The 50,277-nt window shown below is 64.5% G+C and carries 50 protein-coding genes (1 of these 50 only partly in view); 22 read left to right on the forward strand and 28 right to left on the reverse strand.

All coding sequences use genetic code 11. The annotated features are described in order from the left end of the window. The 7 genes from nuoG to CXZ10_RS06575 all read right to left on the reverse strand — a co-directional run. Positions 1-1,028, reverse strand: partial view of an NADH-quinone oxidoreductase subunit NuoG gene (gene nuoG / locus CXZ10_RS06545; protein ID WP_101288256.1) — the 5' end (the start) only. The gene continues 1,069 nt to the left of window position 1, outside the view; 1,028 of the gene's 2,097 nt are visible here — the first part of the coding sequence; the start codon lies at positions 1,026-1,028; the stop codon falls past the left edge of the window. A 75-nt stretch (positions 1,029-1,103) separates the two neighbouring features. After that, on the reverse strand, positions 1,104-2,393 hold the full coding sequence (gene nuoF / locus CXZ10_RS06550; protein WP_101288257.1) for an NADH-quinone oxidoreductase subunit NuoF: 1,290 nt from the start codon (positions 2,391-2,393) through the stop codon (positions 1,104-1,106). 30 nt (positions 2,394-2,423) lie between these two features. After that, complete coding sequence (gene nuoE, locus CXZ10_RS06555; protein ID WP_101288258.1) at positions 2,424-3,500, reverse strand: NADH-quinone oxidoreductase subunit NuoE; 1,077 nt, start codon at positions 3,498-3,500, stop codon at positions 2,424-2,426. Continuing rightward, positions 3,500-4,684, reverse strand: coding sequence for an NADH-quinone oxidoreductase subunit D (locus CXZ10_RS06560; RefSeq protein ID WP_101288259.1), 1,185 nt, complete (start codon positions 4,682-4,684; stop codon positions 3,500-3,502). Before CXZ10_RS06560 ends, nuoE begins: the two co-directional genes overlap by 1 nt. Positions 4,685-4,696: 12 nt before the next feature. Continuing rightward, entirely contained in the window at positions 4,697-5,314 is a 618-nt protein-coding gene (locus tag CXZ10_RS06565) for an NADH-quinone oxidoreductase subunit C (RefSeq protein WP_101288260.1), read from the reverse strand. 23 nt (positions 5,315-5,337) lie between these two features. Further along, complete coding sequence (locus CXZ10_RS06570; RefSeq protein ID WP_180335883.1) at positions 5,338-5,916, reverse strand: NuoB/complex I 20 kDa subunit family protein; 579 nt, start codon at positions 5,914-5,916, stop codon at positions 5,338-5,340. Next, positions 5,907-6,272 carry an NADH-quinone oxidoreductase subunit A gene (locus CXZ10_RS06575; protein ID WP_101288262.1) on the reverse strand — a complete coding sequence of 122 codons (366 nt, stop codon included), beginning with the start codon at positions 6,270-6,272 and terminating at the stop codon, positions 5,907-5,909. The genes CXZ10_RS06570 and CXZ10_RS06575 overlap by 10 nt, the downstream gene beginning before the upstream one ends. A 269-nt stretch (positions 6,273-6,541) precedes the next feature. On the opposite strand from CXZ10_RS06575, the gene CXZ10_RS06580 reads away from it, so the two are divergent. From CXZ10_RS06580 to sseA, 6 genes are all read left to right on the forward strand, one after another. Next, positions 6,542-7,768 carry a threonine ammonia-lyase gene (locus CXZ10_RS06580; protein WP_101288263.1) on the forward strand — a complete coding sequence of 409 codons (1,227 nt, stop codon included), beginning with the start codon at positions 6,542-6,544 and terminating at the stop codon, positions 7,766-7,768. An 80-nt stretch (positions 7,769-7,848) separates the two neighbouring features. Then, positions 7,849-8,322, forward strand: coding sequence for an RDD family protein (locus CXZ10_RS06585; RefSeq protein WP_101288264.1), 474 nt, complete (start codon positions 7,849-7,851; stop codon positions 8,320-8,322). Positions 8,323-8,540: 218 nt separating this feature from the next. After that, positions 8,541-9,314, forward strand: a complete 774-nt coding sequence (locus CXZ10_RS06590; RefSeq protein ID WP_101288265.1) for an arginyltransferase — start codon at positions 8,541-8,543, stop codon at positions 9,312-9,314. Positions 9,315-9,473: 159 nt separating this feature from the next. Next, on the forward strand, positions 9,474-10,505 hold the full coding sequence (locus CXZ10_RS06595) for a cysteine synthase A (protein ID WP_101288266.1): 1,032 nt from the start codon (positions 9,474-9,476) through the stop codon (positions 10,503-10,505). A 13-nt stretch (positions 10,506-10,518) separates the two neighbouring features. Next, entirely contained in the window at positions 10,519-11,253 is a 735-nt protein-coding gene (locus tag CXZ10_RS06600; protein ID WP_101288393.1) for an alanyl-tRNA editing protein, read from the forward strand. Positions 11,254-11,273: 20 nt separating this feature from the next. After that, positions 11,274-12,119 (forward strand): 3-mercaptopyruvate sulfurtransferase, encoded by an 846-nt coding sequence (gene sseA, locus CXZ10_RS06605; protein ID WP_101288267.1) that lies wholly within the window; start codon positions 11,274-11,276, stop codon positions 12,117-12,119. Here sseA and CXZ10_RS06610 read toward each other — a convergent pair. Beyond that, positions 12,059-12,775 carry a DUF502 domain-containing protein gene (locus CXZ10_RS06610; protein WP_244617295.1) on the reverse strand — a complete coding sequence of 239 codons (717 nt, stop codon included), beginning with the start codon at positions 12,773-12,775 and terminating at the stop codon, positions 12,059-12,061. The two genes, sseA and CXZ10_RS06610, sit on opposite strands and share 61 nt — an antisense overlap. A 243-nt stretch (positions 12,776-13,018) precedes the next feature. On the opposite strand from CXZ10_RS06610, the gene CXZ10_RS06615 reads away from it, so the two are divergent. Continuing rightward, on the forward strand, positions 13,019-13,831 hold the full coding sequence (locus CXZ10_RS06615) for an SPOR domain-containing protein (RefSeq protein WP_101288268.1): 813 nt from the start codon (positions 13,019-13,021) through the stop codon (positions 13,829-13,831). 26 nt (positions 13,832-13,857) lie between these two features. On the opposite strand, the gene CXZ10_RS06620 is transcribed toward CXZ10_RS06615, so the two are convergent. Continuing rightward, positions 13,858-14,244 (reverse strand): hypothetical protein, encoded by a 387-nt coding sequence (locus CXZ10_RS06620; protein WP_101288269.1) that lies wholly within the window; start codon positions 14,242-14,244, stop codon positions 13,858-13,860. A 210-nt stretch (positions 14,245-14,454) separates the two neighbouring features. Here CXZ10_RS06620 and rimO point away from each other — a divergent pair, with 210 nt between their 5' ends. Beyond that, positions 14,455-15,789 (forward strand): 30S ribosomal protein S12 methylthiotransferase RimO, encoded by a 1,335-nt coding sequence (gene rimO, locus CXZ10_RS06625; RefSeq protein WP_101288270.1) that lies wholly within the window; start codon positions 14,455-14,457, stop codon positions 15,787-15,789. 15 nt (positions 15,790-15,804) lie between these two features. Here rimO and CXZ10_RS06630 read toward each other — a convergent pair whose 3' ends face one another. From CXZ10_RS06630 to nrdR, 5 genes are read right to left on the reverse strand one after another with little or no spacing between them, the layout of a single operon-like run. Beyond that, positions 15,805-17,019 (reverse strand): ArgE/DapE family deacylase, encoded by a 1,215-nt coding sequence (locus CXZ10_RS06630; protein ID WP_101288271.1) that lies wholly within the window; start codon positions 17,017-17,019, stop codon positions 15,805-15,807. Next, entirely contained in the window at positions 17,016-18,290 is a 1,275-nt protein-coding gene (locus CXZ10_RS06635; RefSeq protein WP_244617294.1) for an allantoate amidohydrolase, read from the reverse strand. Before CXZ10_RS06635 ends, CXZ10_RS06630 begins: the two co-directional genes overlap by 4 nt. Next, positions 18,287-18,796 (reverse strand): 2-oxo-4-hydroxy-4-carboxy-5-ureidoimidazoline decarboxylase, encoded by a 510-nt coding sequence (gene uraD / locus CXZ10_RS06640; protein ID WP_101288273.1) that lies wholly within the window; start codon positions 18,794-18,796, stop codon positions 18,287-18,289. The genes CXZ10_RS06635 and uraD overlap by 4 nt, the downstream gene beginning before the upstream one ends. Before the next feature lie 52 nt (positions 18,797-18,848). Continuing rightward, positions 18,849-20,042: a bifunctional diaminohydroxyphosphoribosylaminopyrimidine deaminase/5-amino-6-(5-phosphoribosylamino)uracil reductase RibD gene (gene ribD / locus CXZ10_RS06645; RefSeq protein WP_180335884.1), complete on the reverse strand. Its 1,194-nt coding sequence runs from the start codon at positions 20,040-20,042 to the stop codon at positions 18,849-18,851. 7 nt (positions 20,043-20,049) lie between these two features. After that, positions 20,050-20,508: a transcriptional regulator NrdR gene (gene nrdR, locus CXZ10_RS06650; protein WP_101288275.1), complete on the reverse strand. Its 459-nt coding sequence runs from the start codon at positions 20,506-20,508 to the stop codon at positions 20,050-20,052. A 57-nt stretch (positions 20,509-20,565) separates the two neighbouring features. Between nrdR and CXZ10_RS06655 the strand changes: the two genes are divergently transcribed. Further along, a complete protein-coding gene (locus CXZ10_RS06655; RefSeq protein ID WP_101288276.1) occupies positions 20,566-21,120 on the forward strand; it encodes a GNAT family N-acetyltransferase in 555 nt (184 codons plus the stop codon). A gap of 50 nt (positions 21,121-21,170) precedes the next feature. Here the strand turns inward: CXZ10_RS06655 and wrbA are convergent, their stop codons facing one another. Further along, on the reverse strand, positions 21,171-21,770 hold the full coding sequence (gene wrbA, locus CXZ10_RS06660; RefSeq protein WP_101288277.1) for an NAD(P)H:quinone oxidoreductase type IV: 600 nt from the start codon (positions 21,768-21,770) through the stop codon (positions 21,171-21,173). A 221-nt stretch (positions 21,771-21,991) separates the two neighbouring features. On the opposite strand from wrbA, the gene CXZ10_RS06665 reads away from it, so the two are divergent. Both CXZ10_RS06665 and CXZ10_RS06670 read left to right on the forward strand, forming a co-directional pair. Beyond that, a complete protein-coding gene (locus CXZ10_RS06665; protein WP_101288278.1) occupies positions 21,992-23,020 on the forward strand; it encodes an Atu2307/SP_0267 family LLM class monooxygenase in 1,029 nt (342 codons plus the stop codon). A gap of 142 nt (positions 23,021-23,162) precedes the next feature. Beyond that, positions 23,163-23,351 (forward strand): hypothetical protein, encoded by a 189-nt coding sequence (locus CXZ10_RS06670; protein ID WP_101288279.1) that lies wholly within the window; start codon positions 23,163-23,165, stop codon positions 23,349-23,351. A gap of 84 nt (positions 23,352-23,435) precedes the next feature. Here the strand turns inward: CXZ10_RS06670 and CXZ10_RS06675 are convergent, their stop codons facing one another. The 9 genes from CXZ10_RS06675 to CXZ10_RS06715 form a co-directional block, all read right to left on the reverse strand. Continuing rightward, positions 23,436-24,614, reverse strand: coding sequence for an NAD(P)/FAD-dependent oxidoreductase (locus CXZ10_RS06675; protein ID WP_101288280.1), 1,179 nt, complete (start codon positions 24,612-24,614; stop codon positions 23,436-23,438). 217 nt (positions 24,615-24,831) lie between these two features. Next, complete coding sequence (metG, locus tag CXZ10_RS06680; protein WP_101288281.1) at positions 24,832-26,376, reverse strand: methionine--tRNA ligase; 1,545 nt, start codon at positions 26,374-26,376, stop codon at positions 24,832-24,834. Between the two features lie 86 nt (positions 26,377-26,462). Continuing rightward, on the reverse strand, positions 26,463-27,515 hold the full coding sequence (locus tag CXZ10_RS06685; RefSeq protein ID WP_101288282.1) for a DNA polymerase III subunit delta': 1,053 nt from the start codon (positions 27,513-27,515) through the stop codon (positions 26,463-26,465). Continuing rightward, on the reverse strand, positions 27,505-28,164 hold the full coding sequence (gene tmk / locus CXZ10_RS06690) for a dTMP kinase (RefSeq protein ID WP_101288283.1): 660 nt from the start codon (positions 28,162-28,164) through the stop codon (positions 27,505-27,507). The genes CXZ10_RS06685 and tmk overlap by 11 nt, the downstream gene beginning before the upstream one ends. Further along, positions 28,145-29,362, reverse strand: coding sequence for a D-alanyl-D-alanine carboxypeptidase family protein (locus tag CXZ10_RS06695; RefSeq protein WP_101288284.1), 1,218 nt, complete (start codon positions 29,360-29,362; stop codon positions 28,145-28,147). Before CXZ10_RS06695 ends, tmk begins: the two co-directional genes overlap by 20 nt. A 71-nt stretch (positions 29,363-29,433) precedes the next feature. Further along, entirely contained in the window at positions 29,434-30,807 is a 1,374-nt protein-coding gene (locus CXZ10_RS06700; RefSeq protein WP_210199852.1) for a septal ring lytic transglycosylase RlpA family protein, read from the reverse strand. A 377-nt stretch (positions 30,808-31,184) separates the two neighbouring features. After that, complete coding sequence (gene parC, locus CXZ10_RS06705) at positions 31,185-33,446, reverse strand: DNA topoisomerase IV subunit A (protein ID WP_101288286.1); 2,262 nt, start codon at positions 33,444-33,446, stop codon at positions 31,185-31,187. Positions 33,447-33,534: 88 nt separating this feature from the next. Beyond that, a complete protein-coding gene (gene ybaK, locus CXZ10_RS06710) occupies positions 33,535-34,011 on the reverse strand; it encodes a Cys-tRNA(Pro) deacylase (protein ID WP_101288395.1) in 477 nt (158 codons plus the stop codon). Between the two features lie 27 nt (positions 34,012-34,038). Next, the gene (locus CXZ10_RS06715; RefSeq protein ID WP_180335885.1) at positions 34,039-34,830 is read right to left on the reverse strand and encodes an alpha/beta fold hydrolase; all 792 of its coding nucleotides are present in this window, start codon (positions 34,828-34,830) and stop codon (positions 34,039-34,041) included. 156 nt (positions 34,831-34,986) lie between these two features. On the opposite strand from CXZ10_RS06715, the gene CXZ10_RS06720 reads away from it, so the two are divergent. From CXZ10_RS06720 to CXZ10_RS06755, 8 genes are all read left to right on the forward strand, one after another. After that, on the forward strand, positions 34,987-35,490 hold the full coding sequence (locus tag CXZ10_RS06720) for a hypothetical protein (protein ID WP_101288288.1): 504 nt from the start codon (positions 34,987-34,989) through the stop codon (positions 35,488-35,490). A gap of 1 nt (position 35,491) precedes the next feature. Continuing rightward, on the forward strand, positions 35,492-36,721 hold the full coding sequence (locus CXZ10_RS06725) for a DUF2325 domain-containing protein (RefSeq protein WP_180335886.1): 1,230 nt from the start codon (positions 35,492-35,494) through the stop codon (positions 36,719-36,721). 85 nt (positions 36,722-36,806) lie between these two features. Then, complete coding sequence (gene nikR / locus CXZ10_RS06730) at positions 36,807-37,259, forward strand: nickel-responsive transcriptional regulator NikR (RefSeq protein ID WP_101288290.1); 453 nt, start codon at positions 36,807-36,809, stop codon at positions 37,257-37,259. 96 nt (positions 37,260-37,355) lie between these two features. Next, positions 37,356-38,117, forward strand: coding sequence for a DUF4198 domain-containing protein (locus CXZ10_RS06735; RefSeq protein WP_101288291.1), 762 nt, complete (start codon positions 37,356-37,358; stop codon positions 38,115-38,117). 21 nt (positions 38,118-38,138) lie between these two features. After that, positions 38,139-38,765 (forward strand): cobalt transporter CbiM, encoded by a 627-nt coding sequence (gene cbiM / locus CXZ10_RS06740; protein ID WP_101288292.1) that lies wholly within the window; start codon positions 38,139-38,141, stop codon positions 38,763-38,765. Beyond that, positions 38,762-39,319: a carboxypeptidase-like regulatory domain-containing protein gene (locus CXZ10_RS06745; RefSeq protein WP_101288293.1), complete on the forward strand. Its 558-nt coding sequence runs from the start codon at positions 38,762-38,764 to the stop codon at positions 39,317-39,319. Before cbiM ends, CXZ10_RS06745 begins: the two co-directional genes overlap by 4 nt. After that, on the forward strand, positions 39,309-40,064 hold the full coding sequence (gene cbiQ / locus CXZ10_RS06750; RefSeq protein ID WP_101288294.1) for a cobalt ECF transporter T component CbiQ: 756 nt from the start codon (positions 39,309-39,311) through the stop codon (positions 40,062-40,064). Before CXZ10_RS06745 ends, cbiQ begins: the two co-directional genes overlap by 11 nt. Further along, positions 40,064-40,774, forward strand: coding sequence for an energy-coupling factor ABC transporter ATP-binding protein (locus CXZ10_RS06755; RefSeq protein ID WP_101288295.1), 711 nt, complete (start codon positions 40,064-40,066; stop codon positions 40,772-40,774). The genes cbiQ and CXZ10_RS06755 overlap by 1 nt, the downstream gene beginning before the upstream one ends. A 191-nt stretch (positions 40,775-40,965) precedes the next feature. Here CXZ10_RS06755 and CXZ10_RS06760 read toward each other — a convergent pair whose 3' ends face one another. Beyond that, the gene (locus CXZ10_RS06760) at positions 40,966-41,946 is read right to left on the reverse strand and encodes a LysR family transcriptional regulator (protein WP_101288296.1); all 981 of its coding nucleotides are present in this window, start codon (positions 41,944-41,946) and stop codon (positions 40,966-40,968) included. Between the two features lie 74 nt (positions 41,947-42,020). On the opposite strand from CXZ10_RS06760, the gene CXZ10_RS06765 reads away from it, so the two are divergent. After that, positions 42,021-43,019: a quinone oxidoreductase family protein gene (locus CXZ10_RS06765; protein ID WP_244617293.1), complete on the forward strand. Its 999-nt coding sequence runs from the start codon at positions 42,021-42,023 to the stop codon at positions 43,017-43,019. A gap of 648 nt (positions 43,020-43,667) precedes the next feature. Here the strand turns inward: CXZ10_RS06765 and CXZ10_RS06775 are convergent. After that, entirely contained in the window at positions 43,668-44,372 is a 705-nt protein-coding gene (locus tag CXZ10_RS06775) for a glutathione S-transferase family protein (RefSeq protein ID WP_101288297.1), read from the reverse strand. Between the two features lie 104 nt (positions 44,373-44,476). Between CXZ10_RS06775 and CXZ10_RS06780 the strand changes: the two genes are divergently transcribed. Then, on the forward strand, positions 44,477-44,812 hold the full coding sequence (locus tag CXZ10_RS06780) for a winged helix-turn-helix transcriptional regulator (RefSeq protein WP_101288298.1): 336 nt from the start codon (positions 44,477-44,479) through the stop codon (positions 44,810-44,812). A 332-nt stretch (positions 44,813-45,144) separates the two neighbouring features. On the opposite strand, the gene CXZ10_RS06785 is transcribed toward CXZ10_RS06780, so the two are convergent. Then, positions 45,145-45,678 (reverse strand): SDR family oxidoreductase, encoded by a 534-nt coding sequence (locus CXZ10_RS06785; RefSeq protein ID WP_244617292.1) that lies wholly within the window; start codon positions 45,676-45,678, stop codon positions 45,145-45,147. 195 nt (positions 45,679-45,873) lie between these two features. After that, positions 45,874-46,884 carry a LacI family DNA-binding transcriptional regulator gene (locus CXZ10_RS06790; RefSeq protein WP_101288299.1) on the reverse strand — a complete coding sequence of 337 codons (1,011 nt, stop codon included), beginning with the start codon at positions 46,882-46,884 and terminating at the stop codon, positions 45,874-45,876. Between the two features lie 461 nt (positions 46,885-47,345). Between CXZ10_RS06790 and adhE the strand changes: the two genes are divergently transcribed. Beyond that, positions 47,346-50,024: a bifunctional acetaldehyde-CoA/alcohol dehydrogenase gene (gene adhE / locus CXZ10_RS06795; protein ID WP_101288300.1), complete on the forward strand. Its 2,679-nt coding sequence runs from the start codon at positions 47,346-47,348 to the stop codon at positions 50,022-50,024. The last annotated feature ends 253 nt before the right edge of the window (positions 50,025-50,277 follow it).

The following is a 50,277-nucleotide window of genomic DNA, read 5'->3' on the forward strand; positions in this document are numbered from 1 at the left end:
GAGGCGACACCGAGCGCGGCCATCAGTTCGCGGAGGGCGAACATTTCTTCGACAGAGGCGAGATCGCCGACGATGGCCCCCATGCGCTCCGGCGCCGTCGAGGTGACGCGGGTGGCGATGGTCGCGAAAGCGTCGCCCCAGGAGGTCGCACGGAAACGGCCGTCCGCCTTGACATAAGGCCGGTCGAGCCGCTGCGTCCGGAGACCGTCCCAGATGAAACGGGTCTTGTCGGAGATCCACTCCTCGTTGACGGATTCGTTGAGGCGGGGCAGCACGCGCATCACCTCGCGGCCGCGCACGTCGACCCGGATGGCCGAGCCGACGGCGTCCATCACATCGATGGATTCGGTCTTCGACAGCTCCCAAGGACGGGCATGGAAAGCATAGGGCTTGGAGGTCAGGGCACCGACCGGGCAGAGGTCGATGACATTGCCCTGCAACTCCGACGACAGCGCCTTTTCGAGATAGCTGGTGATCTCGGCGTCCTCGCCGCGCGAGATGAGGCCCATCTCGGCGATGCCGGCCACCTCGGTGGTGAATCGCACGCAACGGGTGCAGTGGATGCACCGGTTCATCGACGTCTTGATCAGCGGCCCCAGGTACTTGTCTTCGACGGCGCGTTTGTTCTCGATGAAGCGCGAACCGGAGACGCCATAAGCCATCGCCTGGTCCTGCAGATCGCACTCGCCGCCCTGATCGCAGATCGGGCAGTCGAGCGGATGGTTGATCAGCAGAAACTCCATCACGCCCTCGCGGGCCTTCTTGACCATGGGCGAGTTGGTCAGCACCACCGGCGGCTCGCCATTGGGGCCGGGCCGGAGATCGCGAACGTTCATGCCGCAGGATGCGGTCGGCTTCGGCGGGCCGCCCTTCACTTCGACGAGGCACATGCGGCAATTGCCGGCGACCGACAGGCGCTCGTGGTAACAGAAGCGCGGGATCTCGGCGCCCGCCGCCTCGCATGCCTGCAGCAGCGTCAGCTCCGGAGCCACATCGATCTCGATCCCGTCGACGATCAGTTTTGCCATGTCGACCCAACCCTCGCTGGAGCCGCGCCGCCCATAGCCGGCGGCCGCCCGTCAAACTCGATCAAACCCGTCCGCTCACTCGGCAGCCATGCCGTGCTGGGACACATAGTCGTCGATCCGCGCCTCGATCACCGGCCGGAAGTTCCGGATCAGCGCCTGCACCGGCCAGGCGGCGGCATCGCCGAGGGCGCAGATGGTGTGGCCTTCGATCTGCTTGCTCACCTGGAACAGCATGTCGATTTCCTCGCGCGCGGCGTTGCCCTGCCGCATGCGCTCCATCACGCGCCACATCCAGCCCGTGCCTTCGCGACACGGCGTGCACTGGCCGCAGCTCTCATGGCGGAAGAAATAGGAAATGCGGGAAATCGCTGCGATCACGTCCGTGGACCTGTCCATGACGATCACGCCGCCGGTGCCGAAGCTGGAGCCGATGGCACGCATGCCGTCGAAGTCCATCTGGGCATCCATGATCTGGTCGGCACGCACGATCGGACAGGAGGCGCCGCCGGGGATCACCGCCAGAAGATTGTCCCAGCCGCCACGCACGCCACCGGCATGCTTCTCGATCAGCTCGCGGAAGGTAATGCCAAGCTCCTCCTCCACCACGCAAGGCGTGTTGACGTGGCCGGAGATCATGAACAGCTTGGTGCCCTTGTTGTTGTCGCGTCCGAAGCTCGAGAACCACGCCGCGCCGCGCCGCATGATGGTGGGCGTCACGGCGATGGATTCGACGTTGTTCACCGTCGTCGGGCAGCCGTAGAGGCCGACGTTGGCCGGGAACGGCGGCTTCATGCGCGGCTGACCCTTCTTGCCTTCAAGGCTTTCGAGCAGCGCGGTTTCCTCGCCGCAGATATAGGCGCCGGCGCCGTGGTGGACGAAGACGTCCATGTCCCAGCCCGAGCCGCAGGCATTCTTGCCGAGAAGGCCGGCGTCATAGGCCTGGTCGATGGCGGCCTGCAGCCGCTCGCGCTCGCGCATGAACTCGCCGCGCACGTAGATGTAGGCGGCATGCGCGCCCATGGCGAAGCCGGCGATCAGGCAGCCCTCGATCAGCGTATGCGGATCGTGGCGCAGGATGTCGCGATCCTTGCAGGTGCCCGGCTCGGACTCGTCGGCGTTGACCACCAGATAATGCGGCCGGCCGTCCGACTGCTTGGGCATGAACGACCACTTGAGGCCGGTCGGGAAACCGGCGCCGCCGCGCCCACGCAGGCCGGAGGCCTGGATTTCCTTGATGATGAAATCGCGCCCTTTGGCCAGGATATCCTTGGTGCCGTCCCATTGGCCGCGCTTCAACGCGCCCTCCAGGCCCCAGTCATGGCGCCCGTAGATATTGGTGAAGATGCGGTCCTTGTCCTGCAGCATGACTGAGGTTCCCAGGTATTCGGTTCAGTCTCAGGCGGGCTTGTCGCCATCCTTGTCGGACGGCCGCCAGCCGGTCGCCAGCTTGGCGGACTGCTCGATCCACTTGTCGCGGAGAGCACGGCCACGGAAGCTGCCAAGATTCTGATCGACCCACTTGAGGTTCATTTCATTCCAGCCGGCAATCTGGTCGTAGTGGTAGACGCCGAGCTTGTGCAGCATCTCCTCCAGCTTGGAGCCGACGCCCCAGATCAGCCGCAGATCGTCGGGCTTGCCGTCGCGCGCCGCCTCGAGAAGCTCCGGCTTGTACTGGTCCGGCACCTTTTCGGCATCGGCCTGACCCTGCGCCTCGACCACCTTGGGGATGGGTTTTTCGGCGGCCGGCTTCTCGGTGGCAGGCTTCGCAGCCGGTGCCGCAGCAGCGGCCGGCGCCGGGGCAGCGGCCGGTGCCGGTGTCAGTTCCTCGCGATCGAAGGCTCGATACTTGCCGACCACCGAGCCGTCATAAAGCGCGGAATCGGTCAGCGCGGTGCCGCCACCTTCCGGCGCCGAGAAGAAGCGCCCGGTCTGCGGGCCGGGCGCCGGCGGGTTGCCGTCGGCGAGGCCGTCGATCAGTGCGTTGAAGGTCTCGGCGGTCAGGTCCTCGTAGGTGTCCTTGCCGACGGTGACCATCGGCGCGTTGACGCAGGCGCCGGCGCACTCGACCTCCTCCCACGAGAAGTCGCCATCGGCGGACAGCTCGAAGGGATGGGCGGCGAGGCGGTTCTTGCAGATGGTGATCAGTTCGTCAGCGCCGCGCAGGCGACAGGGCGTGGTGCCGCAGACCTGGATATGCGCCTTGCGGCCGACCGGGGCCAGCTGGAACTGCGTGTAGAAGGTGGCGACTTCCAGCACGCGGATTTCGGCCATGTCGAGAAGCTTGGCGACCGTCTCGATCGCCGGCCGGCTGACCCAGCCTTCCTGATCCTGGGCAACCATCAGCGCCGGGATCACTGCCGACGCCTGGCGTCCCTCGGGATAGCGGGCGATCACCTTCTTGAGATAGGCGGCGTTCTCCTCGGTGAAGGCGAAGCTCTCCGGCTGTTCGGAATGAAGACGACGGACGGACATCAGCGATCCACCTCACCAAACACGATGTCGATCGAGCCGAGCACGGCCGACACGTCGGCCAGCTGATGGCCGCGACAGAGAAAGTCCATGGCCTGAAGATGGGCGAAGCCCGGGGCGCGGATCTTGAGGCGATAGGGCTTGTTGGTACCGTCCGATACCAGATAGACGCCGAACTCGCCCTTCGGCGCCTCGACAGCCGCGTAGACTTCACCCTCGGGGAGACGGAAGCCCTCGGTATAGAGCTTGAAGTGGTGGATCAGCGCTTCCATCGACCGCTTCATCTCGCCCCGGCGCGGCGGCGCATACTTGCCCTGGAGCGTCAGCACCGGGCCCTTCTCGACCTTCAGGAGCGCGATGCACTGCTTCATGATGCGCACCGACTGCCGCATCTCTTCCATGCGGATGTGGTAGCGGTCGTAGCAGTCGCCGTTCTTGCCGATGGGGATGTCGAAATCGAGTTCGCCATAGATCTCGTAGGGCTGCGATTTCCGGAGATCCCAGGCAGCACCCGAGCCGCGCACCATCACGCCCGAGAAGCCCCACTTCCAGGCGTCTTCCAGGCTGACGACGCCGATGTCGACGTTACGCTGCTTGAAGATGCGGTTCTCCGACAGAAGCGCGTCGAGATCGTCGACGGTGCCGAGGAAGGGATCACACCAGGCCTCGATGTCGTCGACGAGCTGGTCCGGCAGGTCCTGATGAACGCCACCCGGACGGAAATAGGCGGCGTGCATGCGCGAACCCGAGGCACGCTCGTAGAAGATCATCAGCTTTTCGCGTTCCTCAAAGCCCCAGAGCGGCGGCGTCAGCGCGCCGACGTCCATCGCCTGGGTCGTCACGTTGAGGAGATGCGACAGGATACGGCCGATCTCGGAATAGAGCACGCGGATGATCTGCGCCCGGCGCGGCACGATGATGTCGGCCATACGCTCGATGGCGAGGCAATAGGCGTGTTCCTGGTTCATCGGCGCGACATAGTCGAGGCGATCGAAATACGGCAGCCCCTGCAAGTAGGTGCGGGCCTCGATCAGCTTCTCGGTGCCGCGATGCAGGAGACCGATATGCGGGTCGACGCGTTCGACCACCTCACCGTCCAGCTCCAGCACCAGGCGCAACACGCCATGGGCCGCCGGATGTTGCGGGCCGAAGTTGATGTTGAAATTTCTGACCTGGGCCTCAGCCATCGATCGCGCGCCTCAGTTCGTCCTGACCTTCTCGTCGCCCGGCAGCACGTAGGTCGTGCCTTCCCAGGGTGACAGGAAGTCGAAGTTGCGGAATTCCTGGTTGAGCTTGACCGGCTCGTAGACGACGCGCTTCTGCGTGTCGTCATAGCGGACCTCGACATAGCCGGTCATCGGGAAGTCCTTGCGGAGCGGATGACCATCGAAGCCGTAGTCGGTCAGAAGGCGCCTGAGCTCCGGGTGACCGGAGAACAGGATGCCAAGGAGATCGTAGGCCTCCCGCTCAAACCACAGGGCGCCGGGGAACACCGACGTGATCGACGGCACCGGCGTCTCTTCGTCCGTGGTCACCTTCAGGCGAATGCGGGCATTCCGGGTCGGCGACAGCAGGTGATAGACCACGTCGAAGCGGTCGGCACGCTGCGGATAGTCGGCACCGCAAATGTCAATGATGCTGACGAAACCGAGATCCGGCCTGTCGCGCAGCAGGGTCACGGTCTCGACGATACGCTCGCGCTGCACGAGGACCGTCACCTCGCCAAAGGCGACATCGACCGACAGCGCGTCGGAGCCGAGGGCGCTTCGGACAGCCTCAGCCAACTCGCCGATCAAATCCTTCGGGGCTTCGCTCATGTTTTACCCAGCCTCGTTGTCGCTCAGCGCTCGATGGTGCCGGTGCGGCGGATCTTCTTCTGAAGCAGCAGCACGCCATAGAGCAGCGCCTCGGCAGTCGGCGGACAGCCGGGCACGTAGATATCGACCGGCACGATGCGGTCGCAGCCACGCACCACCGAGTAGGAATAGTGGTAGTAGCCACCGCCGTTGGCGCAGGAGCCCATGGAGATGACGTAGCGCGGCTCCGGCATCTGGTCGTAGACCTTGCGGAGAGCCGGCGCCATCTTGTTGGTCAGCGTGCCGGCGACGATCATCACGTCGGATTGACGGGGCGAGCCGCGCGGCGCGAAGCCGAAGCGCTCGACGTCGTAGCGCGGCATCGACACCTGCATCATCTCGACGGCGCAGCAGGCCAGACCGAAGGTCATCCACATCAGCGAGCCGGTGCGGGCCCAGTGGATCAGCTCTTCGGTCGAGGTAACGAGCCAGCCCTTGTCGGCCAGCTCGTCGTTGATGTCGGTGAAGAAGCCGTCATCGGCGCCGATCGGCTTGCCGGTACGGGGATCGATGATGCCCTTGGGGGCGGGCGACACCAGCGTTTCTCTCGGGCTCAGTCCCATTCCAGCGCCCCCTTCTTCCATTCATAGGCGAAGCCGATGGTCAGCACCCCGAGGAAGACCATCATCGACCAGAAGCCGAACACGCCAACGTCCTTGAAGGCCACGGCCCAGGGGAACAGGAAGGCGACTTCCAGGTCGAAGATCACGAAGAGGATCGACACCAGATAAAAGCGAACGTCGAACTTCATGCGGGCGTCGTCGAATGCGTTGAAGCCGCACTCGTAGGCCGACAGCTTTTCCGGATCGGGATTCTTGAAAGCCAGCAGGAAAGGCGAGACCAGAAGCGCCAGACCGATGGCCAACGCCACGCCGAGGAAAATGATCACCGGCAGGTAGTCCCGAAGGAGTTCGTCCATTGTGACCTCGTTGGTTCGGACGCAACCCATTTGCGCAACGTGACAATTTGCCGAGGAGTCGCGTGGGGTCGCCGAATTGCTTGTGGCACGGTTAGCGGATAGACCTTGACTTCGCAAGGGTGTCGAAGGTCCCTTTCTAAGGTTTATTACGCTCAGGGCTACCCCTCAGGCAATCCGTGAAACTTGACCAAGAAACGCATGTTTTCACAAATGGGTTCTCCCACCTGATCCCTCCGATGAAGGCGTCTCAGAAAAGCTTGAAAAAACAAATGCTCGACGCTCAAAAGCTGATCACGCTCGCTCACATTCGCGCCGCCAGGGACGCGATTTCCGGTCAGGTGATGCATACTCCATTCCTGCCGGCGCCCCGTCTCAACCAGCTCACGGGGGCCGACGTCTACGTCAAATACGAGAACCTTCAGGTGACCTCGGCCTTCAAGGAGCGCGGGGCGCTGAACCGCCTTCTGGCGCTCTCGGACGACGAGCGGCGACGTGGGGTCATCGCCATGTCTGCCGGCAATCACGCGCAGGCGGTGGCCTATCATGCGGTGCGGCTCGGTGTCGCGCCAACCATCGTCATGCCGGTGACGACGCCGCATGTGAAGGTTTCGGCGACGACGGGCTACGGCGCCCGCGTCATTCTGGAGGGCGAAACGGTAGCCGAGGCGGCGCTGGCGGCCGAGCGCATCGGCGCCGACGAGAATCTCGTCTTTATCCACCCCTATGATGACAACCACGTGATTGTCGGCCAGGGCACGCTGGCGCTGGAAATGCTCGAGGAGCGGCCGGATCTCGACGTGATCGCCGTGCCGATTGGCGGTGGTGGCCTCATCGCCGGCATGGCGACGGCGGCCAAAGCGCTGAAACCCGACATTCGCGTCATCGGCGTCGAGACACGCATGTATCCGTCCATGTGGGCGGCGGTGAAGGGGGTCGACGCCATGTCCGGTGGCGCAACGCTGGCCGAGGGCATCGCTGTCAAGGTAGCCGGGCGAAGGACCCTGCCAGTGGTCCGCGACCTCGTCGATGCCATCGTGCTGGTCGACGAAAGCCATCTCGAACGGGCCGTCAACGCCTACCTCACGCTGCAAAAGACCATGGCCGAAGGCGCCGGCGCCGCCGGCCTCGCCGCGATGTTCGCCGAACCCGATCTCTTTCGCGGCAGGAAGGTCGGTCTGGTTCTGTCGGGCGGCAACATCGACCCGCGCATCCTTGCGTCGATCATGATGCGCGAGCTCGCCCGCGAGGAGAAGATCGTCGCCATACGCCTCGCTATTCCCGACCGTCCGGGCACGCTCGGCGCCATCACCACGCTGATCGGCGACGCCGGCGGCAACATCCTGGAGGTGTCGCACCGCCGGACGGCGCTGGAGATTCCGGCCAAGGGCGCGTCGCTGGACATCACGCTCGAAGCGCGCGACGGCCACCATGCCGAGGAGATCATCGGTGCACTGAGGGCGAAAGGCTATGGCGTCGATCGAAAATCGGCGGAATAGGCGGCATTGCCGGCTCAAGGCGCATTGAAGTCGCAGGCGGCATTCCCATATGCGGCTCATTGTCCCCGAGGGAGATTTCCATGTCCAACCGGACCTATGACGCCGCCGATTACATCATTGACGAGGGCCGGCCCAACCCCAGCGCCGTCAGCGGCATCCGTACGCGCCGTGTCATCGCCTTCCTGATCGACGCCGTCATCATAGCCCTGCTCACCTTCGCGGTCGGCGTGGTAGTGTTCTTCCTGGGCATCGTGACGCTCGGCCTCGGCTGGCTGCTCTACCCGATCCTCTGGCCGGCGGTGGCGCTCGTCTATTGCGCCTTCTCGCTCGGCGGCCCCTATTCGGCCACCGTGGGCATGCGCAGCCAGGGCATCGAGGCCCGCTTCATGGACGGCAGCCGCCTCAATCCCGGCGTTGCGGGCATCCACGCCGTGCTGTTCTACTTCTCGGTATCGATCCTGACGCCGCTGGTGCTGTTGGTCTCGCTGTTCACCGAGAACAAGCGCCTGCTGCATGACATCGTGCTCGGCATCGTCTTCGTCAATCGATATTGATTGTCGGCCTCAATCGCCGGCGGCCCTCAGGCTTCCGCTCCGCTTTCCGTCTTTCGGGGCTTCGTCCCGAAAGACTCGCTACGCGCGGCGCCACTTGGCGCCGGAAGCCGCTTTTGCGGCTTCGAGTATGCCAGCGCGCCCGGTTCCGTTGATCTTGGTATCTCGCCAGAGCCGACGAAAGATGCCAAGATCGGCGGAACAGACCGACGCACGAACCCATGACGCAACACCCGACCGACGCGCCTCAATTCTTTCTGACCGCGCCGTCCGCCTGCCCCTATCTGCCGGGCAAGACGGAACGCAAGGTGTTTACGCATATGGTGGGCGAGCGCGCCGCCGCGATGAACTCCATCCTGAGCCATGGCGGGTTCCGACGCAGCCAGAACATCGCCTATCGCCCAGCCTGCGAAGACTGCCGTTCCTGCATCTCCGTGCGGGTGCGCGTCGACGACTTCCGGCCCGACAAGAGCCAGCGGCGCAATTACACGCGTAATAGCCACCTGATCGGCGCCGAACTGCCGCCGGCGGCGACCGGCGAGCAGTATTCGCTCTTCCGTTCCTATCTCGACGCCCGCCACGCCGACGGCGGCATGGTGGACATGACGGTGGGCGACTATGCCGCCATGGTGGAGGAGACGCATGTCTCGACCATGATGATCGAGTACCGGCGACGCGGCATCAATACCTTCCTGAACGGCATGGGTGACGGCCCGCTGATCGGCGCGGCGCTGACCGACGTGCTGATCGACGGCCTTTCCATGGTCTATTCCTTCTACGAGCCCGACCTGCAGAGCGACGGGCTCGGCACGTTCATGATCCTCGACCATATCGAGCGAGCGCGGCGGCGCGGCCTGCCCTATCTTTATCTCGGTTATTGGGTACAGGGCTCGCGCAAGATGGACTACAAGCGTCGCTACAAGCCGCTCGAATACCTCACTCCCACCGGCTGGGCGATACTGCCCGACGAGCCGATCGAGACCGAGCTCGCGTAAAGGACTTTTCTCCGAAGCCAAAGTCGATCGAGTTGATGCGGCGGTTGGCTTCGGCTCCATATTTCGCATCCGCTTTCGCTGGAAAGCCACACTTTTCAGGTGGGTGCTCATGTTTTTCCGGGCTGGCGTCGGCCGGCCGCACCCACGGGAGGCGCCTCAATGACCGCTAGCATTCTCGACACCATCGGCAACACGCCGCTGATCAGCCTGCGGCGCGCTTCCGAGGAGACCGGCTGCGAGATTCTCGGCAAGGCGGAGTTCATGAACCCCGGCCAGTCGGTGAAGGACCGCGCCGCCCTCTACATCATCCGCGATGCGCTGGCGACCGGGCGCCTCAATCCCGGCGGCACCGTGGTGGAGGGCACCGCCGGCAACACCGGCATCGGCCTTGCCATGGTCGGCAGCGCCCTCGGCCTCAGGACGGTGATCGTCATTCCCGAGACCCAGTCGCAGGAGAAGAAGGATTACCTTCGCATGGTGGGGGCCGAGCTGGTGGAGGTGCCGGCCGTGCCCTACCGCAACCCCAACAACTATGTGAAGCTGTCCGGCCGCCTCGCCGACCAGCTTGCGAAGACCGAACCGCAAGGCGCCGTCTGGGCCAACCAGTTCGACAATGTCGCCAATCGCCAGGCTCACATCGAGACCACTGCCCGCGAGATCTTCGAGCAGACGGGGGGCAAGGTGGACGGGTTCATCTGCGCCGTCGGCTCGGGCGGTACGCTGGCCGGCGTCGGCATCGGTCTCAAGGCGCTGAAGCCCGGCGTGAAGATCGGCCTGGCCGATCCGCATGGCGCCGCCCTCCACGCTTGGTACACGACCGGTGAACTCAAGGCGGAAGGATCGTCGATCACCGAGGGCATCGGCCAGGGCCGGATCACCGCCAACCTCGAGGGTGCGCCGGTCGACTTCTCCTGCCGCATCTCCGACGAGGAAGCATTGGCGGTGTTGTTCGATCTCGTGGAGCACGAAGGGCTCTGCCTTGGCGGCTCTTCCGGCATCAACGTCGCCGGCGCCATCGCCCTCGCCCGCGAGCTCGGTCCGGGACACACCATCGTCACCGTGCTTTGCGACGGTGGTGCGCGTTATGCGTCGAAGCTGTACAACCCGGCGTTTCTGAGGAGCAAGAACCTGATGGTGCCGAAGTGGCTCGATGCTCCGAGGAAGTTCAGGCCGCCCTTCGAGGCGGCATGACGGAGGTATGAAGATGACCGAGGCCATGTACCTCGACAACCCTTACCTGGATCTCGCCGAGGCGACGGTGACCGCCGTCGGCACGGACGGCGGGCTCTATGTCGACCGCTCGATCTTCTATCCGCAGGGCGGCGGCCAGCCCGGCGACAGCGGCTCGATCGAATGGGGAACAGGGTTCAGAACAAACATCAAGAATGCCATATACAGCTCTGACAGGTCTTCGATTCTTCTGGTTCCGGAAGAGAATCAGGACTTGCCGGAGTTCGGCCAGACGATCATCCAGCACGTCGACTGGGCACGTCGTCACGCCCTGATGCGGATGCATACGGCCATGCATCTTCTTTCGGTGGTGTTGCCCTATCCGGTGACCGGCGGCCAGGTGGGCATCGAGGAGGGCCGGCTCGATTTCGACCTTCCGGAGGGAGAGACGGTGGAGAAGGTTTCGGCCACCGAGGCGCTCAACGCCCTGATCCGCGCCGATCATGCGGTGACCACGGAGTGGATTACCGACGCCGAGCTCGCTGCCAACCCCACTCTCGTCAAGACGATGAAGGTCAAGCCGCCGACCGGTGCCGGACGGGTGCGCCTCGTGCGCATCGGCACCGATATCGATCTGCAACCCTGCGGCGGAACCCACGTCAAGTCGACAGGCGAGATCGGCGAGATGCATATCGCCAAGATCGAAAGCAAGGGCCGCATCAATCGCCGTGTCCGCCTGCGGTTCGGCCCGCCCGCCGAAGCCGCCTAAGCCAACATCCGGAGGCCCCGATGCCCGTGCATCCCGACCGACATTTCGTCACCACCGACTGGCTGCTGCGCCATATCGAGGATCCCGACGTGATTGCCGTCGACGGTTCCTGGCATATGCCGGCGGCCGGCCGTAGCGGCCGGGCCGAGTATCTCGCCGGTCATGTTCCTGGCGCCGTGTTCTTCGACCTCGACGCCATCGCCGACACTTCCTCACCCCTGCCGCACATGCTGCCGACGCCGGACGCCTTCGCGGCCGCGGTGGGCGCGCTCGGCATCCGCGACAACCAGACCATCGTCATCTACGACAGCGTCGGCCTGTTCTCGGCGGCGCGTGTCTGGTGGAGTTTCCGGATCATGGGCGCGCGCGACGTGGTGCTTCTCGATGGTGGCCTTCCCGCCTGGATCGCCGCCGAACTGCCTTTGGAAGCCGGAGAGCCGAACCGCGCTCCGGCGGTCTTCACCCCGCGTTTCGACCCGACGGCCGTCCGCAGCTTTGACGAGGTGAAGGCGGCGCTCGGCGGCGAAGCGCAGATCGTCGACGCCCGGTCGGCCGGACGCTTCCACGGCCGGGAGCCGGAGCCGCGCGTCGGTCTCAGGTCCGGGCACATGCCCGGCGCCATCAACCTGCCCTTCGGGGAGGCGATCGAGGCCGGACGGCTGAAGTCGGCTGCCGACCTCCGCACCCTGTTCGCAGCCCGCGCCATCGATACGAACAAGCCGGTGATCGCCAGTTGCGGCTCGGGTGTGTCGGCGGCGGTGATCGCGCTCGCCCTCGACGTGGTCGGGGCACGCGACGTTGCGATCTACGACGGCTCCTGGACCGAGTGGGGCGGACGCTCCGATGCGTCGGTCGTCACCGACTGACGGGGGTTTCCTCTGGACAGGGTACGGATCAGGCTTTCGGCGGCGTCGGAAGACTGCGCGGTCACGAGCCCGAAGGAAATCACGAACTTGGCGGCATCCTCGACCGTCATGTCCAGAATGATCACGTCCTCGCGCCGGATGAAGACGAGATAGCCGCCAGTCGGGTTGGGCGTGGTCGGCACGTAGACGGTGAGCATGTCATCGCCGCCCTCCAGCCGTTCGGCAACCTCGCCCCGGGTTGAACCGGCGACGAAGCCGATGGTCCAGATGCCGGCATGCGGAAAGCGCACCAGCGCCGCCTGCTTGAACGCGTTGCCCTTGTCGGCCAGCACCGACGAGAAGATCTGCTTCAATCCCTTGTAGAGATTACGCACCAGCGGCATGCGGTCGAACATCTCCTCCGAGAAGGAGAAGATCGAAGCGCCGACGATGTTCGCGGTCAGAAAACCGATCAGCGTGATGACGATCACGGCGACCACCAGGCCGTAACCCGGAACGCGGAACGGCAGGTAGGTGTCGGGGTTATAGGCGATCGGCAGGTAGGGCTTCACCCAGCTGTCGATCCACGACACCATCGACCAGGTGATATAGATGGTGATGCCCGCCGGGCCGGCCACCAGCAGCCCAGTCAGGAAGTAGTTCCTCAGTCTCGTCACGCCGCCGGTCCTTCCCGATTCAACATCCGCTCCTTGCCCATATTGCCGAGGCACGGGCAACAAGTGAAGTTTTCCCTTTCGCAGCAACCTCGCCATGTCGCCGATGACGCAATTGTGAAACACCCGTGGGTAAGCACGACAACAGACGCTCGCGGCGACTCATTGTCCTTGAGTGAATCGGCTTCCTCATCCTTTATGGAAGAGACTGGCCGAAATGCGGCCTTTCGGCGTTGGGGTGCTCTCGTGAACGGCGAGCGTGACGACAGATATGGCGGCGGAGGCGGCGTGTCCGGTTCCGGCTCCTTTGCGCTGTCGGTGTGGCTCACCATCGCCGGGTTGGCGCTGCTCTTTGCCGTAGTCGCCCTCGTTTACCGCAATCCGGCCAAGGAGCCCACCGCGCCGGCGCCACGTCCGGTTGCATCAGGCGGGGGGGCTACGCTTCTGCGGGGCACGCCGGCCCCTGAAGCCGGGTCCATCGCGACGCCGTCGAATGGCCGCAGCGACATGGTCGGCGCACCGGTCCGCGACGCGGACATTGCGACCGAGCTCGCCAAGGTGCGGATCGAGAATGCGGCGCTCCGGCAGGCGACCGAGTTGCTACGCGGCCAGATCGACGCCCTTTCGGAGAGGGTCGGCAAGATGGAAGGCCGCTTTTCGGAAATGACTGGCAGCATCGGCAGCCCCTCGGCGCCGGCGCCCGGCTCCACGGCCACCGGGCTGGCGTCGACGCGCAACTTCGACGATCTCGTGCCGCCCGACGGCAGCTCTCAGGGGGAAGCCGCCTATACCCAGTTCGGAATGGAGCTCGGCGCCTACGGCGATCTCGCCACGCTGAAGGCCGCGTGGTCGGACCTCGTCAGGCAGTACCCGGCGCTGTTCGAGGGGCTCGACGGCTTGGCCACCATCCGCGATCGTGGCGGTCGCACCGAACTGCTGCTGATTGCCGGACCGTTCCGCAACGCCGCCGAAGCGGCCGAGCGATGTGGCAAGGCCGAGGCGTCCGGCATCAAGTGTCTTCCCGCCTTTTATCTGGGACAGCAGCTTTCAATGCATTGACGGACGAAATCTGCACGCACCGCTCGTCACGGAGCTTTCGCTGGGCAGGCGGCCGCCGGATCGGCCGAGTAGGGATCGCAGACCGGCGCCTCGACAGGCTTGAACGCCGTCTCGGTCTCCTGGATGAGCGCCTGTGCCTCTTCGTTCTGCTGCTGCCGCACAACCGACAGGGCCATCACGGACGACGCGTTGTCGGACGGCATCCGGTCGCCGCGGCTCTGAGCGGCCAGCGCGGCCGCCAGCGCCGCCTGCTGATTGGCATCGCGGACAAGCGGCTCCTCCGCCTTCGGCTCACTGGACGCCATGGAGAGAAAATCGGACGGTCCGCTGGCGCAGCCCCCAAGGGCGAGAACGGCGACAACGGCGGCCATGGCCGCAAACGGCTTGGAGATACGGGACGTCGGGAAACGCATGAGGCCTCGATACTCGTTGATACCAGGAGCATACACTAGCGCCAAAGTCTTTGCGATTTCCTTTTCAGAGCGCCGCAAAAGGTGATCGGTACGTGAAGCTCCACGTCACCAATCACAGCATGGCTTTTCGGCGATTTCGCGCCGCCATCTTGACGACACGGCAAAAGCTCTCCATGCATCTCGGCCTCAAAAGCTCAGGATTTCGCCGCAATGACTATCGATGCCCGCTCCGATACCGCTCCGAAGATTTCCTTCGTCAGCCTCGGCTGCCCGAAGGCCCTGGTCGACAGCGAGCGGATCGTCACCCATCTGCGCTCGGAGGGCTACGAGATCGCCCGTCGCCACGATGGCGCCGATGTGGTCATCGTCAACACCTGCGGCTTCCTCGACAGCGCCAAGGCCGAAAGCCTCGACGCCATCGGCAAGGCGATGGCCGAGAATGGCAAGGTCATCGTCACCGGCTGCATGGGCGCCGAACCCGAACAGATCCGCGACGCCTTCCCCGGAGTCCTCGCCATCACCGGCCCGCAAGCCTATGAAAGCGTGATGAGTGCCGTGCATGAGGCCATCCCGCCGGCCCATGACCCCTTCGTCGACCTGGTGCCGCCGCAGGGCGTCAAGCTGACACCGCGCCACTATGCCTATCTCAAGATTTCCGAGGGCTGCCACAACCGCTGCAGCTTCTGCATCATCCCGAAGCTCCGGGGCGACCTCGTGTCGCGACCGGTGGCCGACGTTCTGCGCGAGGCCGAGAAGCTCGCCAACGCCGGCGTCAAGGAACTGCTGGTCATTTCGCAGGACACGTCGGCCTATGGTGTCGACATCAAGTATCAGACCAGCGTGTGGAAGGACCGGGAGATCCGGGCACGCTTCTACGATCTGGCCGACGCGCTCTCGGAGTTCGGCATCTGGGTGCGCCTCCACTATGTCTACCCCTATCCGCATGTCGACGAGGTCATATCGCTGATGGCCGAGGGCAAGGTGCTGCCTTACCTCGACATTCCCTTCCAGCACGCCTCGCCCAACGTGCTGCGCGCCATGCGCCGGCCGGCACACCAGGAGAAGACGGCCGAGCGCATCGCCAAATGGCGCGAGATCTGCCCGGACCTTGCCATCCGCTCGACCTTCATCGTCGGCTTCCCCGGCGAGACGGAGGAAGATTTCGAAATGCTGCTCGACTGGCTCTCCGAGGTGAAGCTCGAGCGGGTCGGCTGCTTCAAATACGAGCCCGTCAAGGGCGCGGCTGCCAACGATCTCGGCCTGCCGCTGGTGCCGCCGGAGGAGCAGGAGCGCCGCTGGCACCGCTTCATGGCCCATCAGCAGGGCATCTCGGCGAAGCTGCTGCAGCGCCGGGTGGGCAAGCGCATCCCGGTTCTCATCGACGAGGCGAACGGCACCGTCGCCAAGGGCCGCTCCAAATGGGATGCGCCGGAGATCGACGGGTCGGTTCACCTGACGAGCCGCCGCCCGATGCGGGTCGGCGACATCGTCACCGCCAAGATCGAGCGCGCCGACGCCTACGACCTCTGGGGCACGGTGGGCTGACCTTGGTCTATCTCCTCACGCCGTGAGGAGATCCCGGAGCGTCAGCACGATGACTTCCGTCGCCGCCTTGAGATCCGAGAGCTGGACGTGCTCGTCGGCCGCGTGCGCGTTGGCCTCCAGGATGGAGCGCGGCCCGGCGCCATAGAGAACCGTCGGAACGCCGGCAGCCGAGTAATGACGTGCGTCGGTGTAGAGCGGGACGCCGGTCGGCTCGACGTCGACGCCGAGCACCTCCCTGGCATGGGTCGAGATGGCCGAAACCAGCCGATCGGCACCGGGCAGTTCGCGCAGCGGCTCGGCCAGCAGGATGCGTCTGCACTCCACCTCAAGACCATCGACCTTGGGCGTTGCCGCCTCGATCAGCGCCACCAGCTTCTTCTCCACCTCGGTACCAACCTCCTCCGGGATGAGGCGGCGGTCGAGACGTAGCGCGACGCGGTCGGGCACGACATTGGTGTTGATGCCGCCGGAGATCAGGCCGACGGTGAGCTTGGGCGAGCCGATGCCCTTCTGCGCCGAAACGGTGCTGCCAAGGCGATGCCGCTCGTCGTAGAGCGCCTTCAGGATCGGAACGGCGTGCTCCAGGGCATCGACGCCGGTCTCCGGCATGGCGGCGTGCGCCTGCCTGCCACGCACGATAATCTCCATGTGCAGCACGCCGTTATGGGCGGTGGTGATGGCATAGGAGAACCCGGCGGAGATGGCGTAGTCGGGCTTCGACAGGCCCTGCTCGATCAGGAAGGCCGGGCCGACGAAGCCGCCGGCCTCCTCGTCGAAGGTCAGGTGCAGTTCCACCGTGCCGTCTAGGGGGAGCCCGGAGGCGATCAACGCCTTCAGTGCGAAGGCATAGGTGGCGAAGTCGGACTTCGACACGGCAGCCCCGCGGCCGTAGATCGCGCCGCCCTTTTCCTCGGCGCCATAGGGCTGCGTGGTCCAGCCGGAGCCCGGCGGAACCACGTCGCCATGGGCATTGAGGGCGATCACCGGACCCTTCCCTGCCCCGAAGACATGGCGAACGATCAGGTTGGTCACCGACCGCATGCCGTTCTGGCGGACGAAGGGTTCCGGCACCGGATGCCGCTCCACGCTGAAGCCGAGGGCCTCGAGCTGGTCGGCGGCCGTCTCGGCGATGGGCGCACAGTCGCCGGGCGGATTGTCGCTCGGCACTTTCACCAGCGCTTTCAGGAAGTCGACCTCGGCGGCAAAGGCGGCTTCGATGATGGCTTTCATGTCAGGTCCCCAGAAGATGCGGCATCGGCCGCCAGCCGCTCGACGGCCTTGATCAAGGCTTCCACGGCGAGGCCCATGTCGTCAATGGTGGCATGTTCGGCCGGGTTGTGGCTGATGCCGCCACGACAGCGCACGAACAACATGCCGACGTCGGTCAGATGATGCATGGCGTGGCCGTCGTGGCCGGCGCCCGAGGCGAGCCGCCGGTCGGCAAGACCGAGATCGCGCGCAGCACCGGCGAACGCCTCCTGCAGGCGCGGCGCGCAGGGCGTCGTCGGGCTCTCGTAGAATTTTTCCATGGCCACCGAAACGCCGCGACGACCGGCGATCGCCCGAAAGCGCGCATCGAGTTCGGCAATGGCGGCAAGACGCGGAGCGTCGGCGTCGGCGCGAATATCGAGCGTGAAGGTGACGTCGGCGGGAATGACGTTGACCGCGCCGGGCTTTGCCGCGAGACGGCCGACGGTGGCGACCATCTGATGGGCGCCACCGGCGCGAGCCACGTCCTCGATGGCCAGCATCATCTCGGCGCTCGCCGCCAGCGCATCTCGGCGCAAGGTCATGGGCACGGTGCCGGCATGGCCCGCCTCGCCCGTGACGGTGATGGAAAAGCGCGACTGGCCGGCAATGGAGGTGACGATGCCGAGCGGCAACCCTTCCGCCTCGAGCACCGGCCCCTGTTCGATATGCACCTCGAGATAGGCGAGCGCCTCGTCACGGGCATAGGCGGTCGATGCGGCGGCCTGGGGATCGCCCCCGAAAGCCTGCAGTGCGTCGCGCAGGGACACGCCGTCAGCGTCGCGGGCGTCGAGGTCGGACGGCACGAGGCAGCCGGCCACCGCCGAACTGGAGACAAGCGTGGTCGGGAAGCGGACGCCCTCCTCGTCACCAAAGGCCAGGAGGTCGATGCCGAACGGCAGGTCGATGCTGCGGGACCGGAGTTCCTCGGCAGCCAGGATGCCGGCGACCACGCCGAGCATGCCGTCGTATCGGCCAGCATCCACCACCGTATCGATGTGTGAGCCGATCAGCAGACGTCGGTTGCCTGCCCTCCCCGCCGCCGTCGGCTTCAGACGGCCGCGCACGGTGCCGAGCGCATCGAAGCCGACGTCGAGACCGGCCTCGCGCATCCATTCGGCCACACGGTCAGCCGCCGCACGATGGGCCGGCGACAGATAGAGGCGGGTGAGATTGGCATCGCTGTCGGAAAAGGCGGCGAGTTCGGCAAGCATTGCCTCGGCGCGGGCGCCGATGTCCCCGGGTGTCCTCACGATACGACCCGGTCCTCGATGCGGAAACGGAAGATGCGGACGATCTCATCGAGCGCGCGCTCGAACTCCGCTTCGGGGCTGTTGCCGAGCCGTTCCTCGAAGGACGCGAGAATGTCGGCCTTTCTTGCCCCGCGCACCGCGAAAATGAAGGGAAAGCCGAAGCGCTCATGATAGGCCTTGTTGAGCGCCTCGAAGCGGGCGAACTCCTCCGGCGACAATGCATCGAGGCCGGCGCCGGCCTGCTCGCGACGGGAATCGTCGGCGATGGTCTTGGCCTTGGTGGCGAGGTCAGGATGGGCGCGGATCAGCGCCAGCTTGGCGGCGCGGCCAGCGGAGCGCAGCACCTGCTCGAAGGCGGCGACGATGGCTTCGCGGTTGTGAAAGGGACGCATTTCCTCGGCGGCCTCGGCCACCCAGGGAGAATCTTCGGCCACGTCGCCGAAGGTGGCCATGAAGGCCTTGGCACCCAGGCTGTTCACGTCCTGGACGGTCGTCGGAAGGGTCATCGCGGTCCCCGTTCGGGCATACAAATCATTAACCGCAACGAGGTTGGCAAAATCACAGAGGTTCCGCAATAGGCCTCCGAATAGGCCTTACGGGTAGACGAATGTCGTGGATCGAGGTGCGCCCATCAATGCGGGCAAGATGCAGCAGCCGATCCTCTCCGAACGATCGGCTGGAGACGATGCGGAAGGCTTTGGCATCGGTGAGTTCGGTCAGCGGCAGGTCGGGCACCTCGCCGCCGGTTGCCTCTTCCGAAACGATCACCGTCGCCTCATCGACCATGCCGGCCTCGAGCAGCGACCGCGCCAGGCGAGCCCCGCCCTCGGCCAGTACCGAGCCGATACCGAGCCCGCCCATCTGGAACAGGACATCGGCGAGGTCGAGCCGGCCGGACGCGTCGCGCTCGGCGGTCAGCACCAGAACGCCACGCTGGAACAGCGCCTTCACCCGCTCTTCCGGCGCATCCGGCGCCACGAAAATCCAGGTCGGTGAGGTGCGGGCGAGCGCCACGACATTGGCGTTGATAGGCGTTCGCGCCTCGGCGTCGACGATCACCCGCACCGGTGAGCGGGGCTCGCAGCCCGGCAGGCGGGCGGTGAGACGAGGATCGTCGGCAACGATGGTGCCGCTGCCGACCATGACGGCGTCATGCATGAGGCGGAGGCCGAAACCGTGGGCGCGGGCAGCGGCGGAGGCGACCGGCCGGGTGCCCTCGCCCGTCCGCTCGACGCAGCCGTCGGCACTCAGCATCAGGCGGAGGTGGACGTGCGGCCGGTCAAGACGCGAGCGGGCGATATGGCCGGCATGCAGGAGCGCCGCCTCGCCGGCGCGGACGCCACTGGTCACCCTGATGCCATTGCGCTCCAGAATGGCGAGGCTGCGGCCGGAATAGCGCGGATCGGGATCTTCGATGCCGACAACGACATGGGCGACGCCGGCGTTGACCAGCGCCGTGACGCAGGACGGCGCCGGCCCACCATTGAGGCAAGGCTCCAAGGTCACGTAGAGCGTCGCACCCCGCGCCCGGCTTCCGGCGGCAGCCAGTACCAACGCCTCGGCATGCGGCCGCCCGCCGGGCGCCGACACGGCCCGGGCGATCACCTCGAAACCGTCCGCCCCCTTTCGCACCAGTATGGCGCCCACTGAGGGATGAGGCCGGGCGACGCCGGCATTGCGCCAGCCAAGGGCGATGGCGGCGGCCATGAAGCGGCGGTCGAGTTCGGTCGGTTGGCCCCGGGCCACCGTCATCGCCGCCTCACTCGCTGTCGGCGTTGAGCTCGCCCAGCACGCTCTCGAAGTCCTTGGCCTCGCGGAAATCGCGATAGACGGAGGCAAAACGCACATAGGCGACGTCGTCGAGGGTCTTGAGCCCCTCCATGACCAGCCGGCCGATCAACCCGGCCTCGATCTCGCTCTCGCCCATGCTTTCAAGCTGGCGGACGATGCCGTTGACCATGCGCTCGACCCGCTCGCTTTCCACCGGCCGCTTGCGGAGCGCGATCTGCACCGACCGCATCAGCTTGTCCCGGTCGAAGGGGACCCGCCGGCCGGAGCGCTTGATGACGGTGAGCTCACGGAGCTGCACGCGCTCGAAGGTAGTGAAGCGCCCACCGCAGGCGATGCAGACGCGGCGACGGCGGATGGCGGTACCATCTTCGGTGGGGCGGCTGTCCTTCACCTGGCTGTCTTCATTGCCGCAATAAGGACACCGCATGGGGCTCACTCTCCGTCGAATCTGATAAAGCGGCACTATACCGATCAGGGGTGGGCGATGCCACAGAGCCGAAGGACACGGGCGCCGGAGATCGAGACCGACCGGCTGATTCTCCGAGGACACAGGCGCGACGATTTCCCGGCGCTCGCCGCCATGTGGGCCGACCCGGAGGTGACCCGCTTCATCTCGGGCCGGCCCGCGACCGAGCACGAAAGCTGGATGCGCTATCTGCGCTATGCCGGGCACTGGATTGTCATGGGTTACGGCTTCTGGGCGGCAACGCGCAAGGATACCGGAGCCTTCATCGGCGAAATCGGCTTCTCCGATTTCAAGCGGCCGATCGACCTACCGGTCAGAGGTCTGCCGGAGGCCGGCTGGGCCTTCGTGCGGTCCGCCCATGGCCAAGGCTTTGCCGGCGAAGCGCTCGCCGCCTGCCTTGCCTGGGCCGACAAAGTGGCGCGCTTTCCGCTCACCACCTGCATCATCGAGCCGCAGAACGCGCCGTCGATCCGGCTGGCCGAACGGGTCGGCTATGCCCGAGCCGCCATCATCGCCGGCACCGAGGGCACGCCGGTAGGCCTTTACGAACGCGCCCGGATCAAAAACAAGTAGCCCCGGAATCGGTGGATTCCGGGGCGCGTGTCTCAAACGGTCAGGCGCGATCAGCCGAACAGCTTGGTCGTGATCTTGGCAACGTGGGCGCCCTGGTAACGGGCAGCTTCCAGCTCGATCTCGGACGGCTGACGCGAGCCGTCACCGTCGGTGATGGTGGACGCGCCGTAGGGCGAGCCGCCCTTGACCGCCTCGACACCCATCTGGCCCTGGAAGGCATAGGGAAGGCCGACATAAGCCATGCCGTGATGCAGGAAGGTGGGGATCAGGCCGAGAATGGTCGATTCCTGGCCGCCATGCTGGGTGGCCGAGGCGGTGAAGGCCGAGGCGACCTTGCCGACAAGCTTGCCCTGCGCCCAGAGCGCGCCCGTCTGGTCGAGGAAGTTGCGCATCTGCGAGGCGACGGTGCCGTAACGGGTGCCGGCGCCAACGATGATGGCGTCGTAGTTGGCAAGCTCATCCGGCGTGGCGACCGGGGCCGCCTGGTCCATCTTGTAGTAGGACGCCTTGGCAACATCGGCGGGCACCAGCTCCGGCACGCGCTTCACATCAACGGTGGCGCCGGTCGAACGGGCGCCCTCGGCGACGGCGTTCGCCATCGTCTCGATGTGTCCGTAAGCAGAATAGTAGAGCACAAGAACCTTGGCCATATTACGCAGTCCTCAATGAAAGCCGGCTCGGCCGGCGAAAGCGGTGCCTTGAACTTAACCCTCCGAACGGTTACGCAAAGTCACGTAATGGGCGACACATTTTCCACGCTGGGTGAACGATCCACCCCTTTCTCCGGTTCATTTGCGCGTCCACATTGATCGAAACCGTTGCCGCGGCGTCGCGGCGTGCGCCTTTCCTGCTCTCATTCAGGGATTCGACCATGGAATTCGGCATCGACAGCTTCGTTTCGACCACCTGGACTCCGGCCAGCAAGACCGGCGATGCCGAGCGCATGGCACGGCTTCTGGAAGAGATCGAGACGGCGGAAGCTGCGGGGCTCGACGTCTTTGCCATCGGCGAGCATCACCGCGAGGAGTATCTCGCCTCGGCGCCTGCGGTGATCCTGGCCGCTGCGGCAGCCCGGACGAAGGCGATCCGCCTCGCCAGCGCCGTGACGGTGCTGAGTTCCGATGACCCGGTGCGGGTGTTCCAGCAGTTTGCCACCCTGGACCTGATCTCAAACGGTCGCGCTGAGATCATCGTCGGGCGCGGCTCGTTCATCGAGTCCTACCCGCTGTTCGGCTACGATCTCCGGAACTACGACGAACTGTTCAGCGAAAAGCTCGACCTGCTGCTGACCATCCGCGACAACGTCAACGTGACCTGGTCGGGCGAGCACCGGGCGGCGCTGACCGGACAGGGCGTCTATCCCCGACCGGTGCAGAAGCAGCTACCGATTCGCATCGGCGTCGGCGGCACGCCGGCCTCCTTCGCCCGCGCGGGATGGCTGGGCCTGCCGCTGGTGGTTGCGATCATCGGCGGCGAGCCGCATCGGTTCCGGCCGCTGATCGACCTCTATCGCAAGGCGGGCGCCGAAGCCGGCCATCCGCCCGAAAAGCTGAGCGTCGGCGTTCATGCGGTCGGCTTTCTTGCCGACAGCGCCGAGGAAGCCGCCGACATCTACTGGCCCGGTTACGAGCGCACTTTCTCGAAGATCGGTCGCGAGCGCGGCTGGGGGCCGACGACGCGCGCGCAATATGACGCCCTGCGCGGCCCGACGGGCGCTCTCATGATCGGCGGTCCGAACGAGATCATCGCCAAGGTCCGTCATGTCAACGAGTCGCTCGGCGGTGTGGATCGCCTCACCCTGCTGCTGCAAGGCCAGGAGCTTCCACACGCTGCGGCGCTGCACTCCATCGAGTTGCTCGGCAACAAGGTGAAGCCGGCGGTCAACGGCGGAACGGCCTGACCTGACCTCGCATCGCATCCATCTTAATGTGACTGACCGATCTGCGCGATCGTTCAGTTTTGAATGATGCTTTGCGAAAACGGGCAGTATGAATCGTTTTTTGTGCGCCTATATGGTTCTCCGGAAAACACCGGAGGCGACCATGCAAGACATCCTGACCTTCATCATCACGCGCGAAGGTCTGCGTCGGCCCAAGCCGATGCGGCCTTCCGTGGCCGACCAGCAGTTCTATGACACGGCGGCGCCCTTCGCCGTCACGCTGCACGCCGCCCGTCAGCGTCTCGCCCGTTGGCGGCACCGCCAGCCCCGACGCGAGATGGCCGGCGACTGAACACGGCATCGAGTCCGCCCGGCGCGGCTTGCATGTCGATCGACGGGCGGAACCAAGGCCGGCGGGACCAAACCGCCGGCCTTTTCATACGATGTTCTTCTCTCTCACCTGCCGCCCGTCGCGGATGCGAACCGGTGAGAGCTCCGACAGATCGAGGCTACGGTAGCCGCCGTAGACCACAAGTTCGGAGAGGCCACGACCGACGGCCGGCGCCTGCTGCAAGCCGTGGCCCGAAAAGCCGTTGGCAAGCAGGAAGTTCGGCAACTCCGGCATGGCGCCGAGCAGCACGTTGTCGTCGTGGGCGCACATGTCGTAATAGCCGGCCCAGGCTGCGCCCGGCTTGATGCGCTCGAAGGCGGGAACGCGCGTGGCGATCGTCGGCCAGATGTGGTCCTCGAACAGGGTCCAGTCGACGTCGAAGTCGTCCTCCACCTCCGGATCATCCTCACCGGAGGGCGCCCAGCCGCAGATGAAGCCGTCGCTATCGCCGCGCACATAGGTGCCGTTGGGGTCGATCAAAAGCGGGCAACGCTCGATGCGGTCCTCTGCCTTGAAGGTGAAGATCATCCGCTTCTTCACCTCGATGGGAATGTCGATACCGGCCGTGGCGGTGAGTTTGCGACCGTCAGCGCCGGACGCGTTGATCACCGTGCCGGCGGAGATCATCTCGCCATCTTCAAGGCGAACGCCAGTCGCCTTGCCGCCTTCGACTTCGATGGAGGCTGCGCGAGCGGGACGGTAGTCGACACCGAGCGATCGCGCCTTGCGGCGAAAGGCCTGCATCATGCCATAACCATCGAACCATCCCTCGCCGCTGCGCCCATAGCAGCCAGCCGAAAGATCCTCGACGCTGAGCCAGGGAAACGTGGCCGCGAGGGCGTCCGGTTCGAGGAAGGCGATGTCGGCTCCAAGCTCGACCTGAAGCCTGTGGTTCTCGACCAGCGTTTCCCTCCCGGCCTCGGTGGCGAGAAAGAGATAACCGTCCTCGTGGAAGCCGATGTCGGGCCTGTCGCCGTCGACTTCAAGAAGATCACCGATATTCCGAATGAATTCAATCCCGTGTAGGGAGATCTTGATGTTCACTGCCGTCGAAAACTGCTGACGGATGGAAGCGGCGGAAAGGGCGGACGCGCATTTGCGGTAAGATGGATCCTTTTCAAGCACCAACACCTTGCCGGAGAAGTCTGGGTTGACGGCAAGATGATAGGCGGCCGACGACCCCGTCACGGCGCCGCCGACGATCACGACATCATAGTGAGCCATTTGAGAACCTGATTGCCTGCGGGGGCGGAGCCGCCCGGTGAGGCCATCAGAAATTCTGCTTATCGCCCTGTCAAGCGGGCGATCGCCCAACGCTCCGGCATGTCATGCACAAACATTGCGCCGGTGCCTTGATAGAAGGCTTCGCGACACCCGTTCGAAAAAGGCTCCCGGACGACGAACGCCCAGGAGCTTCCTAGATCAGGTCTTGAAACCCCCATCAGTCGGCGGCCTTCTCGACATAGCGCGGGAAGATGCCGACAGGCGCCGGCAGCGCGACGCCGCCGACGAGAGCTTTGCCCTCGCCCAAGCTGTCGAAGGCGCGGCGATCGGCCGGCACCGCCAGGAGGTCGAGCAGCTTTTCCATCGACGAGGGCATGACCGGCTGGATCAGGATGGCAACGTTCCTGAGCAGCTCCGCCGTCACCCACATGATCGTGGCAAAGCGCGCCTCATCGGTCTTGCGAACCGTCCACGGCGCCTCGGCGTCGAAATAGCGGTTGGCCTCACCGAGCACACCCCAGATGGCATTGAGCATCTGGTGGATCTGCTGCCTCTCCATCGCCTCGCGGCAGACCGGCAGCAACTCGTAGACACTCTTGAGGATCGTCTGGTCAGCCTCAGTGAGCGCCCCCGGCACCGGCAGAACGCCGCCGAGATTCTTGGCGATCATCGACAATGACCGCTGAGCCAGGTTGCCGAGGTTGTTGGCGAGATCGGCGTTCATGCGGCCGACGATCGCCTCGTGGCTGTAGTTGCCGTCCTGGCCGAAGGACACCTCGCGCATGAAGAAGTAGCGCACCGGGTCGAGGCCGTAGGCGTCGATCATCTCCTTGGGACCGACGACATTGCCGAGCGACTTCGACATCTTCTCGCCGCGGTTCAGCATGAAGCCGTGAGCGAAGACGCGCTTGGGCAGCGGCACGCCGGCGCTCATCAGGAAGGCCGGCCAGTAGACAGTGTGGAAGCGGACGATGTCCTTGCCGATGATGTGCAGCGCCGGCCAGTATTTCCGGAACATCTCGCTGTCCACGTCGGGGTAGCCGACCGCCGTGATGTAGTTGGTGAGTGCGTCGACCCAGACATACATGACGTGCTTGTCGTTGCCCGGCACCGGGATGCCCCAGTCGAAGGTGGTGCGCGAGATGGACAGGTCCTTGAGACCGCCCTTGACGAAGCTCATCACCTCGTTGCGGCGCTCGTCAGGGCCGATGAAGTCGGGCTGCTCCTCATAGAGCTTCAGGAGCTTGTCTTCATAGGCGCTGAGACGGAAGAAGTAGCTTTCCTCCTCCACCCATTCGACGGGGGTGCCCTGCGGGCCGAAGCGGATACCGTCGTCGGAGACAACAGTCTCTTCCTCGCCGTAATAAGCTTCGTCGCGCACCGAGTACCAGCCGGCGTATTTGTTGAGGTAGATGTCGCCATTGGCCTCCATCGCCTTCCAGATCGCCTGGCAGGCAATGCGGTGACGCTCCTCGCTGGTGCGGATGAAGTCGTCATTGGAGAGGTTCAGGAGCGTTGCCATCTCCTGGAAGCGGGCCGAATTGCGGTCGGCGAGCTCGCGGGCGGTAATGCCCTCCTTGCGCGCCGTCTGCAGCATCTTGATGCCGTGTTCGTCGGTGCCCGTCAGGAAGCGGACGTCATGGCCGTCGAGCCGCATGAACCGCGCCATCACGTCGGTCGCCATCGCCTCGTAGGCATGGCCGATATGAGGAGCCCCGTTGGGGTAGCTGATCGCGGTCGTAATGTAGAACGTCGGTTTCATGAGTTCGCTTCAGGGTTTCGATGGTGCCGGACGGAAGGTCACAGGGCGCTTCCGAAAGGAAGGCCGGCGGCACATCCTGTGAATAGCTACTTAGCTACGCATCCCGCAAGGCTTTGCATCACCGAAATCACCGCCTGCCGCCGATCGAGGTTGATACCATCGGTCTCCGCGACGATGCGATTGACCGTCTCCCAGGCAGCGGCATAACCGTTGAGGCGATCAACGCCGCCCCTCAACGTCAGACGCATGTGCTCGGACAACCAGCCGCGGGCCAGGTCGGCGCAGAGGTCGAAGCTATCGGCTCCCTTTCGGCCGGCGACCGCATCGGCGAAGCGGTAGAGGCGCGGTCGGTCGAGACGCGGAAAGCCGTCGGCCAGCGAGCGGAACTGCCTATAAACCTCGAGGCCGTCGTTCTCGATGCACTCGATCGCCCGGCGCACTGACCCTTCGGCCAGCGCCGCCAGCGCCGGCTTGTCGCCCTCGGCAACCGAAAGGCCGAGCGAGGTCAGCGCCGCATCGAGATCGTCGGGGGTCAACGGATCGAGGGAGAGACGGCGGCAGCGCGAGCGGATGGTCGGCAGCAGTCGGCCGGGCGCGTGCGACAGCACCAGGAACAGCGACCGCTTCGGCGGCTCCTCCAGCATCTTGAGCAGCGCGTTGGCCGCCGAGACGTTCATGTCGTCGGCGGCGTCGACGATGGCGATGCGGTAGCCGTCGACGCCGGCGGCATTGCCGAAGAAGGTTACCGTCTTGCGGACCTCGTCGACGGTGAGCTGCGTCTTGACCTTCTTCGCCTTGTCGTCCCAGGGGCGGCGAAGATGCAGGAGGTTGGGATGGGCGCCTGTCGCCACCATGGCCGCGACGCGGTCGTTGGCGGGCAGCAGGCCGGCGGCCGGCGGTGGCGCCTTCAGGGGATCGGGGTGGCTCAGCGCGAAGCGCGCGAAGCGAAAGGCCAGCGTCGCCTTGCCGATACCCTTGGGTCCCGTCAGCAGGATGGCATGATGCAGGCGACCGCCGGCAAAGCCTTCGTGCAACTCGGCGGCAGCGACGGAGTGACCGATCAGTTCGGTCTGCTCGCGCGGCAGCGGCAAGCCTTCCAGCCAGTCGGCCTCGGTGGCGCGATCGTCCTCAATCGCCACGGGCGCCCTCCCCGAACGGCCCGAAGCGATCCAAGACCAAGTTCAGAATTTCGGCGGACACCACATCCTTCTCGCGGCTACCATCAATGACGACGCAGCGATCGGGGAAACGATCGGCGAGCGCAAGGAAGCCACGCCGCCGCTCCTCATGCACGGCGACGGCATCGCTCTCGAAGCGGTCGGCGCCCTCCGAACGATGGCCGACGCGGGCGAGCCCGACGGAGACAGGCACGTCGATCACGATCGTCAGATCGGGAATGGTGAAACCGATGGCCGCATCAACAAGCTCATCGACGACATCGGCGGGCAATCCGCCGGCCGTGCCCTGGTAGACGCGGCTCGAGTCGGCAAAGCGGTCGCAGATCACGAAGGCGCCCCGGTCGAGCGCCGGTTCGATCAGTTCGGCGACGTGGTCGATGCGGGCGGCGGCAAAGAGATAGGCCTCCCCCAGCACGCCGAGCGGCTTGGCCCGGCCGGACAGGAGAAGGCCGCGAATGGTCTCGGCCGCCGGCGAACCTCCGGGTTCGCGGGTCAGCACCACGTCAAGGCCGCGCGCCTGCAAAGCCGCCGCCAGCCGCTTCGACTGTGTCGACTTACCGGTGCCCTCGCCGCCCTCGAAGGTGATGAACCTACCCCTGGTGCCGGCCACGCAACGCTCCCAAGTTCACGATATCCTCGATCGATATAGACCCGATCGTTCTGTACCACCAGCCGGCGAACATCTCGGCAAAGCCGTCGAGGGCACGGTCGCGGATTTCGCCGCGCTCGATGTCGACGGCGGCTTCGAGCGGCACCGACTGATAGAGGCGGTCGCCGACGCGCACCTCGAGGCGGGCAAGGACCGCGCCACGCGTCACCGGCGCCGGCACCGGACCATCGTAGACAACGGCAAGGCGGAACTGGGAGCGGTCGCCAGTCGGCAGTGTCAGATTCACCGGCGCCCCACCAGCCGAGACGACGGCCACGTCGGGCATTTTGCCGCCGAATACCTTCACCCGGCCGATCTCGGCACCCGGTGGATAGATCTCGAACCGCCCGTATTCGGAGAAGGCGCCATCGATCAGCGCCTTGAGATCCTTGTCACGGTCGGCAAGCGAGGCGTAGCCGCTCGCCGCCAAGGTGACGCGACGATCGCCTCGGCCGGCCGTCAACAGGGCACCGAAACCGGCTGCCTCATCGAAGGCGAGTACCATGCCGTCAACGCCGGCAAGTTCCTTGATGAAACGCGTCTTGTTGGTCTGGTTGATCTTGTTCCAGAGGAACTCCGGCTGGCTGTAGAGCGCATAGCGGTCCGGATAGGCGGTCCTGATATGGCCGGCCAGCCGCAGCATGTCGGCCAGGGTGGTTTTCGCCTCGGGGTCGGCAAAGCCGGTCGGGTTGGCGAACCGGCTGCCCCTGAGGCCGACGCGCACGGCATAGGCGTTCATGCGCTCCGTGAAAGCGGCTTCCGAGCCGGCAAGACCTTCGGCCAGCGCGATGGCAGCGTCGTTGGCGTAATCAACGACCAGGCCGCGCAACAGATCGCCCACCGGCACGAAGGACTTCACCGCCGCGAACATGGTGGTGACGCGTGCCGGAGCGCCGCCGGTTCGCCAGGCATGTTCACTGACGGGATAAAGGGTGGTCTCGGTCACTTCGCCGGTCTTCAGCGCCTCGAAAACTACCGCGGCGGTGACGAGCTTGGCGAAATTGGCCGGCGCGAAGGGCTTATCCTCATCCTTGGCAATCAGCAGCGATCCGGTGGTCTCATCGTGAAGAGCGACGCGCGGCGCAACGCTTTCAAGCGCAACGGCGGGGCCGGACAGCAAGGCGGCGACCAGAAGGAGCGGCAGAACGAACCCACGCATGACGACGAAACCGGACCTCCCGCTTCCGGCCTCGACAGGCCGGACAATCCCCTCGCCGCGCGGCAAGCCGATCAGCGCAGGAGACGGGCTCCGTCGATGCCCGCCGCCTCGGCAGCGGCGATCGCCTGATCCGGAGCCACGGTCAAGGCCGTGAGGCGCATCAGCTTCATGTCGCGCCCGCCAACGGAAATGTCGGTGACGACCGGCGTTCCGTAAGCCGACAGCGCGGCGCTCACCTTGGCGACATTGTCGAGATTGCCGAACACGCCCAGCTGGACGACCGGCCCGGACGACACCTTGGCGGCGGCAGGCCTCGGATTGGACCCGGACATTCCCTCAAGCTTGTCCACCAGCTCCGACAGGCCGGTGCCGGCTTCGATGCCATCGACGGCCTGATAGGCCTGCGACACGCGGTCGGCGGCATAGCCCGATGCGTTGGGCGGCAGCGGCGGCAAGATGACGTCGCCGAACATGACGGTCGGCTGGTAGGTGTTGGCGCCGGGGTCGGTGAAGCTCATGCGCGGCTGCGGCAGCGGCGTGGCAGGCGCCGATGCGGTCGGCATGGCCGCGGACACGGCGGGCGCCAGCGAGGCGATCTGCGACTGCGCCACATAGTCAGCCGGATCGGCGGAGGCGATGGTGACGTAGTCGAAGGTCTCGACCGGACGGGGCAGCGGCACCACGTCGATCGCCGGCGCCGGGACACCGGCGACATCGGCCGGCGCAGCGGCAGCCATCACGGCGGGAGCGGCAGCCGGTGCCGCCTTCGGCGTTTCGGACCCGTCGAAGACGTTCATCATCGTCTTCACGCCCGGCAACGACTCGACGGCAGCGAGCATGACATTCGGCTTGTCGGCCTGCGGCTGCTCAAACGACGGACCACGATAGGACGCAAGAAGGAAGGCGCTGTCGTCGCCCTCGGTCGGCGCGGGGCCGACATACTCGACGCGAATCTTGGCGACACCGGCGCGCTTGACGCCGAGCATGTCGGCGGCGCGTTGCGACATGTCGAGCACGCGGTTGGAATGGAAGGGGCCGCGGTCATTGACGCGGACGATCACCGAGCGGCCGGTGGCGAGGCTGGTCAGCCGCGCATAGGACGGCAGCGGCATGGTGGGATGGGCGGCGGAAATCGAGGCGCTGTCGAAGACTTCGCCGTTGGCCGTGCGACGGCCATGGAAATCGGTTCCGTACCAACTGGCGAGACCGACGACCTTGTAGTCGGGGTCGACCCTCGGGACATAGGTTTTGCCAGCGATCCGGTAGGGCTTGCCGACCATGGCGCGGCCGCCACCCTTGGGAACAGCCTCCCCCATGGCCACGACGCGCGGGCTGGGCGCGACGCCATATTTGGGGTCAATCTTCGCCTTGGCGGATTTGAGAGGGCCTTGTTCGGTTGTTCCGCAGCCCGCCACGCCGATCGCCAGGACAAGTGATGTAGACATCACCGTCAGAAGCTTTTTCGTCGTCGAGCGCGTGCCGTTTCGCCCTGCAGTCATTCCGTACGCCTTGCCGTTCGAGCACTCATTATCATCGCGACCCCAGACGGCTGGCAGCCTTCCGGAGTCTTCCAAGACGGAGCGCCGCACTCTGGGTGCGTCAGCTCACTTTAGAACACCATCCCTAAGCTCTTGTTAAAGATGAGACGGCGGCTCGATGATGAATCCCCTGATCAATCCCTAGCGCCCGGCTTCGCAAAGGAAACCGGCAGCGTGCAATTTGTACATTCGTTCGGCAGGCCCGTAAAGGCAGCAAAGGATGTAGGCCATCGATTTCCTACACACAAAATGTAGTGTTTTCTCTCTGCAGACAGGGCGACTCGTCACAATCCTCGCGGGCCAAAACTGTTCGATTTCGGGAATCCCAGCGGCGGCAGCCGACCGGCGGTGGCGCGGTCGCCGATCCAGTCGGCGAGATCGGCCATCGTCCGTTGGAACACCCGGCCCGACGCGTCGGTCCAGACGAGGCCGCTTTCGGCCGCAAACACCCTGACGTCCGACACGCCGCCATCCTTGAACTTCTGGAGACGCACGCCCTTGCCACGCCCCATCTCCGCCACCTGAACAAGCGGGAAGATCAGGAACTTGCGGTTCTCGCCGATGATGGCGACATGGTCGCCTTCGACAGGAACCATCAGCTTGGCCTTCTGGCCGGCCGACACGTTCAGCACCTGCTTGCCCTTGCGGGTGGTTGCAACAAGGTCCGCTTCTGCGGTGACGAAGCCATAGCCGTCGGACGATACCACCAGGAGCTTGCGCTCCGGCTTGTGCACGAAGACGTCGACCACGTCGGCGCCGTCCTCCATGTCGACCATCAGGCGGATCGGCTCGCCCGCCGAGCGGCCACCCGGCAGCTTGTCGGCGCCGAGGGTGAAGGCCTTGCCGTTGTCGGCGAAGACGATCAGCTTGTCGGTGGTCTCCGCCTTGAAGAACAGTTTGAGCGCGTCGCCGGCCTTGAACTGCAGGCCGGACACGTCGGAGATGTGGCCCTTCAGCGTGCGAATCCAACCCTTTTCGGACACGACGACGGTGATCGGCTCGCGCTCGATCAGCGCTTCCATCACGTCGTCAACATCATGAGCGGGGCCGTCGCCGAAGGTCGTGCGGCGCTTGCCGATCTTGCTGTCGGCACCGAACTCCTTCTTCACCTCGCCGATCTGCCAGCGCACCGTCTTCCACTGCTTCTTCTCGGAGCCGAGCAAGTCCTCGATCTCGGCCTTTTCCTTGGACAGCTCGGCGTGCTCCTTGCGGATTTCCATTTCCTCGAGCTTGCGCAGGTTGCGGAGGCGCATGTTGAGCACGGCATCGGCCTGCGTTTCGGTCAGGCCGAAAGCGCGGATCAGTTCCGCCTTGGGCTCGTCCTCCTCGCGGATGATGCGGATCACCTCGTCGAGGTTGAGGTAGGCGATGATGAAGCCTTCGAGCAGCTCCAGGCGGGCGTTGATCTGGTCGAGCCGATGCTGTGATCGGCGGATCAGCACCTCGCGCCGATGGGCGAGCCACTCGATCAGCACCTGCCGCACGCCAAGCACGTTGGGCACCTGGCCGCGCGACAGCACGTTCATGTTCATCGGGAAGCGGCTCTCGAGTTCCGACAGGCGGAACAACGCTTCCATCATCAGCTTGTCGTCGACATTGCGCGATTTGGGCACGATGACGACGCGGACGTCAGTGGTCGACTCGTCGCGGACATCCTCGACGAGCGGCACCTTGCGATCGGTGATCAACTCGGCGATCTTCTCGATCAGCTTGGCCTTCTGCACCTGATAGGGAATCTCGGTGATCACTACCTGCCACATGCCGCGATCGAGATCCTCGCGGTGCCAGCGGGCGCGCACGCGGAAGCCGCCACGACCGGTGCGGTAGGTTTCGAGAATGCTCTCGGCGCTTTCGACGATGATGCCGCCGGTCGGGAAGTCTGGTCCTCGGATCGGCCCCTGATCGCGATCAACAAGGCCTTCTACCGGTGTGTCCGGCGCGTCGATCAGCTTGATAGCGGCGTCGCAGATCTCGGCGACATTATGGGTCGGGATATTGGTCGCCATGCCCACGGCGATGCCGGCCGACCCATTGGCGAGGAGGTTCGGGAAGGCGCCAGGCAGAACCACTGGTTCCTTGTCGGCCTGATCGTAGGTCTCGCGAAAATCGACCGCGTCCTCGTCGAGCCCGTCCAGCAACAGGCGAGCCACCTCGGTCATGCGCGCTTCGGTATAGCGCTGGGCGGCAGCGCTGTCGCCATCGATGTTGCCGAAGTTGCCTTGGCCGTCGACCAGCGGATAGCGCTGGGAGAAGTCCTGGGCGAGACGCACCATCGCCTCGTAGACCGCGCCGTCGCCATGCGGGTGATACTTGCCGATGACGTCGCCAACCACGCGGGCGCACTTCTTGAAGGCGTTACCGGGGTCGAGGCGGAGAAGGCGCATGGCGTAGAGAATGCGCCGGTGCACAGGCTTCAGACCGTCGCGCACGTCGGGCAGCGCCCGGTGCATGATGGTCGACAAAGCGTAGGCGAGATAGCGCTCCTCGAGCGCCTCTCGCAGATTGATCGGCTCGATGCCGTCCGAGGGAATCAGTTCCTTGCCCATGGCACGATGGGTAGAATCACCCCCGACCAAGTGCAACAGAATGGCAAGCGTTATCGGCCGTTGTACACGTTTTGTCCACGACTAGTGATCAATCGGCCACGAGCGGCGCCGTCTTCGCCTCAAGCACCTTCACCGCGTCGGCCGGCTTCAGATGCACCTGAAGGCCACGCTGGCCGCCATTCATGTAGACGGTGTCATGGGCAAGAGCCGCTTCCTCGAAGGCGGTTGGCACACGTTTCTTCTGGCCGAAGGGCGAGATGCCGCCGACATGGTAGCCGGTGACCCGCTCGGCATCGGCCGGCTTCATCATCTGCGCCGATTTGCCTCCGAAAGCCGCCGCCAGCTTCTTCATGCTGACCTCGTGATCGGACGGCACGACAACGCAGACCGCCTTGCCATCCACCTCGGCCATCAGCGTTTTGAGGACCCGGAACGGCTCGGCGCCGATCGCCTCGGCCGCCTGCATGCCGATGCGGTCGGCGTCGGGGTCGTAATCATAGGTCACCGTCTCGTAGGCGACGCGCGCCTTGTCGAGAAACTGGGTGGCGCGGGTGGTGCGAGACATCGAAAAAGCCTTGTTCAGCAAATGGGGTCAGGCGGAGAGCCCGGACAGAAAATCTGTGAGCCGGCGATTGACGGCCACGGCCGCCTCGACATGTGGCAGGTGGCCGATATCGGGCAGGACGAAGCGCTCGCCACCCACAGCGGTGAGCCGCTCCTCATCGAGCGGATTGACGGCATCGCCGGCGCCCCAGACAACGAGGCGCGGCAGACCAGCGTCGGCGACTTTTCGGAAGGCTGCGTCCGCCTCGGCTGAGATCGCCGTCATTTCCGAGGCAATGCGCGATAGCGCGGCGCGACGGCCCGGTTTTTCGAGTTCGTCGAGCATGTAGAGCGCCAGGCGCCGGTTGGCGAGGCTCTTCCTGACGAACAGACGCTGGAGCAGATGCTCGGTCGCCTCGACGTCGGTGAGCGTCGGCAAGGTCTCGACGAAGACGCGCGGTACCGGCCGGCCGAGGCCCGAGGCCGCGAGAGCGGTCAGGGACCGGATACGATCGGGATGGCGGGCTGCGAAGACGCCCGAGACCGCGCCGCCCAGGGAATGGCCGACCATGTCGACCCGGCCGACGCCGACGGCATCGAGCGCCCAGCAAATGGCATCGGCGAAGGCTGCGGCCGATGGCACTCCACCCTCCACCCAGGGCGAGGCCCCATGGCCCGGCAGGTCGAGCGACCAGACGTCGGCGACCGCCGACAGGGCCGGCTGGTTGGCCGTGAAGGTGCGCCGGTCGGCGCCGAAGCCGTGAACGAGCAGAAGAGGCGCGCCGTTGCCACCCGAATGATGGAGACGAACCTCGAAGGCGGCGGGAGACAGGGTGGACAATCGCAACTCCGAACGGATGCGCGGACAACGCAGATTGGCCGCTTGTCGCTTGAAGGGCAAGGGTAAAGCAGTCCGACCTAGTCACTTTCACTTATACTTGACTCATTTATTCAAGTTATGCTCCCTATCGGCGAGTTTCATCGCCGGAAGCCCATCATGACCGCGTCCCACCTTCCGCCCGAAAGCTGGCCTGCCCAGGATGTCGAGGATCTCCTGGTTCTCGTGCGTTTCCTCGGCGAGGACAAACACCGGAGAGCCGGTGGCGCTCCCGCCTCGCAACGGGCGGATGCCCTCGCCTGCCGCCGACTGACCGAGCGATGCGCGCTGGTGCCCCGCCCGCGTGCGCCCGGCGGCTACATGGCGAGCCTCATTGGGTTCTCGCGTCTCTATCGGTTTGTCCATGCGCCGGTCGGCGTTGCACCGGGCATGCCGGTCGACCGCGAGGTAGAGGTGCGGCGCGCCGTGCTGGAGGCGCTCGATCCGCCCGATCGCCAGGAGGTGGAGGCGCGCATGTGTGCCGAACTGGTCGAGATGCGTGCCGGCATCTTCCGCTGCGCCCATGCCGACCTCTGCGCCGGGCGCGGCTGCCCCTTCGAGCTGGAAGTCTCGGCCGAGGCGGTCGACCGCGCGCTCTGCACTCTGCTGCCCAAGGGGAACTGACATGCTGGGCAAGCCCGTCTTTTCCCTGCCGGGACCAGTCGAGGCCGCGACTTCGCTGTCCTCTTTCTCGCCCGACCGGCCGCCGCTCCGCCCAGTTCGTCACGAACGGCCAAAGATCTGGGATCTGCCGAAGAGCTGTCATTGCGTGACCCTCGGCACCTGCCTGACCTTGGCGGAACTGCGCAAGACGGCGAAGCGGCTCGGCCTCTTCCACGGCATCGAACAGATGACCGACTATGAGCTGCACGGAGCTTTCGTGCATGCCATGTCGACCCGCAACCGAGCCTCCAACGCCGTCCAGAAACTGCTCGACGCCAACCACGCCGGCGCGGTGCGCAAGGCATCGCGCTGCCATTCGGAAGAGGAGCTTTCGGCGTTCTGGGATCGCGAGGTAGCGGAGGGCCAGATTGCCGGCGCCTTTTGGGCGGTGATGAGCCACGTCCATCTCGGCGGCGCGCTGGAAGTGCGCGTCTTTGGCGAGGTGCACATGATGTCGCATCTCTGCGGCGCCTCGCATCGGGGCGACGCCCGCGCCCGTTCGCTGGCCGAACAGCAATGCGCCGCCCTGGTCCGTCGGCTGGAACAGGCCAGCGCCGGCCATTTGGAAGCGCTGGCCAGTCGCGACCGGGAGATCGAACGCCTGACCCGTCTGGTGTCTGGTATAGAGCCCTTCGTGCGGGAGGCGGCGACGCTACGCGCCCGCGTCGCCGAACTGGAGGGCGGGGAGCAAACGGCACGCCTTGCCGACAAAGCGGATGACCTTGCCCGCCGGCTCGATCTCGCCCTTCGCCGTAACGACCGACTCGCCGCCGAGGTTGACGCGCTGACTGGCCGGCTTGCCGCCGCGGAGGCGCGAGCCGAGGATCTGTCCGACCGGCTGGCCGAGGCTTCGCCCTGCACTGTCGGCGCCTGCGCCGAAGACTGCCCGTTCAACCTCGAGGGACGATGCATCGCCTATATCGGGGGGCGACCGCGCACCGTGTCGCGCATGCGCGACCTCGTCGAACGCTGCCGGGGTTCCCTGATCCACCATGACGGCGGCGCCGAGCAGTCGGCCGAGACGCTGGACGGCGTGCTCGTTCGTGCCGACGTGGTGATGTTCCCGGTCGACTGCGTCAGCCATACCGCCGTCGAGAAGCTGAAGACGATCTGTGGCCGCATGAACAAGACCTATCTGCCGCTGTCCTCGGCAAGCTACTCGTCCTTCGCCAGCGAGCTCGCGAGGGTGTAGGGGGACGAACGGCCTATCCTTCCCTGCCCAGCGCCTGTTACCCTCGCCGGCGGCGGGCATTGGACGCCCGGAACAGGAGAGCGCCTTGCAGCGGGTGACCATCACACTGGATGACGACCTCGTCGAGGAAATCGATGCCTTCATCGCCCGGCGCGGCTATCAGAACCGCTCCGAGGCGATCCGCGATCTGGCGCGTACCGGTCTTGGGGAACTGGCGATAACCGACGATCCCGAGCGTGACTGCGTCGCCGCCGTGGTCTACACCTTCGACCACGAGAAGCGCGAACTGGCGCGGCGGCTCGCGGCGGTGCATCACCACCACCACGACCTCTCGCTGGCCACGACCCACGTCCACCTCGACGAGGCCAACTGCCTGGAAGTCACGCTCTTGAGGGGGCGGGCGGGCGAGATCAGCCATTTTGCCGAGCATCTCACCGCCGAGCGGGGCGTCCGCTATGGCCGGGTCGTGGTCGTGCCGATCGAGGGAAAAGTCGAGCGCCCGGCGGAACACGGCCACACGCACGACACATCGGACTGAACCGGACGCAGGCCAAGACCACCTTAGCCTTTTACCGTATTGCGCCAGTATGATGATTTTGTATTTTTCTCATACCAACGCAACACGGAAAGATCAATGCGCACCTTGGCTGCCGTCGCGACGCTGATCGCCCTCACCTCGCCCGCCTTTGCCCATTTCCAGGAAATCCTGCCGTCCGAGGACGTGTTGCCCGACGGTGGCAAGGTCACCGTCGACCTCGTCTTTACCCATCCGATGGAACGCGGCCCGACCATGGATATGGCCAAGCCGGTTCGAGTCGGCGTCGTCACGGAAAAAGGCGTCGAAGACCTCTCGAGCTCGCTCAACGAGGCTCCGATCGACGGCAAGCAGGCCTGGCGCTTGGAGCGCGCCATCGCCGAGCCGGGCGCCCAGGTGCTGTTCGTCGAACCCAAGCCCTATTGGGAGCCGGCCGAGAACAAGTACATCGTCCACTATGCCAAGGTGGTGGTGGACGGCTACGCCTCCGGCGAGGGCTGGGATCGCCTCGTCGGCCTGCCGGTAGAAATCGCGCCGCTCGTCCGACCGACCGGCCTTTGGACCGGCAACCTGTTCCGCGGTCTCGTGCTCAAGGACGGCCAGCCGGTGCCCGGCGCCGAAATCGAGGTGGAATGGGTCAACGATGGTTCGGTGACGCCGCCCAACGAGGCCTTCATCACCCAGGTGATCAAGGCCGACGACATGGGCGTCTTTTCCTATGCGATGCCCAGGGCGGGATGGTGGGGCTTCGCCGCCCTGATCGATGGCCCGGAGGCTCAGTCGCCGGACGGCACACCGGCCGCCACCGAGCTCGGCGCGCTGATATGGGTGAAGACGACCGACATGGGCAGCTCGAAGTGACGACGGAAACGGAGGCCTGACATGGCGCATATTCCCGACGGCGTCCTGTCTTTGCCGGTTCTCGCCGCAGCCACGTTGGCCGGTGCCGGAGGCCTCGCGCTGGGCGTTCGCCAACTGGGTGATCGCGACATTCCACGGACGGCGCTGCTCGCCGCCGTGTTCTTCATCGCCTCGTCGCTTGCCGTCCCGCTTGGCCCGACGTCCGTTCATCTGTTGCTCGGCGGGTTGATCGGGCTCATGCTCGGCTGGAAGGCGTTTCCGGCAATCTTTGTCGGTCTGCTGCTGCAGGCATTGTTGTTCGGCTTCGGTGGACTGACGGTGCTCGGCGTAGACCTCCTCAACATGGCGCTGCCGGGCGTGCTTCTCGCCATGGCGGTTCGTCCGTTCGTCCGCGCCGGGCGTCCGGCACAAGCCGCGGCGCTCGCAGGTGGCGCCGGTGCGTTGTCGGTGCTCATCACGGCCGGGTTGGTTGGCCTGGAAATCGCTTTGTCGGAACCGTCCTTCGCCCCCGCCATCGGCGTGATGGCCCTCGCCTACCTGCCGCTCGCCGGCATCGAAGCCTTGGTCACCGCTTTCGTGACGCTCTATCTTCTCAAGGTGAAACCGGAGATGATCGGGGCGTCCGCCTTCATCGGAAGCTCTCCGTGATCCGCCGCCTCGCCTCCATTCTGGCCGCCCTCGCCTTTCTCGTCCTGCCGGCCGAGGCGCATCGTCTCAAGCTGTTCGCGCAGGTGACCGGCGGCACTATCGCCGGCTATGCCTTCTACATCGGCGGCGGACGTCCCGAAGGCGCCGACATTCTCGTGGCAACACCGGACGGCAATGAGATCGGCCGCCTCAAGACCGGGACGGATGGCGGCTTCAGCTTCACGCCGCCGCAGCCTGGCCGCTACCGCCTGACCCTTGCGGCAGGAGACGGCCATTTTGCCAACCTCGACATATCGACGGATGGGGCGCCGGCCGTTGCCTCCCCCACCCGCGCCGCCCCTTCGGCATCTGCCCTACCGGGCGATTTTGACGCCCGCATCGCCCAAGCGGTCGACGCGGCGGTGGCGCGGCAGATCCGGCCGCTGCTCGAGGCCTATGACGCCGCCGAAGGGCGCGTTCGCTTCAACGATCTTGTCGGCGGCCTCGGCTGGATCGCAGGCCTTGCCGGCCTCTGGGCCTGGTTCCGCTCACGCCGGAGCGGCCATGGCAACTGACGTGACCTATGCCGAAGCGCCCGTCTCCCCCCTCGACAGGCTCGATACGCGCACCCGTATCGTCGTCGCCGTGGCTCTGGTTCTGGCGCTGGTCAGTCTCCGGTCCTGGATGCTTCTCGGAACGGCAATCCTCCTTGGTCTGGCCCTTACGATGCTGGCCGGTGTCTCGCCCCGGCAGACGGTCCGCCGACTGCTGCATGTCGAAGGTTTCCTGCTGATCCTGTTCGTTGCGCTACCTCTCCTGACGTCGCTTCCACCCTTCATTGAGGTCGGGCCGCTCAGCCTGTCCGTGCCCGGTCTTGAGCGGGCGGTGACGCTGGTCCTGCGCATCAGCGCGGCGGCGCTCGTCGTGCTGCCTCTCGTTTCCGGCCTGACGCCCATCCGTCTGGGCCATGCCCTTGGCCGGTTCGGCCTGCCAGCACGCCTCGTCCAGGTTTTTCTATTCTCGATCCGTTACATCGAACTCCTGCGCGCCGAGGCGCGGCGCCTCCACGACGCCATGCGCCTCAGGGGTTTCAGGCCCGCCACCAACCTTCACACCTTGAAAAGCTACGGTCACTTCATCGGTCAGTTGCTGGTCCGCGCCGTTGAGCGGGCCGAGCGGGTCGACGAGGCGATGCGCTGCCGGGGCTTCGCAGGACGATTTCCGCTTGTTACGCTCGAACGGCTCGGGCTTGTTGACTTCGTCGCGGCCGCGTTGACCGCCCTCCTGGTCAGCACTGCCCTCCTCATGGACCGCCTCTGATGAGCGCGCTTCTCGATCTCTCCGGGGTAAGTGTCCGACGCAGCGGCCGACTGGTGCTCGACCGGGTCGATCTCCGGCTCGACAGCGGCGAACGACTGGCACTGGCGGGCGCCAACGGGGCCGGCAAGACCACGCTGCTGCGGGCCATCGTCGGGCTGGAAGCGGTTGAAACTGGTAAGATATTGGCCTTCGACCGTCCTCGGCGCGACGATGGCGATTTTCGCGATCTGCGCCAGAGGGTCGGCTTCCTGTTCCAGGACTCCGATGACCAGTTGTTCGCGCCCACGGTGATCGAGGATGTAGCCTTCGGTCCGCTCAACCTCGGCTTCACCCCGGCCCAGGCGGTCGAACGGGCGAAAGCGGTGTTGGCCGACCTCGATCTCCTATCGCTCGAGCGACGCGTCACCCATCATCTATCCGGCGGCGAGAAGCGGCTGGTGGCCTTGGCCGGCGTGCTGGCCATGGACCCGGACGTGCTGCTGCTCGACGAACCGACCAACGCGCTCGACGAAGCGCATCTTGCCCGTCTCACCGCCATTCTCGCCGAACTGCCTGTCACGATGATCCTCGTGTCGCACGACGCGCATTTCCTGGCGACGCTGTCGACGCGGGCCGTGTTGCTCGAAGACGGCCGCCTGAAGCCCGCGGTGGCGCATCGCCACCAGCACCGGCACGACCACGTGCATTTTCATCCGGTCGATGAGAACTAGACAGCCCGTTGAGCGACTGTAGCGCTGCCGAGGGGATCATCTTGCCTCAGGCGACGCCGAGCTTGTGATGTCTCGCCTTGCGCCAGCGTTGCGGAACCAGTTTGGCCGTATCATCTGATGCCATGCCGAATGCGCGTTGTCTTGACTCAATGCCGAGTAGGTCGACCGGAAATCGGGCGGCGATATGAATGCTATACGAACGACCTCATCGCCGCCGCTTCTTGGCTGACGATCGACCGAACCCACGACTGCGCGGGATCAACATCGAACTTGGCGTGCCAGACGGCAACTACCTCGAACTGTGGACTTGCAAAGGGTAGAGTGTAGCTGGTCAGGCCAAACGTTTTTGATAGCACGCGAGCCGAAAGACTTGGCACATTGGCTAGCAGGTTCGATGACTTCAGGAGATGCGGCAACGTAGAAAAACGCTCCACCACGACAGCAACCCGTCGCGTCGCGCCTAAAGTGCGAAGGGACTCATCTATAAGGCCGCTCGATAGGCCGTTCGCAGAAACAAGCGCGTGTGGGGTCCCCGTGTACACACTGAGGGGCATCACACTGTCTGCTCCGGTAGCAGGGCTTCCGGAAAGGACGACGAAGCTTTCGGTATATAGAGATTGGACACGATGACGCGCTTCCCGCCGGGACGGTCGCGCACAGATGACGAGATCGACGAGGTCATCGTCAAGCATCGAGGTAGCATTGCTATAGTCTCCGGCGCGGATGATGAAGTCCATATTTGGCGCCTCGTCTTGGAGCCGGCGGATCAATCGCGGACCGAGGTTGATCTCGATATCGTCCGTCATGGCAACGCGTACCGTTCGATAAGCTGTCGCAGGTTCGAACTCGTCGCCAGTCAAAATGGCCGCGTTGATCTCCGCTAAAGCGGGGAGGATTCGGTCGTAAAGATGTTGCGCGAACGGAGTCGGCATCAGCCCCGATTTTCCGCGAACGAAGAGATCTGCCCCGAGGACCGTGCGAAGTCGAGTCAGCGCCATACTGATGCCGGAGGGGCCAAGATAGAGGCGTCGTGCTGCTCCCCTGACACTGCCTTCGCGCATGACCGCAGAGAAGACCAGAAGCAGATTTAGATCCACGCGCCGCAGTTCGCGTTCATTAAACGTGCCCCAACGACCGTAAAGCTGTTCATCTAGCGTGAATTTGCTCTTCATGATGATCAATTTGCCTGAAACCGCTCGGCCGCGCGATAACAATCTTCCCAGCGGGATCAAGAAGGCGGGCCGAAATGACAGCAACGATGACAGTCGCGGAGATTATGCGTTACGGCGACGACGCTTTTGAGGTGCGCCAAGCGCCGCGCCCGGTCGCTGCCAAGGGCGAGCTGCTTATTCGTAATCACGCCGCCGGAGTCAACAACATCGACCTAATGATCCGGCGCGGCGAGCTCGCAAAGGCCGTACCGCTGCCGTTCATCCCAGGTGTGGAGGGAGCAGGCATAGTCCAAGAAGTGGGCAGCGGGATTTGCGATTTCGAGGTCGGACAGCGGGTCATGTGGTTTGGCCCCCTGTCGGCGGGCGGCTACGGACAGTTCGTTTGCGTTGATGCCCGCTATGTTGCGCCGATAGGCGAGGAGATCACATTCTCCGCTGCGGCAGCCACGCCGGTCGCCTATGTCACAGCCCATCATATGCTTTTCGACTACGGAAGACTGGAGGCAGGAAGCTGGGTGCTCGTGCGCTCCGCGGCGGGCGGGGTGGGAGTGGCAGCCTTGCAGCTCGCTCGAAACGCAGGTTTCAGAACGATCGCGTTAACTGACAAAGCAAAGCATCACTTCGTCTTGGCCAACGGCGCCTCTGCGGCCTTCGATTACAAGGAAGCTTCGGTGTTCGACCAGGTGATGAAACTAACTGGCGGCCGTGGCGTCGAGCTCTGTCTGAATGCGGTTGCGGGCTCGACCATAGCGGAAGACTTGATGTTACTATCCCCAATGGGGCAGCTGATAAGCTTCGGCCACCTCGCCGGTCCCCCAACAGGAAGCGCCGCCGACCTTCTTATGACTCATTTCACCAAGAGCGTCGGAATTCGCGTGTCGGACATCTACACGTATTATACGATCGATCCAGCAGGACTATCTGCTACTCTTGCCAAGATGGCCACCGACCTGCGGGGCGGCCGCATCGTTCCCCAAGTGTTCGACGTTCAACCGCTCGCTGCCGTGGCAAAAGCCCACGCAAGCTTGGAGACCGGCGCAGTCCGGGGGAAAGTAGTGATCTCAACTGACTGAGTTCTGGGTTCGGAGACAGGCCTCGGCCAGGACACCACTTCAGTCTCTACGGTAGGTTCGACCTCGATCTGCACAGCCGGATAGATTTCGGCAAAATCGATGCCTGAGGAGCGGTGCAGGAAGCGCGCGAGGCAAAGCTCAGGCGCGATATCCTAACTTTATTGGCTCCTCAAGAGGTCGAAACTGAAGGGCAGCGGCGAACACCTACTTCAGCGTCACGCCGAGGCTTGCAAACCGGCGCAGGCTGATGCGTTGCCCGCAACAGAGGACCTTGACGTTGCCCTGATACGCAGCGCCGGGTCCAACAACTTTCTTTGCGATTTCATGGCGGAAGCCATTCACAACGGTGCGGAAGGCACACGCTTTTACTCGCCGATGCGATCCGCCACCGCCACCTCGACGACTGCCTCGCCGTCATGAACAGCGTTGGCGGCGCGACGCTGGCACCTTCACCGGCGAACTCGTACGTGCCATGGTCGAAGACCTGACGACAGCGGACTTGATCAAAAAGACCATATCTCAAGCGAATATCAGGAGGCCCTCGGCGGCGTCTGGAATCAGGCGGGCCTCAATTGTTAAACTGGATCGACTATGCGGAGGAGCGCAGCCAGCCGCTCGGGTGCCCGCGCCCCCCAACTGCCTCACGACTCAGCGGCCATAACGCTCGATGACCTCGGCGAGTGGCACGTGTCCGCGGCAGACGCCGGTGTCAGGCGGAATCTCGCCACTCTCGACGGCGGTTGCGTAGAGGACCGCAGGATCAGCCTCCAGCCGAGTTCTGAGGGCATTCAGGCGCGGCCAGCGTGCTCGCTCCGCGACGTCGTGGAAATCGAGCCAGCGGGCGATGCCAATGAAGAGGGCATCGGCGAGGGTCGGTTTTTCGCCGGCCAAGTAGGACGCGTCGCCGGCCATAGCCTCAAGCTTATCGTGGCGCTTGATGACCGCATCACGGCCCCAGCGACGCAGCGCCATTTGCAGAGATGGATCTGGAGGCCGCATTTCGAGAGCCGCCCAAAGCGGCGAAAAGGCGCCGGTAAAGCCCGTGTTTATGAAACCCATCAGCTGGTGCATCCGGTCGATCTGGGGCGAAAGCGGGTCGAAGCTGATGCGCCGCTCACAATCTCTCGCCTCGAACCAGTGTGCGATCGCCATTGTTTCGGTAAGTGGGTCACCGCGATCGGTGACGAGCACAGGGGTTTCATGACGGGCATTGAGACGCGCGTAGGCGGGCTCGTGCATTTCAGAGACCATGTCGACGCGGCAAAGACGATAGGGCTTGCCAAGCCACTCGAGCGCGGCGATCAGGCCCATGGAACTTCCCAAAGGGAAGCCATAAATGAGGATTGGTTCCATTGTCATCCCATGACTTCTGTTGATCACGCTGCGCAGCGCACGCGAAGACTAGTTCCCTGGACGGACAAGTAAACTACGCACCTTTTTGCAACCATGAGGCACCCATGAAGAATCTTGTCTCGCGCTGTCCTATCGAAGAAGCGATGCAGACGTTGAGCGGGCGCTGGCCGGGTCTCCTCATCTACTATCTACAGCAGGGGACGAAGCGCTTTGCCGATTTGCGTCGCGATAATCCGACCATCTCGCACAAGATGCTGGCGCTCGAGCTCGGCAAGTTGGAGCAGGCAGGCATCGTGCAGCGGACCGAGTTCGAAGGTTATCCTCTGCGGGTCGAGTATGATCTTACCCCGGCTGGCCGTAAGTTGGTGCCGCTCCTGGATGCACTGGGCGACTGGTGGGCAGAGATGCATCTACATCAACCAGGCACGACCACGACCTGAAGGCATGACACGGCAACTTGAGCGTTCGAGGGCGGGGAGTGTGGTATCTCGACTTGCCGAGCGATGGTCCCAAAGCGGACATGCCGCGCCTCGATACTCTCCGCTCAGCATGTCTCACGGGGTCGCCTCAATCTGCTGCCGCTTGTCGGCAGGAGCATCGCTATGCCCTCTGAGCCTTTCCAAGGCATCGGACCATCTTCATCGAAATACCCTGGCGGTCGGCCCATCGTAGTCCAGCGTTGCCAAGGTAATAATCACCTTGGCGGCCTGCTGCACGGTCCAGGCCCCTGGTGTTCTTGAGATCGGTTGCGGTGTAGCCGGGGCCTGCCGAATTAACCTAGATGCCCTGAGGGGCAAGCTCCTTGGCAAACGCCACGGTTATCGCGCTCAAAGCACTTTTTGCGCTTCCATGGCTCATCGTGTTGACGGGATAGCTGGCACTGGTGAGATCGAGTCCACGCCCGAAAGATGCGGAGTAGCTCCTCACCATCACAATGCGAGCGGCTGGTGAAGCCAGAAGCAACGACAGAATGCCTGAGTGACCCGGATGGGCCGAAAACATTGACGTCGTACGTGGCTTGGATGTCGGCAAGTTGCTGCTGACTTGGAGGGAGATCGGATCGGATCGCGATACCGGTGTTACTTAGGAGGACGTCAAGACCGGATCCTGCCGCTTCGACAATCTTGGCAGCGGCCGCCACGCTCTCATCGCTTGTGACGTCGAGTTCAAGCCAGCGAACGTCCAGTCCCTCGGCAGCCAAGGTCTCAGCTGACACCTTTCCTCGATCTGCATTCCGAGCGCCTAGCCAGACCTTGCCCCCCTGAGACCGGCAGTTGCCTCGCAACTGCCCGGCTAATAACCTCATTTACCCCGGTTACCAGCGCGGTTTTCGATGTAGCCATTTTCGCACTTCTGTTGGGAATGCTGCTTCCGACAAATGACTGTTCGGGGAGAATGTCGCGCGCCAAACTCTCTCTGCTTTTGACCGATCCTCTCATTGGATTGCTGTGATGCGTGGGTGGTGCGCAACACTGGCATGATGAGCAAGGCGCTAGATGAGCTACTCCACCGGCTCGTCGACGAGGCCGGTCACCGGCGCCGTCGAGCCGCGCACGATCAACCGGCCGGACAGCATCACCTTGCGGGCCGGCGCCTTTGGCGCCTTCAATCGGTCGAACAGCAGCGTCATCGCCATGCGGCCGATGTCGCCGACCGGCTGCTCGATGACCGTGAGGCCGGGACCGACCAACTCCGACCACGTCTCGTTGTCGAAGCCAGCGATGGCGACGTCCTCCGGCGTGCTGAGTTGCAGCCGGCGCATCGCCTTGACGACGCCAAGCAGCATCAGGTTGCTCGACGCGATGACGCCGTCCGGCCGATCGGGACGGGAAAACACCTTGAGGATCTCGCGCTCGGCCGCCTCGGCATTCGGCGCCACGAAGAAGGCCTCCGATGACAGGCCGAGCGATGCGGTTGCCGAGATATAACCAAGATGGCGGTCGACCGCCGTCGACGACGTGTTGCCGAACAGGCCAACGATATGGCTGCGGCCGATGGCGTGAAGATGACGGACGAGGGTGATCGTTGCCTGTTGGTTGTCGAGAACGACGCTGTCATGATGGCCGACCGGCCCACCGCGATCGACCAGAACCACCGGAAACGGCAGATCGTCATCGGCCAGCCGTTCGAGACCACCGCGAGTCGGCGCCCAGATCAGGCCGGTGACTCGCTCCTCCTCCATGAGGCGCAGATACATTGCCTCGCGGTCGGCACTCTCATCGGTGTTGCAGAGGATGACGCGCATGCCAGAGCGATAGGCCTCGTCTTCGACCACCCGGCTCAACGCGGTGAAGAACGGACTGCGAATATCGGCCACCATAAGGCCGATGGTCTGGGAGTGTTGAGAGCGCAATCGGCGGGCCGAAAGGTTGGGTCGATAGCCCGTTGCCGCGATAGCTTTCTCCACTCGCTCACGCAGCTCAGGACTGACCGGTCCGTTGCCGAACACCCGCGAGACGGTCGCGACCGACACACCGGCTCTCTGAGCCACGTCCTTGATACTAACCGCCATTTTGAAAAGGTCCCATGACCCTGACCCAGGTTTCCCGATGGCGCCCTCCACGCCCTCGAAACCACTGAAAAGGATTACAGGAAGCTTGCTCAGGCGCACCAATTTGAAATCAGTAATTTTTCTGATAGGATTCTCAAATGGTCTACCAAGTTCTGGGACAAGAGCGGCCAAATTCCCCGGAACTCGTCGATTTCACCTTTTCTATCAACGCCTTTTAGAAGAATTTTGGTGCGTCTGTAGTACCACTACGCACTGGGAACTTAATCGGTTCAACGCTTGACCGTTGGCCTGAAAACGATCCCATATGCAGCAGGACAAAACAGAGCGGACCACGAAAGGTCCTCCACAGACCGCCTCGCCCTCTGGGTCAGAAAGCCCGACCGACGAAAGCTGAATGCGGCAAACGTCGGCGGAACAAACAGAACGCCTTCTGGACGAATGCTTGGAGACAGGAGAAGAACATGCCTATCAACAGCCCGGCAGATCTCGACGCACTGGTTTCACGCGTCAAGCGCGCCCAGCAAATCTACGCGACGTTCTCCCAGGAGCAGGTCGATCTGATCTTCCGTCAGGCAGCCTTCGCCGCCGCCGCCGCCCGCATCCCGCTTGCCATGCAGGCCGCCGAAGAAACCGGCATGGGCGTGGTGGAAGACAAGGTCATCAAGAACCACTTCGCGTCCGAGTACATCTACAACAAGTACAAGGATGAGAAGACCTGCGGCGTGCTCGAGGAAGACGAACTCGGCGGCACCATCACCATCGCCGAGCCGATCGGCCTCATCTGCGGCATCGTGCCGACCACCAACCCGACGTCCACCGCCATCTTCAAGGCGCTGATCAGCCTGAAGACCCGCAACGGCATCGTCTTCTCCCCCCATCCGCGCGCCAAGAAGTCGACCTGCGCCGCCGCCAAGCTGGTGCTTGACGCCGCCGTCGCCGCCGGCGCCCCGGCCGACATCATCGGCTGGATCGACACCCCGTCGGTCGAACTTTCCAACGCCCTGATGCGTCACCCCGACGTCAACCTGATCCTCGCCACCGGCGGCCCGGCCATGGTGAAGGCGGCCTACTCCTCCGGCAAGCCCGCCATCGGCGTTGGCGCCGGCAACGCCCCGGTGGTCATCGACGAGTTCGGCGACATCAAGCGCGCCGTTGCCTCGATCCTGATGTCCAAGACCTTCGACAACGGCATGATCTGCGCCTCCGAGCAGGCGGTGATCGCCGTCGACAGCGTCTATGACGCGGTGCGCGAGCGCTTCCAGAGCCACGGCGGTTACATTCTCTCGGGCAACGAGCTGGGCGCCGTGCGCAACGTCGTGTTCCCCGGCGGCCATCTCTCCCCCGACGTCGTCGGTCAGTCCGCCGTCAAGATCGCCGCGTCCGCCGGCATCGCTGTCCCCGCCGACACCAAGATCCTGATCGGCGAGGTCGACAGCGTCGAGGAGAGCGAACCCTTCGCTCATGAGAAGCTGTCGCCGACGCTCGCCCTCTACCGTCGTCCGGACTTCGAGGCTGCCGTCGACGCCGCCGCTGCGCTGGTCGCCCTCGGCGGTATCGGCCACACCTCGGTGCTCTACACCGACCAGGACCGGCATCAGGACCGCGTCGCCAGGTTCGGCGACAAGATGAAGACGGCCCGCATCCTGATCAACTCGCCGTCCGCCCTCGGTGGCATCGGCGACCTCTACAACTTCAACCTGGCGCCGTCTCTGACGCTCGGTTGCGGCAGCTGGGGTGGCAACTCGATCTCCGACAACGTCGGTCCGAAGCACCTCATCAACCGCAAGACCGTCGCGAAGCGAGCCGAAAACATGCTCTGGCACAAGCTCCCCAAGTCCATCTACTTCCGTCGCGGCGCCATCGCCGAGGCGTTCAAGGACCTGCAGGGCAAGAAGCGCGCGCTGGTGGTCACCGACCGCTTCCTGTTCCTCAACGGCTATGCCGACGGGGTCATCGAGCTCCTCAAGAGCCACGGCATGGACGTCGAGACCTACTATGATGTCGAGGCCGATCCGACGCTCACCTCTGTCCGCAAGGGCACCGAGCGCGCGATGTCCTTCAAGCCGGACGTGATCATCGCCTTCGGCGGCGGCTCGGCCATGGACGCGGCCAAGATCATGTGGGTGATGTACGAGCATCCGGAAGTCCACTTCGAGGATCTCGCGCTGCGCTTCATGGACATCCGCAAGCGCATCTACAAGTTCCCGAAGCTGGGCATCAAGGCCGAGCTGGTCGCCATTCCGACCACCTCCGGCACGGGTTCGGAAGTCACGCCGTTCGCCGTCGTCACCGACGACTCGACCGGCATGAAGTATCCGCTCGCCGACTACGAGTTGACGCCGAACATGGCTATCGTCGATGCCAACTTCGTCATGAACATGCCGAAGTCGCTGACGGCCTTCGGCGGCATCGACGCCGTCACCCATGCCCTCGAGGCCTATGCCTCGGTGCTGGCCAACGAGTATTCCGACGGCCAGGCGCTGCAGGCGCTGAAGCTGCTCAAGGATTACCTGCCGGCCTCCTACAAGGAAGGCGCCAACGATCCGATCGCTCGCGAGAAGGTGCATAACGGCGCCACCATCGCCGGCATCGCCTTCGCCAATGCCTTCCTCGGCGTGTGTCACTCCATGGCGCACAAGCTCGGCGCGGCCTTCCACCTGCCGCACGGCCTGTCGAACGCCCTGCTGATCTGCAACGTGATCCGCTACAACGCCACCAACAACCCGACCAAGCAGACGGCCTTCTCGCAGTATGACCGTCCGAAGGCCCGGGCCCGTTACGGCGAGATCGCCACGCACCTCGGCCTGCATGCCGAGCGCACCCAGCAGCGCGTCGACAATCTGATCGCCTGGGTCGAGGATCTCAAGAAGCAGCTCGATATCCCGGCCTCCATCCAGGCGGCCGGCGTGCCGGAAGCCGAGTTCCTCGCCAAGGTCGACAAGATCGCCGTCGAGGCCTTCGACGATCAGTGCACCGGCGCCAACCCGCGCTTCCCGCTGATCTCCGAGCTCAAGGCCATCCTGGTCGACAGCTACTACGGCCGGGCCTACGTCGAACCGACCGACCGCATCGAGACGGTGGAGGCGGTGCCCGTCGAGGCTGCCAAGCCCGCCAAGGGCGGTCGCAAGGCGGCGGAGTAACACCCTGAAATAGGCGAACGGAGGCGGGGCAACCTGCCTCCGTTTTGCTTTCGGACGCCTTCAAACCTTCTGAAGTGACAACCCGATATCATCGGCGTACACCGATGCCATCCGGTTATTCGGAACGATTTTGCGAATACTGCAAGTCTCTTTTCAAAGAGATTCAGGGTTCTCGAAATATAACCAGCCTATCTGGGAGATGAGCATGGCAGTAAAGGTCGCCATCAACGGTTTTGGTCGTATCGGTCGTAAC

Source organism: Pleomorphomonas diazotrophica, assembly GCF_002844595.1.
GTDB lineage: Bacteria > Pseudomonadota > Alphaproteobacteria > Rhizobiales > Pleomorphomonadaceae > Pleomorphomonas > Pleomorphomonas diazotrophica.

Bases quoted from the DNA above. Each gene is read 5' to 3' on its own strand.
- CXZ10_RS06565 (WP_101288260.1), bottom strand. From the start codon at position 5,314: ATGAGCGAAGCCCCGAAGGATTTGATCGGCGAGTTGGCTGAGGCTGTC.
- cbiM (WP_101288292.1), top strand. From the start codon at position 38,139: ATGGCGCATATTCCCGACGGCGTCCTGTCTTTGCCGGTTCTCGCCGCA.
- CXZ10_RS06760 (WP_101288296.1), bottom strand. From the start codon at position 41,946: ATGAAGAGCAAATTCACGCTAGATGAACAGCTTTACGGTCGTTGGGGC.
- metG (WP_101288281.1), bottom strand. From the start codon at position 26,376: ATGAAACCGACGTTCTACATTACGACCGCGATCAGCTACCCCAACGGG.
- nuoE (WP_101288258.1), bottom strand. From the start codon at position 3,500: ATGTCCGTCCGTCGTCTTCATTCCGAACAGCCGGAGAGCTTCGCCTTC.
- wrbA (WP_101288277.1), bottom strand. From the start codon at position 21,770: ATGGCCAAGGTTCTTGTGCTCTACTATTCTGCTTACGGACACATCGAG.
- CXZ10_RS06670 (WP_101288279.1), top strand. From the start codon at position 23,163: ATGCAAGACATCCTGACCTTCATCATCACGCGCGAAGGTCTGCGTCGG.
- CXZ10_RS06585 (WP_101288264.1), top strand. From the start codon at position 7,849: ATGTCCAACCGGACCTATGACGCCGCCGATTACATCATTGACGAGGGC.
- CXZ10_RS06780 (WP_101288298.1), top strand. From the start codon at position 44,477: ATGAAGAATCTTGTCTCGCGCTGTCCTATCGAAGAAGCGATGCAGACG.
- rimO (WP_101288270.1), top strand. From the start codon at position 14,455: ATGACTATCGATGCCCGCTCCGATACCGCTCCGAAGATTTCCTTCGTC.
- cbiQ (WP_101288294.1), top strand. From the start codon at position 39,309: ATGGCAACTGACGTGACCTATGCCGAAGCGCCCGTCTCCCCCCTCGAC.
- adhE (WP_101288300.1), top strand. From the start codon at position 47,346: ATGCCTATCAACAGCCCGGCAGATCTCGACGCACTGGTTTCACGCGTC.
- CXZ10_RS06630 (WP_101288271.1), bottom strand. From the start codon at position 17,019: ATGAAAGCCATCATCGAAGCCGCCTTTGCCGCCGAGGTCGACTTCCTG.
- CXZ10_RS06700 (WP_210199852.1), bottom strand. From the start codon at position 30,807: ATGTCTACATCACTTGTCCTGGCGATCGGCGTGGCGGGCTGCGGAACA.
- CXZ10_RS06620 (WP_101288269.1), bottom strand. From the start codon at position 14,244: ATGCGTTTCCCGACGTCCCGTATCTCCAAGCCGTTTGCGGCCATGGCC.
- parC (WP_101288286.1), bottom strand. From the start codon at position 33,446: ATGGGCAAGGAACTGATTCCCTCGGACGGCATCGAGCCGATCAATCTG.
- CXZ10_RS06790 (WP_101288299.1), bottom strand. From the start codon at position 46,884: ATGGCGGTTAGTATCAAGGACGTGGCTCAGAGAGCCGGTGTGTCGGTC.
- CXZ10_RS06580 (WP_101288263.1), top strand. From the start codon at position 6,542: ATGCTCGACGCTCAAAAGCTGATCACGCTCGCTCACATTCGCGCCGCC.
- ybaK (WP_101288395.1), bottom strand. From the start codon at position 34,011: ATGTCTCGCACCACCCGCGCCACCCAGTTTCTCGACAAGGCGCGCGTC.
- nuoF (WP_101288257.1), bottom strand. From the start codon at position 2,393: ATGCTGCAGGACAAGGACCGCATCTTCACCAATATCTACGGGCGCCAT.
- CXZ10_RS06655 (WP_101288276.1), top strand. From the start codon at position 20,566: ATGCCACAGAGCCGAAGGACACGGGCGCCGGAGATCGAGACCGACCGG.
- CXZ10_RS06575 (WP_101288262.1), bottom strand. From the start codon at position 6,272: ATGGACGAACTCCTTCGGGACTACCTGCCGGTGATCATTTTCCTCGGC.
- nrdR (WP_101288275.1), bottom strand. From the start codon at position 20,508: ATGCGGTGTCCTTATTGCGGCAATGAAGACAGCCAGGTGAAGGACAGC.
- CXZ10_RS06735 (WP_101288291.1), top strand. From the start codon at position 37,356: ATGCGCACCTTGGCTGCCGTCGCGACGCTGATCGCCCTCACCTCGCCC.
- uraD (WP_101288273.1), bottom strand. From the start codon at position 18,796: ATGACCCTTCCGACGACCGTCCAGGACGTGAACAGCCTGGGTGCCAAG.
- ribD (WP_180335884.1), bottom strand. From the start codon at position 20,042: ATGACGGTGGCCCGGGGCCAACCGACCGAACTCGACCGCCGCTTCATG.
- CXZ10_RS06725 (WP_180335886.1), top strand. From the start codon at position 35,492: ATGCTGGGCAAGCCCGTCTTTTCCCTGCCGGGACCAGTCGAGGCCGCG.
- CXZ10_RS06695 (WP_101288284.1), bottom strand. From the start codon at position 29,362: ATGCGTGGGTTCGTTCTGCCGCTCCTTCTGGTCGCCGCCTTGCTGTCC.
- CXZ10_RS06720 (WP_101288288.1), top strand. From the start codon at position 34,987: ATGACCGCGTCCCACCTTCCGCCCGAAAGCTGGCCTGCCCAGGATGTC.
- CXZ10_RS06755 (WP_101288295.1), top strand. From the start codon at position 40,064: ATGAGCGCGCTTCTCGATCTCTCCGGGGTAAGTGTCCGACGCAGCGGC.
- CXZ10_RS06765 (WP_244617293.1), top strand. From the start codon at position 42,021: ATGACAGCAACGATGACAGTCGCGGAGATTATGCGTTACGGCGACGAC.
- CXZ10_RS06600 (WP_101288393.1), top strand. From the start codon at position 10,519: ATGACCGAGGCCATGTACCTCGACAACCCTTACCTGGATCTCGCCGAG.
- CXZ10_RS06785 (WP_244617292.1), bottom strand. From the start codon at position 45,678: ATGAGGTTATTAGCCGGGCAGTTGCGAGGCAACTGCCGGTCTCAGGGG.
- CXZ10_RS06590 (WP_101288265.1), top strand. From the start codon at position 8,541: ATGACGCAACACCCGACCGACGCGCCTCAATTCTTTCTGACCGCGCCG.
- CXZ10_RS06675 (WP_101288280.1), bottom strand. From the start codon at position 24,614: ATGGCTCACTATGATGTCGTGATCGTCGGCGGCGCCGTGACGGGGTCG.
- CXZ10_RS06570 (WP_180335883.1), bottom strand. From the start codon at position 5,916: ATGGGACTGAGCCCGAGAGAAACGCTGGTGTCGCCCGCCCCCAAGGGC.
- sseA (WP_101288267.1), top strand. From the start codon at position 11,274: ATGCCCGTGCATCCCGACCGACATTTCGTCACCACCGACTGGCTGCTG.
- CXZ10_RS06560 (WP_101288259.1), bottom strand. From the start codon at position 4,684: ATGGCTGAGGCCCAGGTCAGAAATTTCAACATCAACTTCGGCCCGCAA.
- CXZ10_RS06775 (WP_101288297.1), bottom strand. From the start codon at position 44,372: ATGGAACCAATCCTCATTTATGGCTTCCCTTTGGGAAGTTCCATGGGC.
- CXZ10_RS06595 (WP_101288266.1), top strand. From the start codon at position 9,474: ATGACCGCTAGCATTCTCGACACCATCGGCAACACGCCGCTGATCAGC.
- CXZ10_RS06665 (WP_101288278.1), top strand. From the start codon at position 21,992: ATGGAATTCGGCATCGACAGCTTCGTTTCGACCACCTGGACTCCGGCC.